The sequence below is a fragment of the Flavobacterium endophyticum genome (genome assembly GCF_003634455.1).
Taxonomy (GTDB): Bacteria; Bacteroidota; Bacteroidia; order Flavobacteriales; family Flavobacteriaceae; genus Flavobacterium; species Flavobacterium endophyticum.
The window spans coordinates 57,672-115,342 of sequence record NZ_RBLC01000005.1; the positions used below are offsets into that span (position 1 = coordinate 57,672).

Below are 57,671 nucleotides of genomic sequence, written 5' to 3' on the forward strand. Positions count from 1 at the left end.
TCGCCAGCGGAAGGATATTTTTATCGTTCTTGAGCAATACGAAGCTTTCTGAAGCAATCCTGCGGGCTATGCTTCTATGTTCTTTAGTAAAAATCTGTTTTTTGGCACGAGAGGCATCGCAGAACTTATACGGGTCTTTAAACAATCCTAGCTTGTACTTGGCTTCTAATATGCGGCGGCAGGCAGTATCAATCTGTACTTCGGTGATTTTGCCTTCGTCTAATGACTTTTTGAGCGTTGTAAGAAAGCCTTCGCTTACCATGTCCATATCCAAGCCGGCAGCTAGCGCTAACGAAGATGCGGTCTGCAAATCGCCCAATCCATGAGCAACAACTTCGCTCACGCCGCCATAATCGGCAACCGTAAAGCCGTCAAAGTTCCACTGCTTGCGCAATACATCCGTCAGCAGCCATTTGTTAGCATGCGCAGGCACGGCGTCAATAACATTGAAGGAAGCCATCACGCTGCCGACACCTTGTTCTACTGCTGCTTTATACGGATAGAAATAGTCGTTGTACATTCGAACATGGCTCATGTCTACGGTATTGTAGTCTCTTCCCGCCTCGCCTGCTCCGTACAAGGCGAAATGCTTCACGCAGGCCATGATGTTGGTGTTCGACGAAAAGCTGTTGTCTTTTCCTTGAAATCCTCGTACCATCGCTTTGGCAATCTGTCCGCCCAGAAAAGGGTCTTCACCGCTTCCTTCAGAGGCACGTCCCCAACGCGGGTCGCGGGCAATATCCACCATAGGCGCAAAGGTCCAGTTGATACCGTCGGCACTGGCTTCGGTTGCTCCAATTCGGGCTGATTCTTCGATAGCATTCATGTCCCAAGAACACGCCAGTCCTAACGGAATCGGAAATACAGTTTCATAACCGTGCACTACATCCATCCCAAAAAGCATCGGGATTTTCAAGCGGCTTTCTTCTACTGCAATGCGCTGGATTTCTCTGATCTTATCAACGCCTTTTATATTAAACAGGCCTCCTACTTGGCCTTTTCTGATCTTGGCGCCAATGTTGTCGTTAGTGCCGAGTCCGGTAATGATGTCGCCTTGGCTTGGAAGGTTTAGCTGTCCCAGCTTTTCTTCTACCGTCATTTTTTTCATCAGGTCGTTGATGAAGGCATTCATTTTAGGGTCTTTTGATTGCTGTGCCTGTGATACGATTCCCAAGCAGCAGGTCAAAAATGTGATTATACTTTTTTTCATAACAAATAAAACTAAGTGTGGTTTTATGGAGGTTTTACATCTGAATCTTGGCTTAAAATCCAGATTCGAATGTAAAACTATAACGTTATAGTTGCGTTTGGGAAGACGCGAGTAAAAAAGTAGTGATTCAAAAAGGTAACACCTTGATAACACAGGAGATTACACTAAAAAGAGGTCTTCAAAAAGTAGTATCAATAGAAAGTTTAAAATGGATTTAAACACCCCTACATTAGCTATACAGTTGTACAACTATTGCTTTTCTACTGTACAGCAGTATTGAATTTCCTGCGGGGCAGCAGATTATTGTTTTGCTTGTATCACGCCTATTTTAGAAACCATGACTTCAAATTCTTCTCGGGAAACGGCAGCCTTGTTTCTGGCTTTGGTGCGGTAATTATAAATCGTGCTTAAGGAATAGCGCAGGAAGGCCGCTATCTTGACACTGTCGGTAATGCCCAAGCGTATCAGGGCGAAAATCCTTAATTCGGTATTCAGGATTTCGTTGGCTTTTGGCGTGACCTGTTCTTCTGGCAGCAGCAGGGCATTGAATTCTTTGACAAACGAAGGATAGAGGCTGATAAATATCGTATCGAAGCTTTTGTACAGTTCTTCCAGCTCGTTGTCGACAATATCGGTTGATTTCAGCAACTTGAACAATTCGTCGTGCTGCTTGTTAAGGGCTTTGCGGTTCAGCATTTTCCGATAGTCCTCCATCTTGTTGATATAGGCAGAACAGATATCGAAAAAATAGGCGATATATTCTTCTTTGATACGGTTGGATTCATAGAGTTGTCCGTTCGTGTCTTTTAGGTTTTCGTTGGCCGACAATATTTCTTTGTTCAGTTCGGCCAGTTTCTGGCTGGTTTTTGAAAGTTCTTCTTTGACGCGCGACACTTTTTTCATCTGTCGGTAGACATACACGATGGCCAGCACCAGGAATACGGTCAGCACGCTGATAAGAATCAGGTAGTTTTTAAGCTCGCTTTTGTTTTTCGCTTCCTTGTCCAGATAAACCGTATTGATAATCGAATACAGCTCCGACATGCGCAGGGTGCGAAATTTGACGTTGCAGAATATGGCATCTTCGATAGCGGATTGGGCACAGCTATACGCCCTATCGATATTGCCCAAATCATAATAAATAACCGCCAAGTTTTGTATGGCCGCATTGTCTTTAATGGCATTTTCGATATCGGTTATCGCGGCGCTGCTGTAGTACATGCGCTGGTCGTCCCACTGTTTCTGGAGTCCAGAAATATCTCCTAATAAATAGACGAACATGGCGTAATTCTCGTCCTTTGCTTTTGACGTGCGCATCAAGTATAGCAGGTCTTTTTTGGCAACGTCCAATCTGTTTTTATAGATGTTCTGCTGCGCCAGGTTGATCTTATATTTGATCGAATTAGGGTCTAAAACATGCAACAGCGAATCGCGGTATACCTCAATCTGCTCGATATAGAACTTGCTGTAATTGTTGGTCGCATAATGCTCGAAAAACTGACTGTAGAATTCATAATACAGGACCTGAATCGGCTTTGCCAGTTTCTTGCTTTCGATGCTTTTGAGTATCGCTTCGGATTCTCTGTATTTTCCAGAAGACGAATAAAGGTTTGCCAATTGGATCTGCGAAGCTACCCTTAAATCGTTATTCTGCAGCTGTGCTGCCAGTTCTATATTCTGGTTGACATAGTAAATAGCTGAATCAATCTTAAACTTTCGGTATTCCTTATACAGGCTTTCGTTTATCTTATAGTGTTCTTCTGGAGAATTTTCGCCAGCCTGCAATTTCTTATAGACCGAAATGCGTTTGTCTTTTTCCCGCGTATAGGCTTGCTTGTTCTTTACTGCATGGCTGAGCTGTGCAAACAGGGAGTCTTTCGCAGCACCAAAAGCCGCATGCTGGGCGATACAAAACACAAGTATAAAAAGAAAGGCTCTCAATTAGGAAATAGCTTTGGTTACGGGTATCGCAAATATACCAAATGCATTTTTAATGAGAACTTAAATGATGCTGGCAAGCGCAATTAGAATTGGTTGTGCAATTTTTCTTCTTCTACTTCTAATCTTCTTATTGGTTCTTCTCATTAACATATTGGCACTCCTCATTAACATATTGGCTCTCCCTTTTAACTTATACGCTCTCCTCATTAACATATCGGCATCCCTTTTTAACTTATAGGCTCTCCTTATTAACTTATACGCACTCCTCATTAACATATCGGCATTCCTTTTTAACTTATAGGCTCTCCTCATTAACATATTGGCACTCACTTTTAACTTATAGGCTTTCCTTATTAACTTATACGCACTTCCTTTTAACTTATACGCTCTTCTCATTAACATATCAGCACTTCTCATTAAACTTAGCTTAAACTTTGCCGGCAAAAAGCCATCATTCTTTAACCCTAACTTAATCTTTATCTAATTCTTTAAAAGCACGGCCATCCTAATTTTGCGATGTCTAAAAACAAATACCAACACAATTATGAAAAAGTTTTACATCGTATTATTCCTGCTCGCGGGCTGGATGGCGAAAAGCCAGACTCTATCGCCCTACTTGCAGGCGCCTACCACCAGTTCTATCTATGTCAACTGGAAAACAGAAAGCAACCCTGAGTCTATCGTGGAATACGGCAGTACTCCTGATGCGCTGACCAACTCGACTACGGGTACCAATAGGATTTTTACCGATACCGGATATCCTAGCAACTATTTTTACCACAACGTGAAACTTACGGGACTGACTCCAAACACCAAGTACTACTACCGTGTTAAGACCGGAACCAACACGTCGCAGGTAATGTCTTTCAAGACGCTTCCATTGCCAGGCCAGGCTGCAACGGCCGACGGGCATCTTCGCTTTTTGGTTTTAGGAGACAACCAGATGCGCAATGTGCCGCGTTTCGACACCTTAGTTGCTCAAGCCAAGAGAAAGATTGCTCAAAAATGGGGTATCGCTGCTGATCCGGCAGACAACATTGCGCTGACCGTAATGGTCGGCGACCAGGTAGATGTTGGAACACTAGATCATTACGAAAACGTGCATTTCAAAAAGAACAAAGCACTTTCTGGCTACCTGCCGATACAGACGTTGGTCGGTAACCACGAAACTTACGGAACATTAGCCATGCAGGCGTATTATGACCATTATGTGCTTGATGAAATGTCGTACAGAGGCATTTCTTCTGGAACTGAAAACTATTATGCCAACCAAGTCGGAAACGTGCTTTTTATTGCCATGGATACAGAACATACGGGCATACCGCAATTGAACTGGCTGACACAGGTAGTGCAAGCTGCTGATGCTGATCCTACAGTAGACTGGATCGTTTCTTTAGGCCACAGGCCGTATCAAGCGGAGCAATATGTAGGCGATATTTCTACTTGGATTCGCAACTCTGCCATGCCGATTTTGGTAACTTCTCAAAAACACATCTTGCATATCGGTGCCCACCACCATTTATACCACAGGGGACAATTAAAGAATACGCCAACGTACCAGATTATTTCTGGAGGCGTAGCTTGGGACCAGTACTGGGGAATGGCAGCCGAACAAGATTTTGACGACGTGCAAAAGACCATTTCTAACTGGATGTACCAGATTATTGATGTAGACGTCAACAACGATACTTTTGAAGTAGAATCGTACTCTATCGGAAGTGCTTATACTTGGAAAGACAATGAGCTGATGGATACCTTCCACCATTATAAAGGATTAGATGCGCCTACACAGCCAACGATTCTTAATGACTTTACAGCGAATGACGGAGACGTTGAGCTTCCTCTTCTTATTTCAAGCTCAGCCTATGCTACTACTTCCAACCAATTGCTGAACTCTACGGAATTCTTGATCGGAAAAACGGCGGATTTCGAAATTATTGAAAAAGACATCTACAGAGACTACGAAGATTTGTACGGAGCCTTAAACGGACAGGTCGATGTATCCAGAGACGTGAACGCCGGAGTGGATATCACGAAGGTAACCATTGCAGCCAACGAAATTCCGAATGGCGAATACTTTGTAAAAGTACGCCACAGAGACAGAAACTTAAATTGGTCGCCATGGAGCGCCGTGAAATCGTTTAACGTGACGAATAGCGGCTTTGCCAATACGCAGATTCAATTGGATACTATTGCGTACCGACCAAACACGCCGATAAACGTTTCGTATACAGATGGACCGGGGAACCAAAGAGACTGGATTGCTTTGTATAAAATTAGCCAGACTCCGGGTGCGAGCAGTCCATCGCAAGCTTGGGCGTATGTAAACGGACAAAGAAGCGGAACAGCAACGTTTAGCGGATTGACCCAGCCAGGAAGGTATTATGCTACATTTATGGAAAACGACGGCTATACAGAATTAGCGGACCGAAAAGAATTTTATGTAGGACCATTGGTGACCCTAGCTTCTAACGCACAGACGTATACTTCGGGAAGCCCAGTTACCTTGACTTTTGCCAACGGACCGCAATTGGCAAACGACTGGATTGGAATTTACAAAGTCGGACAGACTCCAGGCGGACCTGCTTCAACACAATGGCGCTACGTGACTACGGCTTCGGGAAGCTTTACGTTTAATAACCTAGCCGACGGCTACTATTTTGCAGAGTATTTTCTTCAAGACGGCTACAACAGCATCGGGAATAAAGTATTTTTCCAAGTTGGAAACCAAATTACGCAGTTGAATATCAACAAGACGATTTATAACCTGAACGAAAACATCATCGCGACTTGGACCAACGCTCCGGGTATCGTAAAAGACTGGCTTGGAATCTACCATGCTGGCGACGATCCGAACGTAGACGAATTGGTAAGCTTTACGTATTTTGACGGACTTCCGGAAGGCACGAAAGTGATCCAAGACGACAAGCTTCCGACCGAAGCAGGTGATTATTTTATCGTGATGTTTACGAACGATTCGTATAACGAAGTATCGAACCGAATCTCTTTTGTGGTAGAAGAAGCTCTAGGAACGGGCGAGTTTTCGTCTCAAAACGGCGTAAAAGTGTATCCGAACCCGATAAAAGCAGGCGAAAGAACGTATATCAAGTCCAAATACCCTATCGACCAAATCGATATGTTTGACATGACTGGAAACTTATTCTATTCTTCAAAAAACATCGACGATTACAACTTTTCGATTATCAACCAAAGCTTGCCAACCGGCACTTATATTCTTAAAATCCACTCTAATAAAGTTTACACTGTCAAGGTAGTCGTAAATTAAGTAGACCGCATCTAATAGCTAGAAAGCCTCCTGCAATGGGAGGCTTTTTTATTTTTAAGGCACTCGCCTCTTTTAAGATTCTCTTAGGCGTATCCAAAAAAACTTTTTTGTACATTCAACTAACTTATGAAAAAGCGACCATGAAAGACATTGCCCGCCGTTTTCCCGAAAATCCGTTGCTCAAGCCCAGCAACTTGCTGCCCAGCAGCATAGGACTACAAGTCATCTGCCTGCTCAATCCGGGTGTCTTTGTATTTGAAGATAAAACTTGGCTGTTGGTAAGAGTCGCTGAAAACATTCCTCAGAAAGAAGGCGTCATCTTCTTCCCTATCGCCAATGCGTTGGGCCAAATAGAGATTATCGAAATTTCTCTTGACGACCCTGACCTTATTGCCGATGATGCCCGTGTCATTACTTATAAAGGACAGGATTACCTGACCACGCTTTCGCACCTTCGCCTGTTGTGCAGTGACGACGGTGTTCATTTTTATGAACCGGATGATTATCCGCTCATAACCGGAATCGGATATCTGGAACAATTCGGCATTGAAGACTGCCGTGTCAGCAAAATTGACAACACCTATCATCTGACCTATACGGCCGTTTCCAACAGCGGCGTGGGCGTCGGCTTGAGAACCACTACAGACTGGAAAACCTTTGAGCAGAAAGGAATGATTTTTCCGCCGCACAATAAAGACTGTGCCATCTTTGAAGAGCGCATAAACGGCAAGTATTACGCCTTGCACCGTCCCAGCAGCAAAGAGATCGGCGGCAACTATATCTGGATTGCCGAATCGCCCGACGGCCTGCATTGGGGAAATCACCAATGCATCATCAAGACCAGAGAGCATCATTGGGACAGCGCCAGAGTCGGTGCCGGAGCCGCTCCTATCAAAACCGAGTTCGGATGGCTCGAAATCTATCACGGTGCGAATGCCGAAAACTTCTATTGCCTCGGCGCTTTTTTGATGGACTTGGATCATCCTACTAAAGTAATTTCCCGTACCGTAAAACCCATCATGATACCGACAGAATCTTATGAAACCAGCGGTTTCTTTGGCGGTGTCGTTTTTACGAACGGACATGTTGTTGATGGCGACCAGCTTACCATCTATTATGGCGCTGCCGATGAGTTTGTCTGCGGTGCTCATTTTTCTATTAAAGAAATCTTGTCGCTATTAGAATAAGCAAGCTTTTCTTTTAATCACTTAAAATGCCTCCTTCAGCAGCCATTGTGTCCGCTTGGCTATTTTTCACTTCCGATGCCCTGTTTGTCACGCTACTTTTGAAAGAAATTAACCGTGATAAATACAACTATTATGACAAGAAATGATAAAATAGCCGCTGTAGTAGTCAGTTTCCTGATTACCCTAATTTTATATTACTTCCTTATCCCGAACAGAAATTGGCTCGGAAAACCTTATCTGGAAACCGCACAAAATGACGGATTTGCCGTAGTAGAACTCTTTACTTCCGAAGGATGCTCTAGCTGTCCTCCTGCTGACAAGCTTTTGGAAAAAATCCAGAAAGAATCGAATGGAAAGAAAATCTATTTTCTCGCTTTCCATGTCGATTACTGGGATCATCTTAACTGGAAAGACAGCTTCAGTTCTGAACAATCGACCAGCAGACAACAGCAGTATTCTAGCTGGATGAACCGAACTCTCATCTATACCCCGCAATTTATCGTAAACGGCATTTCCGAATTCGGTGGCGACGATGCCAGAAAACTCTACAGTCTTGTAGCCGATGCTTTAGAAACAAAACCTAGCGCAGCCTTAATCCTCGAAGCACATGCCAATAAGGAACAGCTCGAACTGAATTATGAGACTAATGGGATTGAGAAAAATACCAGCCTATTTGTTGCCTTAGTGCAAAAGCAAGCAACTACCGAGGTGAAACGTGGCGAAAATGAAGGCCGTCTCTTGCATCACGTACAGATCGTAAGACAAGCCCATACACTATCTCTTGAAGAAAAACAAGGCGGACTGGTGCTGCCCATGCCTAAAAACTTCAACACTACAGACTGGGAAATCATCGGATTCCTGCAAGACGATACCACTGGTGCCATCAATGCGGCCACAAAAGCAACTTTTAATTAATCTAAAACTTTTTTTATGAAAAACATGCTCCTTACATTCATGGCAGCGGTGATAGTCGTTACCTGTACTTTAGAAAAAACAAGGCCCATACTTAAAGTTAATAGCACTGCTAATAAGCAAGACACTTCCAAAGTACGATCTCAAGCTAGTCCAGATTTTTAGACTGCCGATCCTAGTTTTGAGATCTTGCCGTAATAAAAAAGCCTTGCTACTATAGCAAGGCTTTTTTATTATCTGTTTTCCAGCCAGCCCAAAAAGGCGGTCGCCTTTTCTTTTCCGACCAACAGCTTTTCTTCTGTAGGAACCGTCAGCTTGAGGAGCAGCTTACGCGAAAAATAGTGCTCTGCCTCTCTGATTGCAGAAAAATTTACCAAGTATTGCCTGTTGACCCTAAAAAACTGACTCGGCGACAACAATTTATGCACCTCATCCAGAGACTGCGTTATCGGATATTCTCCTTTGTCAAACGTCATAATCGTAGGCGTTTCATTCTTTATAAAAAAATAAGCGATGTTTTCTGTCTGAACCGTCAGGTACTTATTATTTTTAAACACCAAAAAACTGCTCTTCCCTGCATTCTCTCCGCTTCTAGTCAGCAAATACTCAAAATCAGGTAGGTTCTTTTTATTTCTCTGGAAAAAGTTTTTAAGCTCAGCGGCCTTTTTGATAGCGGCAGCAATACTTTCTCTCGAAAACGGCTTCAATACATAATCGATACCATTTGCCTTAAAAGCCTCAATGGCATAATTGTCAAAAGCAGTACAGAAAATCACGGGAGACACTACTTCAACGCTCTTGAAAATTTCAAAGCACAGTCCGTCTGCCAACTGTATGTCCATAAAAATAAGATCAGGCTGGTCATTTTCTGTAAGGTAGCTCACCGCACCATCTACACTTTGGATATACGAGAGTATCTGTACATCAGGCCTGATGCTCATGATAAGCTGTCCTAGAGCTTTGGCTGTTTTAACTTCGTCTTCAATTATTATGATGGTCATAAATCAGGGGTATTTTTACTTTAAACGTAGTTTCATCTTTGTCAATTACGATCTCTTTGTGGATAAGATGCATAAACCGCTGGTTGATATTGTCGAGTCCTACACCTGTTGACAAGGCACCTTTTTTTAGCTGTATCGGATTTTCGATTACCAGAAAATCACTTTCAACATATAATCGAATTTGCAGAGGCTTGTCTAGCGATACCACGTTGTGCTTGATACAATTCTCGATCAGCAGCTGCAAGGTAAACGGCGGAATTGACGAATCATAATGCCTGGCATCGATGTCGTCTACCAAAACAAATCCATCTTCAAAACGAGCTTTCAACAAATACGTATACGCCTCTAGGATCTGGAGTTCTTCCCGTAGCGGAATCAAATCAAGCTTCCTACTTTCGAGCGTAAAACGATAGAAATCTGAAAGCTTCAGGATAAAATCAGAACTTTGCGGATCCTGCATGTCCACCATAGATTTGAGCGTATTCAAGCTGTTGAACAAAAAGTGTGGATTCACCTGCTGCTTTAACAATTCATATTGGGCTCCAAGATGTCCCGATTTCGTCTTTTCCAGTTCCAGCCCTATCTGCTGCGTCTGGTAATTCTGGAAAAGCAAGTGCAGGAACATATAAACAATCAGGTTGATCAAGACGCCTCGTAGCTCAAACATGATGGGCGCATCCATCTTCGTGACCTGAAAAAGCTCCTGATGCGCGATAACCAAAACCACCATCATCACGATACCCATAACAACACTCAACAGCAGTTTCCCATTTATCAGGCTCTTGGCAGTGCGACGCGACGTAAATTTTGGAAGGCTGTAGATATTATAATACCAGATAAAAAGCGAAAACAAAAACGTAATCGATGAGTTGATAATGATATCGCCCAGCATCGAATCGTGGTCAAATAATTTAGGGATTGATGCAAGGATAGCCAGTGCTATGGAACTTCCCCATATCACCTTTCGGGAAACCTGAAACCGTTTTTTTTCTTTTTCCATATGCTGTAGTAGTAATTGAATCCCTGCCTGTCAAAGATAGGATTTTTAAATATTTAAAAAGCCGGAAGAAACTTCCAGCTTGAATCATTATATAAGTGAGTATTGCTATTTTAAAAAGTCGCTTTTGTGGCTCCTAGAATGGCACCGCTGCTGCTGTCTTGCACAAAACCGATGATTTCAAAACCCTTTGTAGTAAAACCTTTAGGCAGCGTCAAGGTTGTAGTTCCTTTTTCGTTTCCAGCCAAAGCTGTACTATGCAAATGATGCACAATCTGGAAATGCGACAGGATTCGGTTTGCATTCTCGCCTCGCTTTACGCTACTCTGCGCCGTCTTTTGCACGATGGCCAAAAGCAGTCGGCTGTTTTTTGAAGCGTCATTTACAGAATGATTTACCGTAATCTTGTTGCCAGACTGTACTGCTTTCAAAGTCACGTCAGCGGTAGCGGCCATCGACAAGGCTTTCTTAGTAGCGTTTCTCACCGCAGTTTCCTCAGAACCTATAAGCCCGACCTTTCCATTGATGATAAGCTGCGGCGTATAAACCGAACTGCCAAGCCATTTTGAATACTCATACTGCCTTTTGGTATAGTCTGCATCGCTAAAGACGTCCTTCCAGCCCTGTTTGTCCCAATAATCCACATGGTAGGAAAGTACATAGACTTCGCTGTCCATATATTCTTTTTGGATTTTGCCCATAAGCTCGTCTGCCGGCGGACAGCTGGAACAGCCTTCGGAAGTAAACAATTCCAATACAGCAAAACCTTTTTTAGTGGCCTTGTTCTGTCCAAAAACATTCGTTCCTGCTACAAGTGCAAGAATCAAAACAGGCAATAGTTTTATTTTTTTCATAGTTTGATAGTAATTAGGATTTCTGATTTAGGATTTTTGATTTGGGTTTCTGACTTAGATAGAAAAGCCCTATTTGCGGGCTATTCTATTTTAGGCTTTGCTTATATTAGATTAATCGTCACTCCGATATTGCCTCTTGTTGCTTTAGAATACGGACAAGTCTGGTGTGCGGCATCGGTAATAGCTCGTGCTGTTTCAGTATCCAAGCCAGGAAGGCTTACATTCAGGCGGGCTTGTAAAAAATATGCTCCGTCGGTCATGCCTAAATCTACTTCTGCATCGACAGCTGTTTCTGCCGGAAGCTTGATTTTCATCTGCGCTGCCGCAATTCCCATGGCTCCGATAAAGCAAGCCGACCAGCCTGCAGCGAAAAGTTGCTCTGGATTCGTTCCGCTACCAGTAGAACCCGGAGACGAAAGCTTGATATCAAGACGGTTGTCAGAACTTTGTGATGCACCTTCGCGGCCTCCAGTCGTGTGCGTTTTTCCTGTATACAATACTTTTTCTGGTTGAAGGATGTTGTTTTCCATTGTCGTAAATTTTTAAATGTTGTTTTTATTTTGTTTGAATTATAGGCCAAAAGTAGGCCGGTCTAGTACCTCATCCAATGGCTAAATGGCTCAAGTGGACAAAGTAGATTGTGAATCGGACATTGCATATCCTCATTATTTTGTATAGCCATCAACTTCAATGATAGCATCGGCAAAGGCTCGTGGATCTTCCTGCGGTACGTTATGTCCGATCCCGTTTAACATCTTGTGCGAATACTTTCCTGTGAATTTGTTCGCATAGGATTTCCCGTCTGCCGCTGCCCCGTCAAAATCACTGCCGATAGTTATGGCCGGTACTGTAATTGACGGACGTGCTGCTAAGCGTTTTTCTAAATCCTCATATTTCGATTCGCCTTTGGCAAGAGACAATCTCCAACGGTAATTGTGGATGACGATCGCAACATGGTCTGGATTGTTGAAAGACTGCGCTGTCCTGTCGAAAGTAGCCGTATCAAAATTCCATTTTGGAGAAGCCAGCTTCCAAATCTGTTTGTTGAAATCATAGGTATTTTTAGCATAGCCTAGCTCGCCACGTTCTGTCGAAAAATAGTATTGGTACCACCATCCCAATTCAGCCGCAGGCGGCAGAGGCTGTTTGTTTGTTTCGAGATTCACAATCAGGTAGCCGCTCACAGAAACAAGTCCTTTTACGCGTTCTGGCCAAAGTGCCGCCATGATAACGGCTGTTCTTGCACCCCAGTCAAAGCCTCCAACAATAGCCTTATCTATTTTTAGCGCATCCATAAAAGCAATGATATCTGATGCGATGGCCGATTGCTGTCCGTTTCTAGGAGTAGCTTCTGAAAGAAAATAAGTAGTTCCAGAGCCTCTTAGATAAGGAGCAATAACTCTGTAGCCTTTAGAAACCAACATCGGAACCACTTCTTCAAAACTGTGGATGTCATAAGGCCAGCCATGAAGCAGGATTACTGGGGTACCATTCGTAGGACCTGCTTCTGTGTAACCGACATTCAATACGCCCGCATTGATTTGTTTTAAAGTGCCCAGCGAATTTGCTGTTTTGACAGAATTGGCATTTTGGGCATTTGTCTTTTTCGTTTGGGCAGTAGCCGATACGTAGCTAAAAATGACCAGCGCGAATATTGCTATCGTATTGCTAAACTTATATTTTAGTATCTCAAACATGATTTCAGTTGTTAAGGTTTATGACTTCTTTTACTAATTAGCGAAGCGATCTGAATGCGGCGCGAAGTTCTTCAGCAAAAAGCTGCGGTTCTTCCCAAGAAGCAAAGTGTCCGCCTTTTTTTACTTCGTTGAAATAAATCAGGTTTTTATAGCTGCGTTCTGTCCAGCTTTTAGGCGCTTGGTAGATTTCTCCAGGAAATACGGTCACGGCCACTGGAATCTTGATTTCTGCTGTCCTTTGTTCGCCAGCATTAAAATTGTTTGTATTGTTTTCCCAGTACAATTGTGCCGATGAAGCCGCCGTATTGGTCAGCCAGTACAATGAAATATCGTCAAGCATCTCGTCTTTTGTAAGCGACTTTTCTGCATTGCCGCCGCTATAGGTCCATTCATTAAACTTGTCCAAGAAAAAAGAAGCAAGCGCTACAGGCGAGTCGGTAAGTCCATACCCTAGAGTCTGCGGACGGGTAACCATCATTCCGGCATAACCGCCGCCTTTGGTATATAATTTATTAAGTGATGTATACGCCGCTTTCTCTTTGGTTGTTAATCCTGCTGGCGCTGGTGCTCCATTTTTTAATGCTTGTGCAATTTCTGTCGGAACTGTCGCTGGCATATTTACGTGGATACCCAACAATCCTTCTGGAGCTTGTCTTGCCATTGCATCTGCAATTACCGAACCCCAATCGCCACCTTGCGATACATATTTTTTGTAGCCCAAACGTTTCATCAGCACATCCCAAGCCTGTCCGATATGGTCTGGTCCCCAGCCTGTGCCTTTAGGTTTTTCAGAAAACCCATAACCCGGCATCGAAGGCAATACAAGATCGAAAGCATCTTCAGCACGACCTCCATAAGCCGTTGGATCGGTAAGCGGGCCAACTACTTTCAAAAGCTCAAAAACAGATCCTGGCCAGCCGTGAGTGATAATTAGCGGCATGGCATTTTTATGCTTTGAACGGATGTGTATGAATTGGATATCCAGCCCGTCAATGTTGGTAACAAACTGAGGCAACGAATTTAGTTTTGCTTCTGCTTTGCGCCAGTCGTAATCAGTTCCCCAATAGGCAGCAAGTTTTTGGATCTGCTCCAATTTTACGCCTTGTGATTGGTCGCCTACCGTTTCTTTGTCTGGCCATCTGGTCGCATTGATGCGTTGGCGAAGCTCGGTCAGTGCTTCTTGCGAAACGCTGATGTGATACGGACGAACCGCTTCTGAATCTTTTGTGCTTTTTGCTGGATTTTTCTGTGCGAAACCAGCTGTCCCGATCAGGATAAGAGTCCCTGCCAAAAATCTGCCGGCAAGACTACGCTTGTTTGTTTTGATTGTTTTCATTTTGCTTTTGATTATTAAATTATGTGATTATTGTTTTAATTTCTTGGTCAAAAGTATTTCGATAGCAAGCGCTACACAATCAAGAAATAGCCTAAACGGACGAAGTGAAGAGTGAAACGGACATTCGTAAGCTTGAAAATTTTATAGGAGTCGTATAGTGTAAATTCATCTTTGCAAACAAAGAACTTTTAAGCAGATGCCATTACTGGGACTATTGAAATATCCGGTAAAATACAGTAAACAATCTAGTCTTGAAACAGCAAGATTTGTTATATATTTGATTAATTATAAAGAGAAAACTAGTTTATCATTGCATGAAAAAGCTTCAGATTATTTTATTATTCCTACTATCAACAGCAATATACAGTCAAAAGAATCCTTTTGTTGGACTTAAATATGATACGATCGTGATGTATGATTTTTCAGGCGGTAAAGAATCTGACATCAGTATTATTACGGATAAAGGCAAACTATCCGAAACTGTAAACCAACAGGTTATCCTTGATGAAAAGACAAGCAAGCAATTGAGCCTAAAATTAGGAAGCAAGCTCTCTTATGGTACAGGAACGGCATCTTGCTTTGATCCACATTTAGGATTCGTATATTATCTGAAAGGGAAAGTCGTTGCTCATGTTTCGGTTTGTCTTCAATGCAACAGACTAAGGTCTAGTGTTACTATTCCCGCACAAAAACAAGGAAAAACTGGGAATGGTGATGAAGCCTATTATCTCTTAGATGGTATGAGTGACTCTTTCAAACAGTATTTGAATAATCTTGTGATAAAGTATAAATTTTCACATCCTCTATAAAGAATCTAAAACAATTATGGGCACTGCTCCTATCCTCAAAACTAAACAATGACAAGTTCTAAAAAATACGCCTTCCTTCTACTCCTGCTGCTTCTAAATGCAAGCGCCTACGCCCAAAAAGAAATCTCGATTACGATTGACGATCCCAATACAGCTCTGACTCCAAAACTGGAATGGCAGGAAAGAAACGATGCCCTCTTAAAAACACTCAAAAAACACCGCATCAAAGCGGCTTTGTTTGTCTGTGGCATGAGAGTAGCCGATTCAAACGGAAAGACACTGTTGAAACAATGGGACGACCAAGGCCATCTGATCTGCAATCATTCGTACTCGCATCTGTACTTTAATGGCAAATCGACCACCTTTAAAAAATTCAGCAATGATTTTCTTAAAGGCGACAGCATCATTACTACTTACAAGCATTATACAAAGTATTTTCGCTTTCCGTATCTGAAAGAAGGCAACACTGCCGAAAAAAGAGATTCGATGCGCGTATTTTTATCCCAGAACGGCTATAAAAATGGCGCGGTTACGATAGACGCTTCCGACTGGTATATTGATGCTGAAATAGCAAAAGCCTTAAAGCAGGATATCAATGCCGACCTTACGCCGTATAAAAACTATTACATCCAGCATATCTTAGATCGCGCTTCCTATTACGATTCGCTGGCTGTTTCGGTATTCCACAGGCCCGTCAAGCATACGTTACTGATACATCATTCTCTATTGAATGCTTTGTTCCTCGACGATCTGCTGATTGCCTTAAAGAAAAGCGGCTGGAAATTGATTGACGCCAAAACTGCTTTCAAAGATTCTGTTTTTGAGGAAACGCCTCAAATTGTGCCTTGCGGCGAAAGCATTATCTGGCAGTGCGCCAAAAGAATAGAAGCTATTGCGACAACGCTGCGTTATCCTGGCGAAGATGGCGAATACGAAAAAATACCGTTGGAAGAAATGGTCAAGGCTTATTCTAAGAAACCGTAAGGTATTCGCTTCCAAATCATACTTCTGTAAAGACTATAAAAAAATCGCCTGAAGATTACTTCAGGCGATTTTAGCAATTGATATAATGTGTGCTTATTTCTTAACAGCCCTAAACACTTTAGAGAATTCTCCAGCAACAACCTTCACGATATACGTTCCGGAAGGCAGGTCAGAAAAATTCAATTGGCAGCTAGTTCCATTGGCTTTTTTTGTGATTACCTGTTGTCCTAGTATGTTAAACACTGTAGCAGCATCGATGGTTTCTGTATAATCGATAGTCAGCACATCTTGAACCGGATTTGGATAATACTTAAAATCATCACTTTCAAAAGCAGGAGTCCCTAACTCCGTTCCGGCAATAACCTTCAATCGTACGATGCTCTCTCCACAGCTAGAAGCTACGGTCTGCGAAGCATAATAGATACCTCCGGCAACAATTGGGTCCGTCGGAGACAGCAAATTTCCTCCTGTCGGTGCATCATACCATAGTATATTTTCTCCTGTTACGTCGAAATCAGCCAGCGTTTCGCCTGTAACAAAATCTTGCGTTTCTTGCCCCGTTGGAGCCGGAGTCTGATTTTTTACGGTTATCGATAAAGTCTGTGGTATCGCACAAGCTCCTTCTTCTGGAGTAAACACATAATCCGCTGTACCTGGCTGTGCCGTATCGATTGTTGCTGGCGACCACGTTCCTGCAACGCCGTTTGGAGAAACCAAGGCGAAGGCAGGAGCCACCGTTCCTTGGCATACATCGGCAACAGGTGCAAAATCAGGCGTGGCTTTTGGAATTATGACAACCGATAGTGTCTGCGGTACCAAGCAAAGCACTCCCGTTACTTCTGTTGGCGTAAATACATAGTCAAACGTACCTGTCTGTGCTGTCGAAATTTCAGCCGGACTCCAGGTTCCTGCGATTCCGTTTGGAGCTACTAGTGCTAAAGTCGGAGCAGCAGCATCTTTGCAGATTGGTGCCAGGGTTTCAAAATTTGGAATCGCTTGCGGCGTTATCGTTACTAAAACTTGTACTCTCCTGCTCTCGCAACCATCAACAGTTTGCGATACATAATAAGAGCCTGTTGTCAGCGGATAGGTATTGGCTAAAACTTCTCCAAAAGTACCTCCGGCATACCATTGTACCAAGGCATCTTGGATTGTCGTGGCACGCAAATCTTCTACCGTAGCTCCTTCGCAAAAAGTCTGCGGAGTAACTACCGGATCTGGCGTATTGATGACTACGGCAACTTCGGTTCTTGGTCCTTCGCAGTCGCCATTTTTCTGAGACACAAAGTAAGACTGGGTCGCTAGGCTTGAAGTGCTTTCTAATGCTTCTGTTGCTGTGGCGCTTCCATACCAGATAATTGATGCCGACGGTGCTGGAACCAGAGAAGCTACAGTCGTAGTACCGCAAAACGTCTGTGCCGCCGCCGTAGGAGCCGCTGGCAATTCGGTAATGGTTATAACTACAGGTATCCTTGTACTTTCGCAACTGCCAATAGATTGTGACACATAATAGGTCTGTGTTTGCAGTGCAGCGGTATCCGCCAAAGCTTCAGTAGCATCGGTGGTAGCATACCAATGCGCAGTAGCTTCGGCAATTGTAGTAGCCGTTAGTTCTGCAACAGTTGCCGAGGCACAAAAAGTCTGCGGCAAGGCTGTTGGAGGATTCGGTACGGCACAGTTCAGCTCATACGCTCCCATGTCTGGAGTACCATCATAAAATCGATCGTTTCCGAGGATATCAGTAACAATAGCAGCTATATTAGGCGTACTTCCTGGTGCATAATAGTTGTTGCTTCCTGCATCTACGGCAGGACTCCCTTGTTGGAGTTTATAATTGCCATTCGCCGCATCAGTAAACAACGGATCAGTAGTACCGTCTATATTCCCATTGGCATCATTTGTGGTAGCACCTTGGACAAGGCTATGCGTATATTGTGGTAATGCTTGCGCATTTGTATAATAAACTCCAGTAAGGTTATCATAAACAATACTATTTCTAATTTTTAGAGAGGAGCTTGTGTTGTATATGGCACCTCCATTCACAGCGGCACTATTTCTTGCGACAGTAACATTTGTCAAGATGGGTGACTTAGCAATGCCAAAACGTTCTATATAAAACCCGCCGCCTAGACCTTCTGCCGTATTATCGCTGATAACGCAATTGGTAACAACATCATCGGTATCGGTGCTATAAAACCCGCCGCCATCTTTAGCAGAATTGCCTTTGATAACCACGTTAGTCAGTATGGTCGTGCCGGTATTGTTCTTTATCCCGCCTCCTAATTTCGTCGTATGGTTTTCGCTGATTTCTACATCGATAAGCGTTGGCGTTGCCGCAAAATTATTAATTCCTCCGCCGCCTTCAGATGTTCCTCCTCTAGCCGAGTTCCCATTGACGATTCCGTTAGACAGATAGGGCTTGGATTGGCTCTTGTCATTTTGCATTCCAGCTCCTTGTTCTGAGATATTCTTGCTTATGGTAAAATTGGTAATCGTTGGGGAAGATGTGTCGTTATACATTCCACCGCCTCTTATGCCGGCTACATTTCCAACAATCACAATATTAGAAACGATAGGCGACGAAAAGTAATTATACATTCCTCCAGCAACATTATTGGGCACAAATTTGTTCGATCCAATAACTTTTATTGTTCCTGCCATATTAGCGTTGCCTCCACGGATTGTAAATCCGTCTAATACTGTCGTATTTGTTATTGCGTTGGCGGCACTTACTCCAACACCCATAACTATGTGATAGGCATTTTCGTCATTGTTTGTTATCGTAAGCGTACTTCCAATACCCGATATTACATCATTATTGCTGTAATCTCCGCTCAAAACAGAAGCATTTGCTGTCAAAGCCAAGTCTCTTTGTGTCAATTGTGTTTCGGTGCCCGCAAAGCCGCCATACATCTTGACATTATTGACCAAAACGAAAGCATTGTTTCTGTCAGTCGGATTAGTCCCGCTAAGGTTATCAACACGGTATAATGGATAGTACGTCCCGCCCGCTACCCAAATCTGGGTTATGGTTCCTGCTGTCAGTTCTCTTGCGGCCTTCACGGCATCGGCGGCTTCGCCCAAGGCATTGGTCCAGTTGCTGCCGTTTCCTGTCGCTCCTTTTTTAACATAGAGTATACCATTGGCATCTGGAACGGCTTGCGCCCATACCGAGTCTGTTGCAACTAGCAGTACCAAAAGCACGGCAAAATGCCTTACTTTTTCTTGTAATTTTTTGTTCATAAATACATTGTTATTTTAAGGTTTGTTTATTCTTGTCTACGCTTGTTTCAAACGGCAACAAACATATACCTCTTGTATTACCCTAAGATTTCAAAATGAACAAATAAAAATTACGATTGTGTTAACCAGATAGTTACATCGTTAAGAGACTTCAGACCCAAACTAAAACGCATAAAAAAAGCTCCTCGATTTAGGAGCTTTCTACTTATGAAATCAGTTGCAATGAATGGACGGACAGTCCTCGATTAAGCTTTCGTTTTAGCCGCTTCTTCTTTTTTAGCCTTTGCTTCGGTTTTTTTCATTTCCTTGTTTTCTGCTTTTTTAGCATGTTTTACTTCTTTTTTGACTTCTGCTTTTGATTCTTTTTGTTGTGCATTCATCATAGCACTAGTTCCTAAAACAAAAACGGCTAACATCATTAATTTTTTCATGATTTCTATTTTTTTAAATTAAACAAGATTGTTTGTTTCTTAATTATAGGTCAAAGTTAGGACCGCTAGATGAAGAACAAATGAAGATATGTTGCTGTTAACCTGTTTAACTTTTAATTAACTTTTCGGGAAATAAAGCGTAAAGGTCGTTCCGATACCAACCTCGGAGACTACCTGAATTTCTATTTTGTGGAGAGTGGCAATACTTGACACGATGGCAAGGCCCAATCCTTGTCCCTCATCTTCCAGATTAATTTTCATGAATCGGTTAAAAATCTGAGACAGCTGTGCTTCCGTCATTCCTTTTCCTGTATCCGAAATAGCTATGGCATAGCGGTCATTCTGGAAAGAATCTGAAATGGATACGCTTCCGCCGTCTGGCGTAAACTTGATGGCATTGAATAGGATGTTATAAAACAAGATGTGCAGCAAGGTCTTGTTACCTTCAAACAGAAAATGATGCTGGATAGTGCTAGACACCTGAAGCTGTTTTATTTCAATCCGATCTTCTAGATCCCTAAGCAGGTCTGAAATGAGGACAGCGAAATCTATCGCTTCAAAATTAGAGTACTGGTTGTTTTCTATGCGCGAAATAAGCAATAGGTTATTGATGATGCGTTTTAGGGTATCAAGGTTGCGAAGCGAGACAGCAATCTTGTCGATACCCTCATCATTAATCGATTCGTTATTGAGTAGGTTTTCCAATCGGTTCTGGAGGATCGAGATCGGCGTGAGCAGTTCGTGGGAAACGTTTGCTATAAACTGTTTTTCTTTTTTAAACTGTTCCTGGATGCGGTTCATCATTTCATTCAGTCCGTTGTCCAGCAATATAAAATCCGAAGTAGTCGTATGCACTTTAGAATGGTCGAACAATTCAGGCTCATTGATCAGATTGATCTTCTTGTCGATAATCTTCTGGAAAGGACGCAACAGGTAATCGATAAAGAACGACTGGGCAAAATGCGACAGGATAAGCGTTACTGTAAGCAGCAGCAAGATTACCAGATGGAACTTTTCTAGCAGTTCGTTGACCTCGCTCAGCCGCTCTCCTATCTCAAGGACATAATCGGTATTCTTATACGTAAAATGATGGTACAGGACGCGATACTCGTTCTGTTCTTTTTCTACGACTCGAGGCTCATCTACAAAATAGTCTTTTTGCTTTGCGGCTTTAGCTTTAGAACGGTACAATTGCAGGAACTCGCTGTGCAGGTTCGAAAAGCTTACATACAGCTCCGTACTGTCGTTTCGTTCTATAAAAGCATTGATTTCGGAAGTATTAAGGTTCTTGACAAACTTGTCACGTTTTTCGATCATCGAGCTTTCGATGTTCTTGTAGGCTACTTTCTTGATCACAAAAGACAAGGTGAACCACATGATCGCCAGCAAGAGCAGGCGGATGACAGCGCTAAAGATTGATATTTTATGTTTTAGCTTCATGTTCTAGCTTATAATTCGATAGCCCACATTCCGCACCGTTTCAAACCATTCTATCGAAGCATGCTTGTCGAGCTTCTTGCGGAGGTTGCGCACATGCACGTCTATAAAATTAGAATCGGAACTGACTTCCAGCACATCGCCCCAGACATGTTCCGTGAGCTGCAAGCGCGTAATGACCCTATTTTTGTTGAGGACTAAGTATTGAAAGATGTCAAATTCTTTTTTGGTCAATGCAATCGGATTTTCCTTAAAGCTTACCTTATAATCCTGCAATTGAATCTTGAATCCGTGCACGTCCAACTCATTCACAGCAAATCCATGAATACGACGGATAACGGCATACAAACGCGCGCCCAGCTCGGTCAGCGCAAAAGGCTTGGTAAGATAGTCGTCGGCGCCCAGTTCCAACCCGTTGATTTTATCGTCGAGTTCGCCCCGTGCCGTAATGACAATCACGGCCATTTTAGATTTTGCTTTCCGCACGCTTTTCAATACGTCGAATCCGCTTCCGTCGGGCAAGCCCAAGTCCAGCAGCATGGCATCGTATTGGTTGACTTCTGCTTCTTCCAGAGCGCTTTCGCAGGTAGCAGCCCATTTGCAGATGTAGCCGCTCTTGGAAAGATAATCGATCAGCTCAACGGCTAGTTCTTTCGTATCTTCAACAATCAGGATATTCATAGGAAAGTGTTTGACAGTTTAAAAATAGTGTTTCTGAGGCTATCAAAAAAGAAAAACTTCTCCTAAACTATAGTGTTTTGTGTTTAGGAGAAGCTGCAATCAAAAAAAACATAGCCAATCAACGATCTTTTTCCACCAGCTGCAGGAAGTCGCCAGCACCATCAAAAACAGCATCATAAAATCGGGAACTGTTTTCAAGTCCCACTTCATAAGTATATTCGTTTTTATCGTTTCGCACTTTAACGGCTTCAGCAATCTTATAAGTTGGATAATTCTTTTTTAGGTAGCTTATAGTGGCAAGCGGCAATTGGTTGGGCGCTATACCATGCTTGAGCACCTGCATTTCTCCTCTTAAGTTATAATAGGCCGATACTTTAGCGCCCTGCATCGTAAACTCGGCTACAAAAAGTTCTTCATCATCGTCTCCGTCTCCATATTCATTTCTCCATTCTGGAATGCTTTTAGGAAATTCTTTTTCAAAAGCAATCTTCGCCTCGATTGGAGGAACATATTTTTGGCTTTTGGTATCGGATTGCCCATAAAAGCTGATTGAGGCAAGCAATAGCGCTGACAGGATTATTTTTTTCATGGTTTTGCTTTTTAATAAATACAGAACGAAGTTACAATCTGAAAATGAAGAGCAAATGAAGAATCAAAAAAGTTGCTATTTATTTGGCCAGATTTAACTTCTCAAAAAACAAACCTGCTATTTGAAGTCGTATTTTAGCAGAACAGCCTTATTACTTATCGTATCACATGAAAAACTATCTTTTTTTGCTGCTCGCTATTGTCTTTGAAACGATAGCCACTTCTTCTCTCAAAGCTTCGGAACAATTCACAAAACTGGTTCCGAGCCTTATTACGATTATCGGCTATATTGCCGCATTTTATCTCTTGAGCCTTACGCTGAGGTCGATTCCGGTAGGTATCGCTTATGCGATCTGGTCGGGCATTGGTATTGTTCTCGTAACGTTGGTAGGTATCGTTATGTTCAAGCAGGTTCCTGACCTTCCTGCTATTATCGGACTGCTGCTCATCATAGCCGGTGTGGTGGTCATCAATGTTTTTTCTAAGACATCGGCGCATTAGACTGCGGCATTGCGAGCATAGCCCCCATTATTTCCTATCAAGACACCATTGGCGAGGCTAATTCCACCAGTTAACGGATGTCCAACAGGCGCGCGTGACGTTCTATCACCCGCCGATGGCGTTCTGGACGTCAAAATTGGCGTTCGAAGCGCCAATTTTGACGTTGGCAGACGCCATTTTTCACGTTTGGAACGCCAAATTTGGCGCTTCGAACCCCGTTCATGGCGTTGCGAACGTCACGCGCGGGGTTCGGAACGCCATCGGCGGGTGATAGAACGTCATTTGTGAGTGTTTAAAGGAAACTTTAAGCAGCAATAGTAAGTTATGAATCAATCTTTTTTAAATCAATATCTATTATTATCATATTCCGATAAAAAATAATATCCTTCTCTAGAGTTTTCTCTTCTATATACCTTAAATAAATGCGTGTTTTTTTGTTTTACAATAGAATCGCCTAGTTTCAAATCAAATTCTGCTAAACTGCTAGAATCAATTTTTAAACCATTTGACAAATAAAATGCTGTAGCCCTCACTTGCCAATTATTTCGTTCTACTATTAAGGAATTGACTTTTGACTTATAAAATTTCTCATTATTCTTTTTACCAACCAAATGGAAGTAAATAAATATCCCAAATATTACTATCACAGGATAAAATCGTAGTAGTTTCTTTATTGTCATCTTAGAATATCATTTTTTGTATACAATCTTCCACTCAGCTTTTTCCAAATCTTGTTTAGTCAAAAGATATTTTTTATCATAAACCCTATTCTTTAGTTTTACTATTGTTGCCCACCCATACTTATCTACGCTATCTTTTGAAATAATAAATAACCTTGCCTTTTTATCCTTGGAAGAAGCAAAAAAACTGTCCCAATACACAGGCCTGTCTTTATTTTCTTGCTCTTTATCTGGTGCTATTTCCATTATATTAAAAGCCGAAACTGTTTTATCATATCTATAACTAGCAAAATAATCAGAATCTGATATATTATCAGAATTAGATAGGATGCTATAAATTTCGCTATCAGTACCATTATAAACAATTAATCCTTCTTTGTCTGTATAATCCATGCAGCTAATCATAAACAGGCAAAATAAAACCGTCACAATAAACCCTATTTTTTTCATTCTTTATCTTTAACTACTCCAAATTTAATTAAGAAGTAGATTCTTTCAGCAATAAAATTCTTTTTAAACCTAATTTGCTGAAATAAGTGATTCTTGAAAAGTTCCATAAACACAAAACAACCTCTTTTCACTACATTTTCTATTACGAAATACGTATCTTGGCATCGTTTTATGATAGAAATAAACTACAAAATATGGCATATCGATTCCTCTTTTTATGGCTTTGTTTTTTTACAGCCGCAGCATTTGCTCAAAAGCCTGTGTTCAACATCCGATTCTCAGAACAATTGGCTGTTTTTGTGTTTGTGCAGGAGATTCATCCCGACCGTCGCGACAACCCGTTTAAGACCGAGTTCACGAAATCCAAGTACAATACCGAAAAATATCAAAAGCTGATTGCTGAGATGGACACGTTAGCTATCGATTATACCTACCATTTTTCGGAATATCCATACGGCTCAAAAATACCAGGCATGACAACGGAATTCCTGAAAAAGAACCTGATTGCAACAGACAACCTAAAAGAATTCAAAAATCGCTCTGCCGGACTCGTCACCAACAAGCCGTTGATTCGGCTGGCAGACATCATTTCAGAATTTACGCCTATCTATCGAGAGCTCATCTACGAACCCAATAAGAAGGAATTCGAGAAACAGCTGGCCGACATACAAGAATACAGCCGTGCCCACAACATCAGCGGTTATTTTGAGACGGGACTTGCCTTTTACGGTTCGAGCTGGGACAGTTCTATTCCTTTTGAGGTGGCTTTTTATCCGCTGCCAAATTCAGAAGGCTTTACCGCACAGGCTTTTTATAACAATTTTGTCAGTGCCGTGCAGACCGACCTTACCGACCATGTGTCGCTATTCAGCGTGATGCTGCACGAAATCTACCATATCGTTTATGACGAGCAGCCGCTAGCGCTTAAAAAACAGCTGTATGCCTCTTTCAAACAGAACCCTTCCAAAAACAGCGCCTATGCTTATATGCTGTTGAATGAGGTGCTGGCAACAGCTTTAGGCAATGGCTATGTAATGGAAAAACTAAACGGTACGCTGGACGAAGGAAAATGGTACAACTGGAAATATATCAACGAAATGGCCAAAAAGAGCTATCCGCTGGTCTTAAAGTATATAACCGAGAAAAAGGCAATGGATAAGGAGTTTGTAGATGCCTATATCCAACTCTATGACGATAATTTCCCGAACTGGAGCAATGAGATGGACAACATCATGTGTTTTAGGTATATGATTTCCGATAACAAAGAAGACTTTAGGACCATCCGACAGCAATACAAACGCCGCTCTATGACCGAAGAAGAAGATCAGGTGACAGAAAACAGCATCGAAAAGATGAAAGCCGTGCCGATGACCAAAATAATCATCGTCTCAAAAGACCACGCCGCCAAACTGGAACTCATAAAGCGCAAATTTCCGGAGCTCAAAAACTGGAAGTACAAAAAAGACAAAGAGTTTACCTACAACATCCTTTTAGGCGACAAGACACAGCTCTTTATTATCAATCAGATAAACACGCCGACGGAAAAGCTTATCGAAAAATTGGCGGTGCAAAAACAATAAGACAGAACGCTATGGCGAAAGCCCCTTCACCCTCTTTAGACAATACTTTTAAAGACTTGGCTATAGCTATCGAACTCGTGTATGACAACATCGGATTAGCCCTCGCTGCCCTAAAAGCCGATGCTGAAAGTGCCGAATATGCAGCCTGTACTTTTACGTTAGGCGGAAAGCCTGTCCTGTACAGAAGTTCCAAGATTACGCCCAAGAAAATCGGGCAGTTTGTTACGCTATGGAAAAGAAACTCAAAAGGAATAACCGAGCCCTTTAGCAGTTCAGACCCTTTTGATTTCATTATCATATCAGCGAGAAGCGGCAGCAATTTCGGACAGTTTATCTTTCCAAAATCAGTACTCTTAGAAAAAGGGATTGTCTCTTCCGCCACTAGAGAAGGAAAACGCGGCATCCGTGTCTATCCGCCGTGGGACAAACCTACGAGCAGACAGGCCGAAAAGACACAGCAATGGCAAGTGTTTTATTTCTTGGAAATTAAGGAAGACGGCACGACAGACCTCGAACGGGCATCCGAATTAATCACGTTGCTGATAGTTTAGTTATTTTCGAGTATAAATACGGAAAGAATGATACTCGTTGTCTTTTGTAGCCACCCACGCGCTATAAATTCCTTCTGCTACAGAATAGATGCCATAACGATATACATCGCCCTTAACGCTAAAGTTTTTCCGCTTGTTATTATTGCTCTCCAGAAATTCCAATTCGAATTCACCGTTACCTTTGGGACGAATCAATAAGTTTGAAGTCGTACCATCCTCAAAAGTTTCAATCCAATGGCTAGAAGACAGTGCTACGTTCACGATGCTTCCATCGTATTCTTTATAGTAAAAGCTTTTCCCCGAAAAGAAAGCATCACTTTCTTTTTTTGAAAGTTTAGACTTCGGTTTTTCCGCCAGCTTGCCCCAGTCACTTTTATTCTCCTCCATGCCAGCCAAGATATCAAGAAAAGCTTGGCAATTCCGCTGAAGCCTGAAATAAACTCGATTTACTAAAGAATCCGCTTGCGCCTGAGAAGTTACTTTTGCCCTTTCATAAAAAGCGGGCAGATGTTTCTCGAACACCATCATGATCTTGGTTTCATCTTTGACCTCCTTTAGTTCTTTAAATGACTCGCACATTTTTGAAGCCAAAGAATCTACTTGCTGTATGGTTTGGCTGTTCATAGTAGCATACGAAAGCACTAAAAGAATAAGGGCATATTTTTTCATTCCTAATGATTTTTTTTAGGAAGCTAATATAAGAAAGTCCTGATAAATAGTACTACGCTAGCGTATTCATGCCCCTTTTTTACTCTCATCCCGCATCGAATCAACACTATAAGGGCCTGCTCCAAAATACGCCAGCATCAGCGCAGCGCCTATAATCGAGATATTTTTCATAAACGTAAGCAGTACCAGCTCGTGAAGCATCGGGTCTTCCACAGTCCAGAAATCATGCATGATAAACGTAACCGGAAGCAGGAAGATGATAATAAGCCAAGCGCCCCATTTCGCCATAAAGCCAAACAAGATGCTGAGCCCTGCCGCCATTTCAAAAATACCGACCAGCGGAATCAGTATATAAGACAGCGGAATGCCCTTGGCCGCCGCCTCATAGACAAAGGTGTCAGAGAATTTGGCAATAGAAGAATACATAAAGATGATGCTAAAAAGAAACCTGCCGATTAAGGGTATATATTTCATGATACTTGAGTTTTAAGCTGTATTAAATGTACGCCTTAAACAACGATAGCCCTTCGTGCCATTCCGTCCAAAATTGGTCTGAAACCCGCCTTTTTGATTTGCCTGCCCTATCGTCGATTGGCAGAAAATAGCTAACTTTACGATTCTAAAAACAATCCGATTGGAAAAGGCAGGCATCAGAAAGCTCTCGATCAGCGATATCCTTGAAATATTGGGCGACGTGCCCCAATCCGAAGGACTGCATGTCTATATGGGCAGCGCGATAACCGAAATTCCCTTTCCCTATCCTTATCGGTCCGACAACTATTCGATACTGCTCATCCTTTCGGGAACGGTGAAAATGCAGCTCGACCTGATTCCATATGTAGCAGTTCCTGGCGACCTGCTTATTATCTCACCAAGAACCATCAACCATACCCTCGAAATCGTCGGCAACGTCGAGCTTATCGCCATAAGCTTTACATTAGACTTCGCGCTCCAGTCCAACCGCAGCAAAAACGAGATCGAAGCCTTTGAGTTTTTTGCATCCAAAGCCATTCCCAAGCTTTCGCTGGATACTGAAGAGCACGATAACTTTGTCTTTCTGTCCCGACTGCTGCAGCAAAAAAACAAGGAAAGAGGACGAGAGCCATTCAGCAGCGAAATCATACAGCACACCTTCAGCCTGCTCATGTACCTCGTGGCCGTGCGCTATAAAAAAGAAAACACAGGATTGAATCCCGATATCTCAAGACAGCAAGAACTCACGCTCAACTTCCTGAAACTGCTCGATGCCCATTTCAAGCAGCAGCGCAGCGTACAGTTTTATGCCGAGTCGCTCTGCGTCACCAGCGGCCACCTGACCAAGATACTAAAAGAAGTATCGGGCAAGACCGCAGGCGAGCTTATCGAAGAATCCGTAATCATAGAGGCCCGTGTGCTGCTCGCCGACCCTGCCCTAACGATTGCCCAGATTGCCGAAGAACTGCAGTTCAGCGACCAATCCGCATTCGGGAAGTCCTTTAAGAAAAATACAGGTCTTTCTCCTTCAGAATACCGCAGGAGAAACAGCAGCAACTAGCTTTTAAAGTGTGCGGCATAAGCCCTTATTCATCCTGCCCTTTTTACCGCATCAAAATATTTATATCTTTGGATTCCATTTCAATACCTAAAAAATAACCATGAAGTACAGTCGGCAGTTCTTGGTCCTGCTTTTACTGCTCCTTTCGACAGGCAGCAGGGCACAGCCCTCTTCTCAGAATACTCTGATGCAGAAGGGCTGGGAAGCGCTCGTAAAAGACCATGACGACGAAGCCTTTCGATATTTCTTTCTTTCCTACGAAAAAGCAAAAAAAGACAAGAACGAGATCGATACGGCCGAATCCCTGCTTTACCTCGGCATCTGCTCTTTCGGTTCCAGCTATGAAAAAGGACTCGACTATACCTTTCAGTCGCTTAAGATTTATACCCGTTTAGAAAAAAGCAATCCCGACTTGGGCCAGATCGGACGCAGCAAATGCCTGCAGCTCATCAGTACCATCTACAGCCGGCAGAAAAAATACGCACAGGCCAAGCCCATCAGCCGCGAGGTAATCAGCATATTAGAAAGCCACGAAGACAAGAGCGGCACCCTCGGCCTTGCCTATTCCAGCCTCGGCTCCTTGTACGAACAGCAGCAGCTACAGGATTCGGCTACCTATTTTTATGCGCTGGCGCTAAAAGACTTTGAGAAATCAGGCAACCAAGCCTATTTGCCTAATGCCTATATCAACATCGGCAGAAGCGAGCTCGAAAGACACAACGACCAAAACGGACTCGATTACTTCCAGAAGGCACTCGCCATTGCCAATACAACCGAAAACAAGCAAGCGCAAGTCTCTGCCCTGCTCGCTATAGGAAAATGGCACTTGGCCCATAAGAGCAAAAGTGAAGCCTTGCAGCAGTTCCAAAAGGCCAACCAGATAGCCGCCGCGCTGTCGGACAAGCTGTTTGAAATCATGACCGTCGAGACGCTTATCAGCTATTATGAAAAAGAAAAAAACTACTTTGAGACGTCGCGCCTGCAGACCCGACTGATTTTCCTCAAAGACCAATTGCATTCGCTCGAAAGAGAAAAGATTGTCAAAAGCCTCGAAGTACAATTTGAAGTAGCCGAGAAAAACAGAAAGCTGGCCCTTGTCTCCAAAGAAAAGGAAGTCGCCCGACTCACCAACTACCTGCTGGCCGTATGCATCATCGTGCTCCTCACGGCACTCGTGACCGGATACTTGTACCTCAAGAACAGGAACAAGCGCGACAGGAACCTGCTCAAGACCAAAGAAGCCCTGCTGGAAGCCCTCGAAAAACAAAGAGAACTCGAAGAAATACGCTTCCAGAACGACCTCGACCATAAAGAAAGCCAGCTCAGCGCCGTCACCCTGCAGATGCTGCAAAAAAATGAGCTCCTCAGCGACATCAAGACTGCAATAGAAAAACAGCAACCCCTGTCGGAACAGCAGCTTGTCAAAATGGTCAACCGCCATTTTGAGCAGAACAACAGCTGGGATGACTTCAATCTCTATTTCGAAAGCATCAACAAAAATTTCTATACGAGGCTCAAGCAGCTGTATCCAGAAATCAGTGCCAACGACCTAAAAGTATGTGCGCTTATCAAGCTCAATCTGTCCATCAAAGAGATGGCCTCCATACTCAACATTTCACCCGACAGCGTCAAGACCGCCCGCTACCGTCTGCGTAAAAAATTACAGCTTGCGGCCGACGAAAACCTGACCAGCTTTATACTTTCAGTATAAAACAAGGCCCTTGTCTACCATCTATCTACTGCATTATCACTGCTTGTCTACCTTTTGTCTACCTCCTTTTTTCGGGGCTTATGCTCGTATCTGCTAATTTTGAGTATGAAATTTTGGACTTCCAGATAAACTCCGGAATTATCCAAAAGCGTACACAAAATCATGAACAGAAAAAAAGTACAATGGACAGCCGCAATAGCCTTATTGCTTTTTTGCGGAGCTGCCTATCTCTACAACGGCGTCCTATATAAGGAAGCCCGAAACATCGAAAAAGAAGAAGCGGCGCACCGTCTTGCCGCCTCACAGCTTCTTGATGCCTACAAACGTGACCTTTCGGCTTCCGACCAAAGCTATCTCAACAAGACTATTGAGGTCAGCGGCAAAGTCACGCAGGTTTCCGACTCGCTCCTCACCCTCGACTCCGGCATAACCTGCACTTTCGGCAAGATGCTGAGCGAAAATATCGTAGGCGCAAAAGTGACCCTTAAAGGAAGATGCATCGGCTTTGACGAGCTGATGGAAGAAGTAAAACTAGACCAATGCACTCTAATACAATAATACCACCCATGAAAAAATTCCTATTGCAGTGGGCCTGTTTCTTCCTATTTGCCGCTTCTGCAAGCGCACAAGAAGACCTGCTGTCTCAGCTCGATTCCACGCAAGTGCAAGATACCTATGCTACGGCCGCCTTTAAAGGATTGCAGGTTATCACGATGCAATCTACCAAGATGCCCGCCAAAAAAGAATTCTACTTTGTCGTATCGCACCGATTTGGTACCGTAAAAGGCGGTATTTCCGAGTTTTTCGGATTTGACGATGCCACCACTAAAATTGGCGGTATTTATGGTCTGACCGACTGGCTTTCCGTCAGCGGCTCAAGACATACCCTTTCCAAAGTATACGAAGCTTCGGTAAAATACAGGCTGGCAAGGCAGAGCGATGCGTTTCCGTTTGAAATCGTAGGCTACAATACGCTCGACATCAACAGCCAGCTCAAAAAAGACGACTATCCTAAGATTGAGTTTTCAGACAGGCTGACCTATGTTTCCCAGCTGATTGTTTCCCGAAAGCTGTCTGAAAGGCTTTCGCTGGAACTCGTGCCTTCTTTCATCCACAAGAACCTCTACAATCCTGCCATAGAAAACGACAACCAGTTTACCATGGGCTACGGCGGCAGGATGAAGCTCACCAAAAGGCTTTCCGTTAACCTCGAATATGCCTATAATTTCGACAAGCCAAGCTTTTACAACAATCCGCTGTCGGTAGGACTCGATGTTGAAACAGGCGGCCATATCTTCCAACTGCTGTTCACGAACTCGCAGTCGATGACCGAAAGCGGCTATCTAACAGGTGCCGCTGGCGATTGGGGAAAGGGCGACTTTTTCTTCGGATTTAACTTATACCGCGTTTTTTAATATGCCACTCATGAAAAAAATACTAGCACTATTCCTTTTTGCCCTGATATGCAGCAGCTGTGACTCCGGCACCTATGAAGAACTGGAAGAACCGACCGTAATCGACGGACCTGTCACCTATGCCAACACTGCAAAAGCCATCGTAGACGCCAACTGCATCCGCTGTCATTCCGCTGGAGGAGCGGCTTCTTTCCGACCGCTTACGACCTATTTGGAAGTCAAGGATGCCGTGCAGAACACCAACCTGCTCGACAGGATACAGCGGCAGAACGGAGAACCCGGCCAGATGCCGCAGACCGGAAGGATGCCGCAAGACAACATCAACCTCCTCCTGCAATGGAGAGCCGACGGACTGTTAGAAAACTAATCGATAAAAAAGAAAATTATGAAACTGCAAAAAACAAGACTGCTGTTATGGATACCGCTCCTTTTGGGAGCCCTGTCTGCAAACGCGCAGAAATACATTACCAAGACCGGAAGCGTAAAATTCGAAGCTTCAGTTCCTTCATTTGAAGAAGTAGCCGCAGAAAACAAAAGCACCTCGGCCGTATTAGAAACCGCCACAGGAGACTTTGCCGCGCTTACGCTCATGAAAGGCTTCCGGTTCAAGCTGGCCTTGATGGAAGAGCATTTTAATGAAAATTATGTCGAGTCCGATAAATACCCGAAAGCTTCGTTTAAAGGAAAAATAGAAGGCTTTGACGCTTCAAAAGTTACGACAGCAGAAAAAGCTTTCACTATCACGGGAGAACTCACATTACATGGCAAGACCAAAAAAGTATCGAGCACGGCCAAGATTTCGAAATCCGGAGCTGGTTACAAGATTACAGGCAGCTTCATGGTAAAACCCGAAGATTTTGCGATCGAGATACCCAAAATCGTCAGCAAGAAAGTGGCAAATGACATTGCCGTAGACTATAATTTCGTACTCAACAAGCAATAAGACATGAAAAAGACACTCCTACTCTTGGTGTTCGTAGCCACAGCAGCTATCGCACAGAACAAAGGCCCGAAAGACGTTTTTGATACGGCCCGTTACGGCACCGTTGAAGAAATGAAAGCCTTGGTATCCAAAAACCCGGACACCATCAACAAAAACAATTCCATGGGCTTTACGCCGCTCATATTGGCCTGCTACAGAGGCAATTTGCCCGTAGCTGAATACTTGGTCGAAAATGCCAAGAACATCAACTACAGCAGCTCCAGCGGTACGGCCTTAGCGGCTGTAGCCGTAAAAGGAAACATCAAGCTGGCCGAAGCGCTGTTAAAAAAGAACGCCGACCCAAACATTGCCGATGCAGGCGGAATGACCCCCCTGATCTATGCGATACAATTTAAAAACAAAGAACTCATCGAGCTGCTGCTGCGCCATAAGGCCGACAAAACACAGAAAGACAAACAGGGAAAGGCACCCTTCGAATATGCCGTAGACACAAGGAACCAAGACATTATTAACCTTTTCAAAAACTAAGAAACTATGAAAAAAAGATTACTCTTATTATCGCTGGGACTTTTCGCCTTCGCCGCACAAGCCCAGACAAAAACAACGGGAACGGTCAACCTGCTTTCGGGAATGACGGCCAAGCTCGACCTGAACAGCACGAACTCTACAGCAACCTTAACGCTAACTGGCCCATCGGATCGCTGGTTTGCATTGCAGTTTGGTTCTTTTGCTGAAGGACAAGGAATGGAATCCGGACAGGATGTAGTGTATTACAACGGAACAACGCTTGTAGATGCTGTCCATAACGGTGTGGGTACTGCTCCATCAGCAGACACAAACAACTGGACGGTAACGTCTAACACGGTTGCTACCGGAACACGCACGATCGTAGCTACAAGAGCTTTCGACACGGCAAGTTCAAGCGACTATGCTTTTGTATATGCCAATTCGTCTATCGACTTTGCTTTTGCCAAAATGGGAACTGCTAGCTTTTCGCTGGCCTACCATGGCGCAGGCAACAGAGGCTACCAGACGGATGTGCCGTTGAGCCCTGCTCTAGGTGTCGGTGAAGTAGAAGCTGCTAAAAAAATAGCGATCTATCCGAATCCTTCCTCAAGCCAGTTCTCCATCCGAACAGAAGACGACATCAAGTCGGTCGTGATTTATGATGCCACCGGAAAACTAGCGGCACGTTTCGCAAACCGCAAAGAAATGCTTGACATTTCTTCATTGCAGTCTGGACTGTATTTTGTGGAAATCGAGACCTCTAACAATGAAATCACTATCGAAAGACTCGTGAAAAAGTAAATTTGCTTTTTGTTTAGGTTCATGACGGAAAGAGCGGCTATTGGTTATAGCCGCTCTTTTTATTTTAGATATCAGGACAAATGATTTTTGATAATATTCAACAAAAACACATCTTCTCTTGTTTTTCGAGAATTGTAGCTGTCATTTTTATTCTTTTTCTATGGCTGTTTATTTCGTCAAATTTAGTGTATTTCATTGCTAATGGAGTGACAAGGGAAATGCATAAAATCAAAAAACCGAAAAACCTATCCAAGAATCTTGCTTTTTTATTTACTAATGGAGAAGTGCCTCCAACTTCAATCAGAATAGGGCGCTTATAAAGACTAAAAATAATAGTATTGAAAAAATAGAATGATAGTATAAAAAGAATCGGCGAAAAATAATAGGTTTCCAAAGTTAAGCTATCTAAACGAAAAGCTCCTAAAACTGAAAATGATAAAGCGATAATAAAGTGCTTATTCCTTTTGTCTTCCGTAAGCAATTCGTTATACCTGTATGTCAGCGGATTTCGATTTCTCCCATAAAGCATAAAGAACACATATGAAAAACCAAAAAATAGGGAAAAAAGAGTTAGGATTGAATCTGCATCCATGAATGAATTTATTATTTGCCGAATATACAAATTACCGACAAAACAAAAATAATCCTAGGAGCATCAAAAAAACTGCTAATTTTTAACCTCTTTCTGTAAGAGATTTGAGATAAAATTTGCATTTTTGTCTTATGCATGCGGCGCAGAAGCGCTGTCCCCCCTTGCCCGATAAAAACCAAGGCGTTGCCAATAGCACGTCCAAACACATAACAGATACGATCCATGAAAGCATTCCGATTGGCCCTTTTATTATTGGTTATTTCCAGCAGCCGCGTGCTCGCACAAGTTCCCGTAACCGATCTCGATTTTGCCATACTCCGCTGTACCAAGGCTTTTGAAGCCGGAACCGAAGACGAAATCAAGGCCTGTTTCCCGCTGTCCGAACAGCAAGAACTCCTTTTAGATATAAGCAAGAGCAAGACGAAGGTAATCCGTAAGTCCGGCCCCACAAAGATTATTGAAAGCGACAAAAAAAGTGCGCTCGTATTGATGACCGGTACCCTAATCATGGGTAATTCTGGAGACGATACCTATTACTCCGGACTCTACTCCGGCGTCTACCGCTTCAAATACAGCGAAGGCAAATGGACCATAGCCGAAAAGCTGCCGATAGACCGCAAGAATCGGCTGTATTCTCATGTACTGGGCGCTTCCATCGATCCTGCATCCAACAGCCTTGCCGTGAGCGATACGTTGCGTATCCTTACCCAAGAGTCCTTCGGTTTTCTGGTGGCTCTAAACCATAAAGCCAAGATAACGGCACTACAGCTTGACGGCAAAGATGCCGACTATCTGTTTGGCGGCGGTATCCTGTGGATCAACACTAAAAGCAGTGCCGAACAGCGGCTTACGCTCACCTATTCTCTTACCGTAGACAAGCTTGAAAAAGACAAGGAATCTGGCTATTTCGACGACACTTATGGCCATGTGAGGAACCAATTCTACTGGCATCCTTTCTTTAGCTTCTCGAGCCCGAACGACCAGGCCAGTTTCTCAATACGCCTGCAGATTCCGTCAGCCTATCAGCTGGCCTCTAGCCTGCCGCAGCAGGAAACCATAATAGGCGACTACAAAATCATTACGGCCAAGACGGCCAGCCCTACATTTGCACTGTCGCTTTATTACGACAAGAAATGGAAAGCCTACCGCTACAAAAAGAACGACTACCAGATGGAAATCTTCTGCGATGCCGATTTCAAGCCGTTGCCAGACAACCTGCACAAGAATTTCCTAGAAGTCTACGACCTGCTGTCTGAAAAATTCGGAAGTCCTAGAGGCCGCTACCTGTCTATAGTACAAGACCGTTCCAACGCTTCCAATGGCTGGCTCAACCGAAGCAACGACATGATCGTGGCCGCCAAGCAAGGCAGCGACCTTATCAAAGACAAGCCTTCTCCGCGCGCTCCGTTTGCCCATGAAGTAGCCCATGCCTGGACGACGCCCATAGGCCCTGCCACTAATTTCCTTTCCGAAGGCTGGACATCCTATGCCGAACGCTATTTCCTTGAAAAACAATACGGCGATGCCATCTTTGCTACCTACTTAACAAGCTATAAAAACCAGTATTTTTCTGGCGACTATGATACCAAGGCCTCGCTTTGGGGAGATACTGCCAACAGCGGCGTCTCTTATTACAAGGGTACCTGGGTATTCTATATGCTCGAGCAGCTGATTGGTAAAGAAGATTTTGAAAAAGGACTGAAATCTTTCATGCAGTCCGACGAGCCCATGACCATACAGCATTTTATGGACAAGCTGACGAAGACGACTGGCAAAAAAGTGCAGCCGTTCCTAGAGCCGTGGCTCAAGAGCAAGCAGGTGCCTCATGTAAAATATGCCCTAAAAGACGGCGCACTGATCATCAGCCAAGAAGGCGACGTGTTGCCGTTCCTGCTCGAAGTAGAATTTACGCTGGGCGACGGTACCAAGACGCTCGGTTCCTTCCCAATCAAAGACAAGCAGCACCGCTTCAAGCTGTCAGGTGCCAAGTTCGGAGGTGCCAAGCAGGCGCAGCTAGACCCCAACAACAAACTCCTCATCAAGATTATAGAATAAGTATTTCCTTTCTGCTCATCGCACGATCAGCAAGGGCAGCAGTATACGACAGGCATAAACAATAGTGTTTATTGCCTGCCGTATTCGTATTCTCCCCTAGCGTGCAGCAGCGTTGAAACGGCTCCTCACGATAGGAATTTGTGCCAATACAGACAGCAATAAGGCCACGGCTGCATACATGGTCGTTTTGGAGAATTGCAAGGTCGAAGCCATATCATCCAAGGCAGAGCCATACAGCGCTTTTAAGCCGGTACCTTCGGATACGGGTGTTGCGGCGCCTTCTGCAAAATAAGCATACCCTAGCAGTCCTGCTAACGCCACGGCCAGCAGCAGCCAAAAATAGCCCGGCAGCAGCGGAACATACACAGGCGCCGTCTTTTTCGGAATCGCGGCAGTCTGGGCCATTACGCGGGCGGTAAAATCAAAAGAAGGCGTTTCCAGCGGCAGGCCTTGCATGGCCTTGTCCGCCAGCCTTTCCAATTCGTTATTTTCGTTCTCTTTCATAAACGCTAATCATTTCGGGTTCGAGCTTCATTCTTATTATGTCTCCCAGCCTTTTGCGGCAGCGGAAGAGTTTTACTTTTACGTTGTTCGCCTTGATGCCAAGCACTTGAGCGATTTCTTCCAGCGACTGTTCTTCAAAATAATACAAGGTCAGCAAAAAAGCCTCATCGCCGGGCAGCAGTTTCAGGCATTCCTGTATGGCACGGTGCCGCTGCTGTTCGTCGAGCCTATCCAGTATATTTTCGGTCACCGCCAGTTGTCGCGGACCATAATCGTCTATAGGTACTGCATAGGGCGCTGCCTTTTGTTTTTTCAGCCGGTCCAGGCAGGTATTATACGTAATCTTATACATCCAGGTCGAAAACTTAGACTCGCCCTTAAACTTGTCCAATGACCGGAATACCTTTATAAAAGTATCTTGCGCGGCTTCTTCTGCTTCTTCCGTATTTTTGATCAGTCGCAAGGCCAGCGTATAGACAAGGTTCTTGTAGCGGTCCACCAGCAAGGCAAAAGCCTGGGTGTCGCCTGCAAGAGCTCGGTCAATAAAATGTCGGTCGTCGGGTTGTGCCATATCAACATAAGACGATGTTAGTGGACGATGGGTTACAGCTAAAGTAAAAAATATTTTTTTTGCAAAAGGTGTAACCTGCCACCAAAAGTTGTCGTCATAAGGTGCAGATACAAATTAGTAAAACTTTAAAATCATCAATCATGGAAAAAATCATAATCCCGGTAAGCTTGTTTGCAATGATCTTCGGAATCGTCTACCTGCACTTATCCACCCGCAACCGCGAGCGCCTCGCCCTGATCGAAAAGGGTGTCGACGCCAGCCTGTTTAAAAGCGCGCCCAGCAATATTCCTGTCTGGAAGCTGCTACTGCTCAACCTGTCGCTCCTGCTGATGGGCATCGGCATCGGCCTGCTGATTATCTCGATATTGCAAGCGTATACCGCGCTTGACAGCGATGCGGCAAATACGGCTATTATCTTTATCATGGCCGGATTAAGCTTGTATATCGGCTTTACCCTGTCCAAAAAGCTAGAACAATAGAAAGTTAGATTTTTGTTTATATTGGAGAGCGCAGGATTAAATCCTGCGCTTTTTTGTTTAGGTACAAGCTTGCTTAAAAGAAAAAAGCCGCACAATGTGCGGCTTTTCTAACTATCAAAACGATAGGCTTATTTTTCTGGATTAAGAACTCCGATAAAACTATTTTTTCCGTCAAAAAATGTATTGGCTGCTTTCTTAATGTCTTGAACCGAAATCTTGTTAATTTCGTTTTCAAAAGCCAGGAACCTGTCGGTGTTATATCCCGAAAATTCCAATTGCTGTAGCTTTGAAAGCCAATATTGGTTTGTCTTTATCTCTTCTTTTCTTTTTTCGATAATGGCAATTCGTACTTTGTCTAGGTCTTTCTGCTCTGGACCATCTTTTTTAAGCTTGGCGATTTCAGCCTCGGTCTGCTTCAGGATCGGATCCACGTTCTCCGGACCTGTCGGAAGCTGTGTCTCGATACTGTAATGCGAATACGGCTCTTTTTCTAGCGAGCCGCTAAAGCCGCCGCTGTAGATCGATCCCATCTCCTCGCGCAGTTTTTCGATAACGCGTATCGTAAGGATATCGCCTATCATATTGGCTTTTAATGCCATGTCTTCGCTATAAGGCACTTCTCCAAAGTATTGCGCTACGACAAGACTTTGAGGCTCTGTTCCTTTTTTGAATACAAATTTATTGTTTCCTGATTTTAGTCGCAGTCCGTTGTCTACAAATTTCGGTGCTGTGCCAGTGGCAGGCAGCGAAGCCAGATACTGCTCCAATAGCGGTTTCAGCGTAGCCTCGTCTACATTGCCGACCAAAAAGAAATGATAGCCGTCTGCCGATGCAAACTCTTTTTTGTAAATGTCGATAGCACGCTGTGCGTTTAACGATTTCATCTCTGCTTCCGAAGGAATTACTACAGGTCGCAGCGGACTATTGTTGTACATTACGGTTACCAAGCTATCTACAAAGGCTGCCTGGGGATTCGATTTGATAAACTTAAGCTGCATCTGCATCTTGCTCACAAAACCGTTGAATAAGTTCTGGTCAAGACGAGGCGCTGTCAGTTCCAGATAGTTCAGCTGTAAAAGGCTCTCGATATTTTTGATGTCAGAGCGGCCTTCCACTTCATTCGTAGTCTCGTCCATAGCATGCTGCAGGGCGATATTCTTTCCGGCCAAGGCTTTACTAAGGTCGGTAGGCGTAAATTTGCCATACCCCATCGTTTCGATTAGGCTGCCCAGCATCGATGCCGTGATTTTGTCTGCCACGCCATAGCTATTCGTCCCTCCTTTTTTGACTCCTTTGAAAAGGATTTCATCGCTCTTGAATGTCGTTGGCTTTACGGTGACTTTGATGCCGTTGCCCAACGTATACGTAGTGGTCTGCAGCTTGGCATTCTTTTCTACTTTAGCAATTGTCCCTTTTGCAGGCATCTTGTCTAAAAGCGTCGTGCTTACCACAACTTCTGCTTTTTTCTCTACTTTTTGCGCGAATGATTTTTGTATCGCAGCCAGCAAGGTAGCCTCATTATGTATGGCAGCGTCTTTTGTTTCTGGGCTCAGCACAAAAGCAAAGAATTTCTCCTTGTCTTCTTTTGAAAACAGCTTGTTGAAAGCCGCCGTCACTTCTTCGGCCGTGATGCCTGGCAGCAGTGTTCTGTACAATTCCACTTCTTTCTCGATACCAGGGAAAGCCTCTCCGACTAAAAAGTTTTGCTCGTATTCTTCGAGATACGCCGCTGAATTGGTGGTAGTACGTTCGTTATACTGTTTTTCAATATAGCTAAGGACGTTCTTTTTCACCAATTCCAGTTCTTCTTTGCCAAATCCATACTCTTGGATGCTGACCAATTCTCCAACGGCAGCATTCAAAGCCGTAGTCAGGTCGCTTACCGGCAGTACCGTTACGCTAAGCGCTTGGTAGTTCCTGATGTAGCTCGAATTGCTGGTCTGTGCCGCTGTAAATGGCGGTACGGCCGCAGACGCAAGATCGCGATAACGGCGGTTGATAGCGCTAAAGGCTAACTGCTCTACCAAGGTATTCCTGTAGTCGCCAACCGTTTTGTCCGCTTCTGTTTTTCGCGGCGAGAAGTTGATCGACAATCGTGTCGACGGCTGCTCAGGATCCGTCAGGAACATCACTTCTTGTTTCGTATATGGATTCGCGCCATACGCAATACGTGCTCTCGATTGAGTCGGATTCACAAGCGTGCTGAAATACTTTTTCACCAAGGCTTCTCCCTTTTCAGCCGTAATATCGCCTACCACCACCACGGCCATCAAATCCGGACGGTACCAGTCTTTATAGAATCGTCGTAGCACATCGGGCTTGAAGCTTCGCAGCAGGTCATCTTTCCCTATCGGAAGCCTTTCGCTATATCTCGAATTCAACAGTCGAGGCAGAAACTTTTTTTGGAGCCTGTCGCTAGCACCCAAATCGGCTCTTGCTTCTTCCAACACTACGTTTCGTTCCTCGTTAATGTCCTTATCGGTCATCAAAGCGCCCTGTGCCCAGTCTTGCAAGATCTGGAAACCCGTCTCTAGATTTTTAGGGTTATCGGTAGGAATAGGCAGCATATAGACCGTCTCGTCAAAGCCGGTCTGCGCATTCAGGTCGGCCCCAAACTGCACGCCCATAGACTGCAGGTTGTCGACCAGTTTATTCTTCGGGAAATTCTTCGTCCCATTAAACAGCATATGCTCCGTAAAGTGGGCAAGTCCCTGCTGGTCGTCGTCCTCCATAAGCGACCCCGTATTGATGACTAAGCGGAGCTCTACCTTATTCTCCGGCTTGCTGTTCGGACGGATATAATACTTCATTCCGTTCTTTAATACGCCTGTAGTCGTTTTCGGATCGGTGGTCAGCTTCTCGCTCAGGTTCTGCGCCGTGGCGCTTTCCGAAGCCATCAGGCAGACCGTCCCATAGAACCCGACAGCGGCAATGATTTTAAATAATTTGTTTGTCATTTGGTTTTAGTTTTAAGCTTACTAAATCAGCAACAGCCTACTTAAGAGACTATTGCAACTACACATTTGTCATGCACACTTATTTTTTGTTACATGTTTTGTACGATGCTTTTTATTAAAAATAAGAAGGGCTTTACAGAAGGGCTTTTTTCAAATAAAAAAAGCAGGGAGTTCCCTGCTTTTCTTTGGTTGATTGGTTGGTTAGGAGCCCATGGTGGGCTTATTGTTTTTTTGAGGTATTTTAACCTGCAGTTCGCTTTTCTACGTATCAAACATAAATATAGTATAGCTTACTTCCTTACGGATTTCCTCATTCCAAAAAAAAACAAATTTCACTATCCCAATTCCCAAAAACATTTCTTCAAACTTTTTTAAAAATATTATAATGTTTTTAAATATTACCATGGTAAGTAATACATCACGAATTTTAAGTAAAGTAATAAATAAAATTTATTACTTTACTTAATAATATATTAGGTAATGAAAAACTGTAAAAAGATAATCAAATTAATTCATTACAATGTTTTACGATGGTAAACTTTCATTTAAAAATTCTCTCCAATATACAGGTAGTAAATTAGAACGATAATGTCTTGAAGATAGATAGCCTAAATAATAAAAATAATTTTTGAAGATAGTAAAATCTTTTTCTTCAAAAAGTAAGGCTTTTTCCTCTATCATCTCATTTTTATATTCTTGAAAATCACTATATAAATTTATTGAACACTTAGTGTGTCCGCTATTTCTACTCATATTCGAATTAAACAAGTAATTTTCTGTAGTCATCTCAGGAAACCAAATTTGTAAATTAATTTCTGGATAGTTTTGGTCAATTAATTTTTTTATAAGCTCATAAAGTTTTGGCTCATTTAGAATTACTGACCATTCAATTAATATTGGAATTAACATTGAGGAATGAGGTTCTGAAATGTCATTTCCAAGATGAATGTTTGCCAATTTTTCGTAATCAGAAGTAAATAATGGAATGAATTTTTTCAATTTATAATAATCATTTAACCCTGAAATTAAATATTCAATCCACTGAGATGCAAATTTGTTTTCTTGTGTTTTAAATAAGGCTATTAATGCCAATGAAATTTCAATTAAATGTTCGTCATATTCGGGATATTTAGAAGGTGGGTTATTTGTTATTAAGTATTGTAATCCTGTCACATATTCCCTAACATTACTATAACAAATTTTAGAATACTCCGTATTCTCTTGATAATGGATTTCAGCTTCAAAAAGTTCAACTAAAATCAGTGAACTTAAAATACCTATTTGTTCCCAAACGGTTAATGAATATTCTAATTGGTTTCTTGAGTATTTAAATAAACTATGTTTAACATAAAAATGCTCTCTTGTCTTTAAAAAGTACTCTCTCCCAACTTTAATTTTCATCTGATGAATTTGGTAAAATTCATCGAGAACATAATTTTCCTTCAATAAATTGTTTTCTCTCATCCATTTCCACGAAAGCAATAATGTCCTTTCAGAAGCAATAAATGCAGGTTTTAAATTTTCTGCATCTTCTGACCATTTAATTATCGTGTTGAAGCAAATGCGTACAATCCTTAAAGTTTTAACAATCTGTTTTTTGGAAGTATTTTTTTTTGAAAACAGATTTTCTAATAAAGAATAATAATGATTCAAATCATAGTCAACTAAATCGATAAATGCTAATGTTTTTCTTAGTAAGGTTTTATATTCATTTGGGAATATCTGTTCAGGTATTAAATGGCGATCCACTAGAGACACGATTTTATCTATTCCCCAAAATTCAAATTCTATTTCTTTTGTTGTTGCATTATCTATGAATCCGTTCCAATTATTCAACACCGTTTGATCCAATTCTCCATTTGTGCATACTACAATTTTTTTTGGTAATAATTTTTGCGATTTTGTGATTACTTTTGGAATGTAAAAATCAAGAATTTCATTTAAAGTTGGACGTACTGATGTTGTACTGCTATCCCAATTATTTCGAGTTATATTCCCTTGTTTAACAGCTATTAAAAACATTTTTTTTACTCCATCTTCGTCAACGCCTAGCGCGGAAATATCAACTCCATATTGTCTTCCTCATTCAAAAGCTGTCATTTCTGTTTTCTCTGTATAACTGCCTTGGTACTTTGAAAACATCCCTTTACCTGTTCGTATTTGAATTTTTGTTACTATACTTAAAAAGGAAGTGTCGTTTTTTTTATTTTCTTTTTGCAAACTTTCAAATTCTTTCTTATGAATATTATTATATAAATTCAACCTTTTGTCGGAAGCATTAAATTCATTGATGTGCTTTAGATTATTTATATTTTCAAAATATTCATTATTAACTTTCTCCATTTCGCTTATGACAAGCTTCACTTTTTTTGGAGCATTTTTCTTAACTTCCTTAAAGTATTCTAATGTTGAAGGGTAGTTAAAAATTACATATTCATTAAACATTGCCTTAATAAAATGGACACTTTCATCATCCTCGATTTTTGCTTTTAACATTGAATACAGAATAGACCGAAGTTGTTCTTTAAAATATATATATCCAATAATTTTCATCGAAATAAACTTAATATCGCTTGCATTAAGATTTGAAATGTCTTCTTCGCATACTTCAATAGAATTAATATCTCGAATTGAAATCTTGAGTAATAATTTGTTTAGGGCTTTATGATAAACAGCATAATTTGAATTTAACCAAGATGTAATAATCTTTTTAAAAAGATTATTATTCTCCTTATAAATTTTCACAAAAACATTCTCAAATAGTATGATATCCTTATATCTATTAACATCGAACAGTAGCCAATTTTTGAAAAAATAAAAGAGTAAATCTGGCATTTTTTTTATTATATTTGGCAGTACGAGGTGATTAATGATATTAATAACCCCTAAATATTTTGGGTCAACCTTGTGCAGACTGAGTAGCAAGTTTTCAAATAATTTTGTGTCTTCTATTTTAATTTTATCTTGAAGTAAGTGAGCAATTTCGTATTGTACTTCTGGAAGTTTAGTTTCAGACAATAAAAGTAGGTACTCTTCTGCATTAGGAATAATTGATCGCAAATTTCCTAGAACTTTTGTTACAACATCAAATAAAAAGGTATTGTTACTTTTTAAATTTATTGTAATTCTATCATCTAAATATCTAATAAAATCAATATTTTCAGATATTTTTTTTTGATCAAAATAGAGTATTGAATTATATCCCTGTCTTTGAAAATTAATATTATGATTTTCAATTAAAAATTTTATTTGCTCAATTATATTGATATTACTTTGAGACTTACTTATACCATTTAAAATTTCCGGTATAAGGGTTAATAATTTTTCATCATTTAGTTCTAGAATTTTATCGTAGATAATTTTTGCTTTTTTTGGTTGAAATTCTGAAAGTTTATTAATTGCTTTGAATATCTGATAGGATGCCATATCATTCTCAATTTTCTTAAAAATTTTAGGCACGAGAATTAATAATTCATCTTCTACAATATCTTCCTTATATAAATTGTCACAAAAATTATGGTAATTTGTCCAAAACTTACTTCCATCTAGTGCATTTGAAAAATTATTTATAAAGTCACTCATAACTAGATTAGAGTTTAAATTTTGACTAATTTACATATTTTATAAATAACACTTAAGATTTAATACGTTTACAAAATAAATAATTCATCCCACAACCCCCAAACTATTCCTCCAATCCCTTCTCCAAAACAGCTCCCCATGGTCTTCACCACAAAACCCAGCATACAATAAACCAATCAACGTACCTTCACCTTCTGGCAAAGCCGCCTGCAAGACGATATCCTTACGTTCCGAATCCAACGGCATAAAAACCATCTCACTCAACGCTACTGCCACCGCAGGCGTTTCCGTATCCAAGCGCAACAGCACTAATTGCAATCCAAGATGTTTTGCCCCTTTCGGAGAAACCGCCCGCGATACGTCAAACTGCCGCAGGAACAGCCTGCCTTCGTCAAGAAAAAATCGAGCAGAAATCATCAAGGCAGGAGTCATATCCCTTTTGCGGTTAAACGAAAAATCCCTTAACAGCAACTGCCCTTTTTGCGTCGCCAGCCCTCGGGCTACCGTCTTTTCGCCTTTAGGCGACTGCTCGTCGCATTCCTTGATGGCACAGATACGTCCTTGGATATGTCCATACACATACGTATCCGGAATCGTCTTTAAATGCCAGCCCAGGCTCTTATACAGCACCGACGAAATCTTCGCGCAGCGGCTGAACTCGCTGTTCAGCTGGCGTGTCTTGATGTAGCGGTCTTCGGTCTTGATGCGTTCGCCCTTAAAGCCTCCGGGCGTCTGGAGGATATTGCCAAATGAAGTACTGCGGCCAGAGATGTCGCCCAATTTTCCCGTAAACTGGATAGGGCCTATATTTTTTGCCATGGTGTCGAATTTTAGTTACGATATAAACGATAAGTGCCCTAAAATTAGTATATTAGCATCAAATATACAACACCGCTGCTTTTGTCCTAAAAGCATAAGAAAAATCCAAAAAATAAGCTTTTTTACAGCAAGCCATACTGGGCCTATACGGTACCCATACCGTATCCATACCGTATGTTCTCCCAGTTATCTCCCAGTTATCTCCCAGTCACCTCCCAATCCCCTTGCGGAAACCCTTCACTTTTAATCGCCACTATACCTCAAAAAACAAGCAAAACCCGAACGAAACCCGAACAAAACTGGGAGATAAGGGCCATCACAGCGCTCCCAAACAAAAAAGGGCCCGCCAGGCTCCCAGTCAGGAGCCCGGAGGGCGGTAAAAATCAACTATTAAACTTACGATCTGATCCTAAATGGCGGTTATCTCTTGCTATAATTCGAGTATTCCGAAATGGTCTGCACCTCCGTTCCCTGTCCTAGGAATTTCACGAGCATGTTCAGGTTTTCGCGTACAGAGAAGTAGCGTTTTGCCTGCTCGTTCCAAGCGTATCGTATCACCATGTCAAACTTCTCGGCATTGACGATCTTGATCTTCAACGGCTTTTCATTGAGCACTTGTATCTGCTCCAGCCTTTTGGTCTTGAGATTTATTGTCATATATAGGCGGCAGTCTTTCATAAAAGCCCCGTCCTTGTCGCTAGCAGCAGGATTCTGCTTGTAGCTGATGACCAATTGGGCCGGCGTTTCCTTTTCGATCTTATAGGTAGCATCGTCGGTCTGGGCCGTGCCTGCCTGCTTGTTCTGGTTTTTTCGGAACGAATTGATATCCGATTTATACGGCGACTTGCCGTCTATAGAAACCACCGTCCACTGCTCTTCTTTTGGCTTAGAGGGGTCAAACTGTGCCACGGTAACCTTTTCGCTGCCTGCCGTTATGGTCGTCTGCGTCAGCTCATACGAATGGTCTTTGGGCATCTGCAGGCTCTCGGGATTCAATAGTGCAGCATCAATTCCATGTCTGGAAAAAGCATCCAGCACTGCCGATTTTTGGGCGAATGCCGTCACCGTAGATAGGGCGAGCAGAAGCACCACCAGCAACAGCTTCATTCTATTCTCTTGTACTCTTACTATTGCTTTTTCTTGAGCAGCAGCTCCCCCTGCCATCACATTTCTTTTTTTCATAATTCTTCTATTGTTTAGTATTTCGATGGGGCAAAATTACAGGCAGCAGCCGGGCCTTTGGGCGCTTTATTGAGCGAAACGGCAAAACTGCCGAGTGAACTGTCAATCAGGGAGAGTGAAGCGATACAGATGTTTTTTTCCAGTAAGGTTTCGCTGCAAGGGCAGTACCCGCAAAGGACAAAGCTATTCCGTATAGCGTAGTGCTTTCGCCTCGTCAGGAGTGGCTACTTTTTGCGTAAAACAAAAAAGGAGGCAATGCTGCCTCCTTTGTCGTAAGTAAATCCTGTTACTTGAACCTCAGATTGATGCTAATAATATCAGAATCGAGATTGTTAGATCGGACATAATGTCCATAGCGTATTTCGACCATGTTTAGGCGTTTGATGCCAAAAACCCCATTGACAGGCGTCAGCCGCAGTCCAAGGCCGAAGAAACTGCTGTCAAATTTTGAAAGATCGTAATTGCTGGTGTAAAAATCGCTTTGCGGACCATGCATCTCATAGCCTTTGAAATACTTTGCTGCCGTCTGGGTATAATACCTGTAGAAGGGAGATACCGAAACAAATGACGAGATTTTTACAGGAATCTCGATATCTGCCGTATGCGACTGGATGCCCCAGTCATCGGTATAGAAACGGTAATAGCCGCGTAGGACAATATTATCTCCTAAAAAGTAGCTTGCCCTTGCTGCCAGAGGTATCTTGAGTCGGCTGTCCGGAAGCTTCTCTTGGTGTACGGATCCGTCCGTAAAATAGACCCTATGGAAGGGCAGGGAAAGATAGCCCTGCTGCGATACCAGATCGGCTTGGAACATTACTTGGAAGTTTTTGCTTACTATCTGCGAATACGTCAGGGATCCCACAAACGTATTTCTGGAGGCATTGCCGGAATCATCAACATTGGGCAGGCCTCTCAGCTCTATCGGGGCAAGCATCTTGACCTGATCAAGATAGGCTTGGAATTTTGCCCCAAATTCTCCGTTTCGATCTTTAGTCTTTTGTGAAAAGCTTACGTTTCCTCCAAAAGACTGGTAGTCGTATTCCGAAGATGACGAAATGCCGATGCCCATAGCGCGTCCTTTCTCTTCGTTTTCCCTGATATAGTTTAGAGAAGGATAGACCCTCATATCAGAAGACGATGCAGAAGAATTGGCACTAAGGTCTATCTTGTCGGAAGAAGCAGACGAATAATGGTCTACGCCCACCTCGAAGTCAAAGGTATGCTTGATATTGTTTTCGCCATATTTTACTACCCTCAGGTCTATAGCGTTAGAAATATCGGTCAGCTTCTCTGTCCCTTCTCCGCCTGTCACAGCCGAATTATTTCCGTCCTGCCTATAATAGCTGGATACAAGATTGATTTCCTCGATCTTAAGTTTTTTAGGCTTATAAGAAGTTGAATCTGCAGGGTCATTTTGGGCATAGGCCTTGAATAACCCCAATAGGGCAAAGCCCGTTATAAATATTCTTTTCATTTTGTCTTCATGCTAGGGGTTAATTGCATCCGCATCCGCCGCCGCTTTTTCCTGCATTGGCACCCGATGAGCCTTCTCTATAGGACTGGAAACTCAGTTCTGTCTTTTCTACTTTCCTGTTAGACAATACCATATCGGAATCGTTGATCTTGTTTTTTTGGTACTCCTTTACAGGCGAGCACCCAGAAGCCATGGCCATAAAGCCTGCCGCTATCCATAGGGGAAGATGTTTCATGTTGATGTGAGATTTATGTTTTTTGAAGTGTACAGCTTGTTATTATCATCGATTATGATGCAGTGCAGGTCGGGTATCTGGTCTACAAGATACAAGCCCGCCTTTATTCCCATCACTGCTATCGGAGTCGCCATGGCATCTGCAAATTCGGCATTGCCGCTGATTACCGTTACGCTTTTGATGCCGGATACGGGCAGCCCAGTCTTTGGGTCTATGGTATGCGAGTATTTCTTTCCGCCTATCATTACGTATTTTTCATAGTTGCCAGACGTCGCAACCGCTTTTCCGCTGATGTCCAGATAAGAGAAGATGTCTTCGGGGCGATCAGGATTCGATATTCCTATCCTCCAGGGCTTGCCCGAGGGTTGCTGCCCCCACGCCGTAAGATCTCCGCTGGCATTTATGATGCCGCTCAGCACGCCTTTGCTCATGAGCAGCCTCTTTGCCATTTCTGCGGCATATCCTTTCCCGATACCCCCAAACCCTATCCGCATGCCCTCGTTCTTAAGAAATACAGTACCGTTCTCCGCATCGAGAATGATATTCCTGTAATCTATGAGGTGTACCATCTTTAGGGCCTGCTCCCGAGAAGGCAGCCGGGTCATGCTCCTGTCAAAATTCCATAGCGTCTTGTCGATGCTCCCGTAGCTTATGTCAAAGGCGCCTTGGGTAATCTGTGAAATACTTAAGCTTCGCTGTACCAGATCAAATACTTCTGCATCGACTTTTACGGGCGCTATGCCGGCATTGCTATTAATAAGGCAGGTCTGGCTGCTCTCGTCGAAGGTAGTAAGCAGCCTTTCGATACGCCGTATTTCTTCAATAGCGGTATCGATATGGATTGCTGCCGCGGCCTTTGAGTCGCTTGCCACCGTAATGGTAAAACTATTTCCCATCAGCCTGAGCGTTTGTGAAAATTCTAGCATTGGGATTTGCTTATTTATGGGATTCGCAGAGGGACTTGATTTCTTTTACCCATTTATCGACAGGAACTTCAGGTCTTCCTGCCCATGACTTTATGACTTTCCCGTTGAAGTCCAGCAGCAGCGTAAGCGGAAAATTGCCCTCCTTGTTGTATTTTTCGGCAAGTGCCTCATTTTTCTGGGTCTGCTCTGGAGAAAGCTGGTTCTTCTTTTTTCTCGGAAAGTCAGCATTAACAAGCACGAGGTTGTCTTTGGCCATGGCGATAAAGGAGTCGTTTTCAAAGAAATCTCTTTTAGTCGCCACGCAGGGAGCGCACCAGTCCGATCCTGAGAAGTTGAGCAGGATCATCTGTTTTTTTTCCTTAGCGTCTTTTTTAGCAGATTCAAAATCAGTGCCCCATTTCAGGGGGATAAGTGCCAATAGCAGGCAGCAGGTCAAGAGCTTCATCACAGTACGTTTATTGTTATAGCTAAGTAACGCAGTGCCGAAGAAGAAAAGTATTATCGCATTCTTAAGATTTGCTTAAGATTGACAGGGTCATGGAGCCTGCACGCCGAAAACATATCCTACCAAGGCTGAGGCAGCCATGGCAACGGTGCCCCAAATGCAGATACGGACTACGGATTTGATCTTATTTGACCCGCCAGCCTTTGCGGCCAATGTGCCAGAAATGGCAAGAAAGAGAATCGCAAAACCATACTGCAGCGGTACCATATAGCGCATGGCGCCGAAGAGAGCCACCAGTAGCGGCAGGATGCCTCCGCAGAGAAATGCCAAGGCAGAAGCAAGGGCGGCCTGCATAGGCTTGGCCTGTGTCATTTCATTGATTCCCAATTCATCCCTTGCATGGCTTTCAAGCGCATTGTGTGCTGTTAGCTGCAAAGCCACTTCTCTGGCTAGTTCTGGAGAAAGCCCTCTTAGGATATAAATCTGTGTCAGTTCTTCAAGTTCCGATTCGGGCATTTCTTTCAATTCTTCTATTTCCCGCTGAAGATCCGATTTTTCAATATCGCTTTGGGAACTTACGGATACATATTCTCCGGCGGCCATAGAAAGCGCCCCTGCAACTAATCCGGCCAAGGCGGCCAGCACTATAGGAGATCTCGTATCGGATGCAGCGGCTATACCGATGGCGAGGCTGGTGGTAGAAAGAATCCCGTCGTTGGCTCCCAGTACGGCTGCTCTGAGCCAGCCGCTCCGATTTATGTAGTGTGTCTCGTTTAGCATAGGGTTGAATTTAATGCTAAAGATACTAAGGTTTTCATTAAGAACACAATAGACATCCCAATAGGCAGTAATTCTTTTTGCCCTTGGGTTACAACGATCATTTTTTTGGCCTGCAAGAAGATTGGCATAAACTTGCCCAGCTTACCGAAACAAAAAAGCAGGCATTGGCCTGCTTGTATATCTATCTTTAAAAGAAGCGCTTAATAATCCATCCAGAGCTTAAACAAAGGCGCCTTTGTGCGGCTCACGATCACATCCTCGCCGGCATTCTTGATCTTGAGTTTCAGCTTACCATTAAAAAAATTATGCACCTGCTCCACCGCATTGACCTGCACGATATACTGGCGGTTCACCCTAAAGAAGTTCTTGGGCTCCAGTTCTTGTTCCAGCGTTTCCAACGTCTGCGGCACTACGGCTTTTTCGCCATTAAAGAAGATGGCATAGCTGATATTGAGGTGCGAATAAAAAAAGGCGATATCCTCCACATTGATCTTGCGGTAGGCATCGCGGTACGGCAGCAAGAAACGCGTGCGGTATTCCTTCGGCTGCATCATGGCCAGCAGGTCTTCGATAGACGGAGACAGCGACGATGGCGGCTGTAGGGAGTTTTCAAATTTGACCAGTGCCGCTTCCAGTTCGTCTTGGTCTATCGGCTTGAGCAGGTAGTCCACGCTGTTGTATTTGAAAGCTTTGACGGCATATTCGTCATAGGCTGTCGTAAAGAGCACCGGACATCGGACATCCACCCGGTTAAAGACTTCAAAGCTCAGGCCGTCGGCCAACTGCACGTCCATCAAGATCAGGTCGGGGCATTCGTTTGCAGAAAGCCAGTCCGCCGCCTTGGTCACGCTGCCGAGTACGCCGACGATTTCCACATCGGGCCTGATTTCGAGCAGCAGCCTTTTGATGCGCTCCGCATTGAGCTTTTCATCTTCTAGGATCAATATTTTTTGTACTAGCTTCATGAGATAAGAGGTACTTTTACGGTAAAGGTGTCATCCGTCTGCACTACAGAAGGCTTTCGGTCGCTCAGCAGGGCATAACGGTCGATGATGTTCTGCAGGCCGATGCCTGTAGACTCCATCTTTTTGACCAGCGGCAGCAGGGTGTTCGACACGACCAGCGCATCGTCGGCCGTAGAATAGATATGGATGGCCAGCGGATTTTCTTCTTCCGTACGATTGTATTTCACGGCATTTTCGATAAACAGCTGCAGTGTCACGGGCGGCAGCATCATGCCGAGCTTGGAGTCGTCGATAGCAATCGTAAAGATGCACCCGCCTCCCATCCTATGGCGGATCAGGAACAGGTAGGCATCCAGAAACTTCAGCTCGTCAGCCAAAGAAATCAGCTTCTTTTTGGAGTTGACAAGCAGGTAGCGGTAGACTTTCGTAAAGTTCTCCGTATACTCATAGCCCAATTGCGGGTCTTTCAGCAACAGTTCCGAAAGCACGCTCAGGTTGTTAAAGACAAAGTGCGGATCGAGCTGCAGCTTCAGTGCCTGCAGTTCGATTTCAGAGGCCAGCTGCTTGTGCTGTGCCGCCTTGATCTCATATTCTGCCGCCTTTAGGGTAGCGGTCTTCCAATTGTACAATAAAAAGTAGCCCGTATTGAGGGTGCTCACCATCAGCGCCCATAGTATAATAGAGATAACGACATAGAGCCCTTCGCGTAAGCCGACGGGCGAAGGCTGCGGATTGGCAACGTTGCCAAATACCAGATACAGCGACGAAAGGCAGACGATCGCAAACAGGGCCCCAAGAATCTGGAACAGCATCTGCACCAGCAGGCGCCTAAACGGATGCGCCATCCACGACATTCTTTTGTTTAGCTTTCGGTCGATAAAGAGGCTCAGCTCCACGATACCCACGCAGAACAGCAGGTTGACCAGTACGTCTTCGACCAGCTTGGAAGTGGGCATGGCGAACAAACGATTCCAATACGAAGTGGGAAAGATGATAAAGACGGTCACATACGAAACAACAAACGTAAAAGCAACCAGCAGCAAGCTCTTGAGTCTGCTCCTTTTGATAAGGCTTGTTTTTTCTTGAGTTTCCATACGATACATTTCAGGCGGGGCACGATATTGGGCTATTAGTGGGTCTTTTCTGTTTTTTGTTACAAAGGCCAAAAGCCCAAACTAAAAATGCAATCGCTGCGGAACAGTAGCGTAGGGGGTGTAGCGTATCGTCGGGTATTATTCTGCTTCTCGCTTTAAGCCTTTGATGTCTCTTAAAAAGATCTTCTTGCCTTTGAGCTCGATAAGCCCGCTCTTGTTAAAGTCAGACAGCAGGCGGATGCAGCTCTCGGTAGCGGTACCGATAAGGCTGCCGATTTCTTCGCGCGTCAGCTGGGTTTTAAGGCTGCCGTCTTCCTGCGTGCCAAACGTATCTTGCAGGTGCAGCAGCGTTTCGGCCAGGCGTTGGCGTACCGTCTTCTGCGCCATGTCTACCACATGATCGTCGGCCTCTTTGAGGTCGCCGCAGATAGCGCGCATCACGTTCATCGAAAAGGCATTGTTCTGGTTAAACAGCGGCATGATATCGCTTTTGGGTATAAAGCAGACTTCCATGTCTTCTAGCGCTACGGCGCTCAGGTTGGCCGGCTCGTCGCTAATCATAGAACGCTGCCCGAGCAGCTCTCCTTTAGACACCAGCTTGATGATCTGGTCCTTGCCGTTCGCGCTCAGCTTAGACAGCTTGCACACTCCGTCCTTGACGCAAAAGATGCCGTTGACGTTCTCGCCTTCCTCAAAAATAGGCTCTCCTTTTTTGATGGTATACGACGATTTGCAGTCCGCTATCTTTAGCAGCTCCTCCTTGTTGAGGGCCTTTAGCGAACTGAATTCTCGAACGATGCATTGCTCACACTTGCTCATGGCGGAATGGGAATTAGTTTTGCAAAGATAGGCAAAAGCATGATAATTATCATAGTTTGCGCTTCAGGCATTTGCAACCTTTGCATCAGGTAAATGAGCAAATTATGGACACGCAAAGTTGTTTCCACTGCGGTCTGGAGGTCATACAAAAAGAAGAAATCGTTTTTGACGGCAAGTCGTTCTGCTGCAGGGGCTGCAAGACGGTCTATGAGATTTTCGCCGACAACGGGCTTTCTTCGTACTATGACTTTGAAAGGACGCCCGGCGCTACGCCGCAGGCCGTAAACGGAAGGTATGATTTTTTAGACAATGAAAAGATAGCCGAAAGGCTGCTGGAATTTCAAGAAGAAGGAACGAGCATCGTCTCCCTCTATATTCCCCACATCCACTGCAGTTCCTGCATCTGGATTCTAGAGAACCTGCACCGGCTCCACAAGGGCATCGGTACTTCGCAGGTCAATTTCTCCGAGAAAAAAGTACGCATTATTTTCAATCCGCAGGAAACAAGCCTCAAGGACATCGTATTGATGCTCTGCTCCATCGGCTATGAGCCTTACATATCGCTCGAAAATTACGAGAGCGGCAAGCAGGGCACCGACCGCAGTCTTATCTACAAGCTGGGCGTCGCCTTTTTCTGCTTCGGCAACATCATGCTGCTTTCGTTTCCCGAATACTTTGAGACCGAAGAGTTCTGGCTCGACCAGTACCGCGGCTTTTTCCGCTGGCTCATCTTTGCGCTCTCGCTGCCCTCCTTTCTCTATTCGGCCAGCGGCTATTACGTCTCGGCCTATAAGAGCATCCGCAACGGCATGTTCAACATCGACATTCCGATTGCGCTGGGCATCATCGTCATGTTCGTAAGGAGTACCGTAGACATCGTCTTCGGCTACGGGCAGGGCTTTTTCGACAGCCTTACTGCCTTGGTCTTCTTTATGCTCGTGGGCAGGCTGTTCCAGCAGAAGACCTATAGCTTTCTTTCCTTTGAAAGGGATTTTAAGTCGTATTTCCCGATAGCCGTCACGCAGATAAATACGCAGCAGCAAGAAGTTTCTGTTCCTGTCTACGACATCCAGAAAGGCGACCGACTGCTGATCCGCAATCAGGAGCTCATTCCCGTAGATGGCATATTGATCAGCAAGGGCTGCCAGATCGACTACAGTTTTGTGACCGGAGAGGCCGACCCGATCCGCAAGGAATCAGGCGACAAGATCTACGCCGGAGGCCGACTACTCGGGCAGCCTATAGAAATGGAAGTGCTCAGCTCTGTCTCCCAAAGCTACCTTACCCAGCTGTGGAGCAACGCTGTCTTTGAAAAGAAAAGCACCCAGCACCGCAGGAGCATCACCGATGCCATCAGCCGCTACTTCACGCCTGCCCTCCTGTTTATTGCCGTTGCCGGATTCGGCTACTGGATTTTTAGGGATGCCAACACGGCCTTTAATGTATTCACTGCCGTACTGATTGTTGCCTGTCCGTGTGCCTTGGCGCTGACCGCTCCCTTTACGATGGGCAATATCCTGCGCATCATGGGAAGGCAGAAGCTTTATTTGAAGAACGCGGGCGTCATCGAGCAGCTTGCCAAGACCGACATGATTGTCTTTGACAAGACGGGAACGATAACGACCAGCAAGGCATCGGATATTGCCTTTACGGGAGTGTTGCCATCGGCGACCGAACTGTCGTATATAAAAAACCTTCTCAGAGGTTCCAACCATCCGCTAAGCCGCAGGCTGTATGAGTTTCTGCCCGCCGCAGCATTGCGTACCGTGCACGGTTTTGAGGAAAGTACAGGAAAGGGTATCGAGGGTATTATTGACGGAAACTGCATCAAGCTGGGAGCGGCTTCGTATGTAGGATGTACCGAAGCTGCAAACACGGCACAGACGGCAGTGCACATTGCCATCAACAACGATTACAAGGGAAGCTACACTTTCGACAACCAATACCGCAAGGGCCTTGAACAGCTGTTCGACAGCCTGAGCCAGCGCTACGACCTAAAAATCCTTTCGGGCGATAACGACGGCGAGCGGGCACAGCTCGAAAAGATGCTGCCGCTGGGCACCGAACTGCTCTTTAACCAGAAGCCCGAACAGAAGCTGGAAGCCATCAAGAACTGGCAGGAACAGGGCCATAATGTAATGATGGTGGGCGACGGACTTAATGATGCAGGTGCCTTGGCACAGAGCAGCGTAGGAATTTCCATTTCCGAAAACGTCAACGTGTTTTCTCCCGCCTGCGACGGCATACTTGATGCGACCGAGTTCACGCAGCTCGCCTATTTCCTGAAACTGTCTAAAAAAGCCTTGGCGACCATCAAGATGAGCTTTGCGCTGTCGCTGCTCTATAACTTCGTGGGACTGAGCTTTGCGGTGAGCGGCAGGCTGTCGCCTCTGGTAGCGGCCATCATCATGCCGCTGAGCACCGTGACCATCATCAGCTTTGTCACGCTGGCGAGCAATTATTACGCCCGAAAATTAAACCCTAAAAAAGGACGGGCATGATAAATATCATGTTTTTAGAACACCCGCCAAAGTAATTTTGTCACTATAAACTCAAGGTATGAGCGTCATCTATTTATTAATCTCCATCAGCATCGTCGTAGCCGTGTGCTTCTTTATCGCCTTTGTAAAAGCGGTGCGCAACGGGCAGTATGACGACGACTATACGCCGTCGGTCCGGATGCTTTTTGACGATGAGATTGTCAAGAAAACACAGGAAGAAAAAGAAAAGAAAAAGGACACGGAAAATCCCCTTTCCAACACGCCTATACCCTGCAACACAAAATAGCAGCACAACAAATAACTAACCCTCTAATACTCTAATACATCTTAAATCACGCATGGAAGTACAACAGTTTTATTATGACAACAAGATCGTAAAGAAGTTTCTTTACGCGACCATCATCTGGGGTGCGGTAGGGATGCTCGTGGGGCTTTTGATTGCCTCTATGTACCTCTTCCCGAACCTGACAGAAGGCGTTTCGTGGCTGAGCTACGGAAGGCTCCGACCGCTGCATACCAATGCCGTTATCTTTGCTTTTGTAGGGAACGCCACGTTTGCGGGTATCTACTATTCGCTGCAGCGCCTGCTCAAGGCTAGGATGTTCAGCGACCTGCTGAGCAGCATCAACTTTTGGGCCTGGCAGTTTATCATTGTAGCCGCCGCTATCACCCTGCCGTTGGGCTATACCTCTTCTAAAGAATATGCCGAACTGGAATGGCCGATAGATATTGCTATTGCCGTAGTATGGGTGGTATTCGGCATCAACATGATCGGGACAATTATCAAGAGAAGGGAACGCCATCTCTATGTAGCTATCTGGTTCTATCTGGCCACTTTTGTGACCGTAGCCGTGCTGCACATCTTTAACAGCCTTGCCCTGCCTGTAGGCGCGCTAAAAAGCTATTCGGTCTATGCCGGAGTGCAGGATGCGCTCGTACAGTGGTGGTACGGCCACAATGCCGTGGCTTTCTTCCTGACCACGCCGTTCTTGGGACTCATGTATTATTTTGTGCCCAAGGCCGCCAACCGTCCGGTGTATTCGTATAGGCTTTCTATCATCCACTTCTGGTCATTGATTTTTATCTATATCTGGGCGGGTCCCCATCACCTGCTCTATTCTGCCCTGCCCGACTGGGCACAGAACCTGGGCGTCGTATTCTCTATCATGCTGATTGCTCCGTCATGGGGCGGTATGATCAACGGACTGCTGACCTTGAGAGGCGTATGGGACAAGGTACGTACGGAACCGGTACTAAAATTCTTTGTCGTAGCGATTACGGGTTATGGTATGGCCACGTTTGAAGGACCGATGCTATCGCTTAAAAATGTCAACGCCATTGCCCACTTTACAGACTGGATCGTGGCCCACGTACACGTTGGCGCCTTGGCTTGGAACGGATTCCTGACTTTCGGGATGATCTACTGGCTGATTCCGCGCATGGCAAAAACGTCCTTATATTCTAAAAAATTAGCTAACGTCCACTTTTGGATCGGTACGCTGGGCATCATCCTCTATACCCTGCCGATGTATGTGGCAGGCTTTGCACAGGCTTCGATGTGGAAACAGTTCAATCCAGACGGTTCTTTGGTCTACGGCAACTTCTTGGAAACCGTAAAACAGATCATGCCGATGTACTGGATGAGAGCCATAGGCGGTACGTTATTTATCATCGGGCTTTTTGTGATGATCTACAACATCGTGAAGACCGTAAAACAAGGAAACGCGATCGAAGACGAATTGGCCGAAGCGCCAG

The 57,671-nt window shown here is 43.8% G+C and carries 54 protein-coding genes (2 of these 54 cut by a window edge); 21 read left to right on the forward strand and 33 right to left on the reverse strand.

Features of this window, described 5'->3' with window-relative positions:
• From bglX to CLV94_RS14855, 3 genes are all read right to left on the reverse strand, one after another.
• Positions 1 to 1,210 carry the 5' portion of a beta-glucosidase BglX gene (bglX, locus tag CLV94_RS14845; protein WP_121377297.1) on the reverse strand. 1,073 nt of this gene lie to the left of the window's left edge, so 1,210 of the gene's 2,283 nt are visible here — the first part of the coding sequence; its start codon is at positions 1,208 to 1,210; its stop codon lies off the left edge, out of view.
• Between the two features lie 300 nt (positions 1,211 to 1,510).
• Positions 1,511 to 3,151, reverse strand: a complete 1,641-nt coding sequence (locus CLV94_RS14850; RefSeq protein WP_121377298.1) for a DUF6377 domain-containing protein — start codon at positions 3,149 to 3,151, stop codon at positions 1,511 to 1,513.
• Between the two features lie 60 nt (positions 3,152 to 3,211).
• A complete protein-coding gene (locus CLV94_RS14855; protein WP_121377299.1) occupies positions 3,212 to 3,568 on the reverse strand; it encodes a hypothetical protein in 357 nt (118 codons plus the stop codon).
• Positions 3,569 to 3,695: 127 nt separating this feature from the next.
• Here CLV94_RS14855 and CLV94_RS14860 point away from each other — a divergent pair, with 127 nt between their 5' ends.
• The 3 genes from CLV94_RS14860 to CLV94_RS14870 all read left to right on the forward strand — a co-directional run bounded on the left by CLV94_RS14860 (position 3,696) and on the right by CLV94_RS14870 (position 8,539).
• Positions 3,696 to 6,437: a fibronectin type III domain-containing protein gene (locus CLV94_RS14860; RefSeq protein ID WP_121377300.1), complete on the forward strand. Its 2,742-nt coding sequence runs from the start codon at positions 3,696 to 3,698 to the stop codon at positions 6,435 to 6,437.
• Between the two features lie 107 nt (positions 6,438 to 6,544).
• Positions 6,545 to 7,624: a glycoside hydrolase family 130 protein gene (locus CLV94_RS14865; protein WP_245982600.1), complete on the forward strand. Its 1,080-nt coding sequence runs from the start codon at positions 6,545 to 6,547 to the stop codon at positions 7,622 to 7,624.
• A 132-nt stretch (positions 7,625 to 7,756) separates the two neighbouring features.
• Positions 7,757 to 8,539 carry a DUF1223 domain-containing protein gene (locus tag CLV94_RS14870; protein WP_121377302.1) on the forward strand — a complete coding sequence of 261 codons (783 nt, stop codon included), beginning with the start codon at positions 7,757 to 7,759 and terminating at the stop codon, positions 8,537 to 8,539.
• A 230-nt stretch (positions 8,540 to 8,769) separates the two neighbouring features.
• Here the strand turns inward: CLV94_RS14870 and CLV94_RS14875 are convergent, their stop codons facing one another.
• From CLV94_RS14875 to CLV94_RS14900, 6 genes are all read right to left on the reverse strand, one after another.
• Positions 8,770 to 9,537 (reverse strand): LytR/AlgR family response regulator transcription factor, encoded by a 768-nt coding sequence (locus tag CLV94_RS14875; RefSeq protein ID WP_121377303.1) that lies wholly within the window; start codon positions 9,535 to 9,537, stop codon positions 8,770 to 8,772.
• On the reverse strand, positions 9,518 to 10,537 hold the full coding sequence (locus CLV94_RS14880) for a sensor histidine kinase (RefSeq protein WP_121377304.1): 1,020 nt from the start codon (positions 10,535 to 10,537) through the stop codon (positions 9,518 to 9,520). The genes CLV94_RS14875 and CLV94_RS14880 overlap by 20 nt, the downstream gene beginning before the upstream one ends.
• Before the next feature lie 110 nt (positions 10,538 to 10,647).
• Positions 10,648 to 11,388 carry a DUF1223 domain-containing protein gene (locus CLV94_RS14885; protein ID WP_121377305.1) on the reverse strand — a complete coding sequence of 247 codons (741 nt, stop codon included), beginning with the start codon at positions 11,386 to 11,388 and terminating at the stop codon, positions 10,648 to 10,650.
• Between the two features lie 101 nt (positions 11,389 to 11,489).
• Positions 11,490 to 11,918, reverse strand: coding sequence for an organic hydroperoxide resistance protein (locus CLV94_RS14890; protein WP_211331202.1), 429 nt, complete (start codon positions 11,916 to 11,918; stop codon positions 11,490 to 11,492).
• A 135-nt stretch (positions 11,919 to 12,053) separates the two neighbouring features.
• Positions 12,054 to 13,085, reverse strand: coding sequence for an alpha/beta fold hydrolase (locus tag CLV94_RS14895; RefSeq protein ID WP_121377306.1), 1,032 nt, complete (start codon positions 13,083 to 13,085; stop codon positions 12,054 to 12,056).
• A gap of 37 nt (positions 13,086 to 13,122) precedes the next feature.
• Complete coding sequence (locus CLV94_RS14900) at positions 13,123 to 14,421, reverse strand: epoxide hydrolase family protein (protein ID WP_121377307.1); 1,299 nt, start codon at positions 14,419 to 14,421, stop codon at positions 13,123 to 13,125.
• A 314-nt stretch (positions 14,422 to 14,735) separates the two neighbouring features.
• On the opposite strand from CLV94_RS14900, the gene CLV94_RS14905 reads away from it, so the two are divergent.
• A complete protein-coding gene (locus tag CLV94_RS14905; RefSeq protein ID WP_121377308.1) occupies positions 14,736 to 15,230 on the forward strand; it encodes a hypothetical protein in 495 nt (164 codons plus the stop codon).
• A gap of 48 nt (positions 15,231 to 15,278) precedes the next feature.
• Complete coding sequence (locus CLV94_RS14910; RefSeq protein ID WP_121377309.1) at positions 15,279 to 16,214, forward strand: polysaccharide deacetylase family protein; 936 nt, start codon at positions 15,279 to 15,281, stop codon at positions 16,212 to 16,214.
• A gap of 93 nt (positions 16,215 to 16,307) precedes the next feature.
• On the opposite strand, the gene CLV94_RS14915 is transcribed toward CLV94_RS14910, so the two are convergent.
• The 5 genes from CLV94_RS14915 to CLV94_RS14935 all read right to left on the reverse strand — a co-directional run bounded on the left by CLV94_RS14915 (position 16,308) and on the right by CLV94_RS14935 (position 22,595).
• Entirely contained in the window at positions 16,308 to 19,457 is a 3,150-nt protein-coding gene (locus tag CLV94_RS14915; RefSeq protein WP_121377310.1) for an Ig-like domain-containing protein, read from the reverse strand.
• Between the two features lie 245 nt (positions 19,458 to 19,702).
• The gene (locus CLV94_RS14920; RefSeq protein WP_121377311.1) at positions 19,703 to 19,888 is read right to left on the reverse strand and encodes a hypothetical protein; all 186 of its coding nucleotides are present in this window, start codon (positions 19,886 to 19,888) and stop codon (positions 19,703 to 19,705) included.
• A 117-nt stretch (positions 19,889 to 20,005) separates the two neighbouring features.
• Positions 20,006 to 21,328 carry a sensor histidine kinase gene (locus tag CLV94_RS14925; RefSeq protein WP_245982606.1) on the reverse strand — a complete coding sequence of 441 codons (1,323 nt, stop codon included), beginning with the start codon at positions 21,326 to 21,328 and terminating at the stop codon, positions 20,006 to 20,008.
• 3 nt (positions 21,329 to 21,331) lie between these two features.
• Positions 21,332 to 22,006 carry a response regulator transcription factor gene (locus tag CLV94_RS14930; protein ID WP_121377312.1) on the reverse strand — a complete coding sequence of 225 codons (675 nt, stop codon included), beginning with the start codon at positions 22,004 to 22,006 and terminating at the stop codon, positions 21,332 to 21,334.
• Between the two features lie 118 nt (positions 22,007 to 22,124).
• Complete coding sequence (locus tag CLV94_RS14935; RefSeq protein WP_121377313.1) at positions 22,125 to 22,595, reverse strand: hypothetical protein; 471 nt, start codon at positions 22,593 to 22,595, stop codon at positions 22,125 to 22,127.
• Between the two features lie 167 nt (positions 22,596 to 22,762).
• On the opposite strand from CLV94_RS14935, the gene CLV94_RS14940 reads away from it, so the two are divergent.
• Positions 22,763 to 23,095 carry a DMT family transporter gene (locus CLV94_RS14940; RefSeq protein WP_121377314.1) on the forward strand — a complete coding sequence of 111 codons (333 nt, stop codon included), beginning with the start codon at positions 22,763 to 22,765 and terminating at the stop codon, positions 23,093 to 23,095.
• 344 nt (positions 23,096 to 23,439) lie between these two features.
• On the opposite strand, the gene CLV94_RS14945 is transcribed toward CLV94_RS14940, so the two are convergent.
• Together CLV94_RS14945 and CLV94_RS14950 are read right to left on the reverse strand one after the other, a co-directional pair.
• Positions 23,440 to 23,775 carry a hypothetical protein gene (locus tag CLV94_RS14945; RefSeq protein WP_121377315.1) on the reverse strand — a complete coding sequence of 112 codons (336 nt, stop codon included), beginning with the start codon at positions 23,773 to 23,775 and terminating at the stop codon, positions 23,440 to 23,442.
• 9 nt (positions 23,776 to 23,784) lie between these two features.
• Complete coding sequence (locus tag CLV94_RS14950; RefSeq protein ID WP_121377316.1) at positions 23,785 to 24,225, reverse strand: hypothetical protein; 441 nt, start codon at positions 24,223 to 24,225, stop codon at positions 23,785 to 23,787.
• Between the two features lie 194 nt (positions 24,226 to 24,419).
• On the opposite strand from CLV94_RS14950, the gene CLV94_RS14955 reads away from it, so the two are divergent.
• Both CLV94_RS14955 and CLV94_RS14960 read left to right on the forward strand, forming a co-directional pair.
• Positions 24,420 to 25,805 (forward strand): hypothetical protein, encoded by a 1,386-nt coding sequence (locus tag CLV94_RS14955; protein ID WP_121377317.1) that lies wholly within the window; start codon positions 24,420 to 24,422, stop codon positions 25,803 to 25,805.
• Positions 25,806 to 25,816: 11 nt separating this feature from the next.
• A complete protein-coding gene (locus tag CLV94_RS14960; protein WP_121377318.1) occupies positions 25,817 to 26,356 on the forward strand; it encodes a MepB family protein in 540 nt (179 codons plus the stop codon).
• Here the strand turns inward: CLV94_RS14960 and CLV94_RS14965 are convergent, their stop codons facing one another.
• The gene (locus CLV94_RS14965; protein ID WP_121377319.1) at positions 26,357 to 27,025 is read right to left on the reverse strand and encodes a hypothetical protein; all 669 of its coding nucleotides are present in this window, start codon (positions 27,023 to 27,025) and stop codon (positions 26,357 to 26,359) included.
• A gap of 66 nt (positions 27,026 to 27,091) precedes the next feature.
• The gene (locus CLV94_RS14970) at positions 27,092 to 27,499 is read right to left on the reverse strand and encodes a DoxX family protein (protein ID WP_121377320.1); all 408 of its coding nucleotides are present in this window, start codon (positions 27,497 to 27,499) and stop codon (positions 27,092 to 27,094) included.
• Between the two features lie 160 nt (positions 27,500 to 27,659).
• Between CLV94_RS14970 and CLV94_RS14975 the strand changes: the two genes are divergently transcribed.
• The 9 genes from CLV94_RS14975 to CLV94_RS15020 all read left to right on the forward strand — a co-directional run bounded on the left by CLV94_RS14975 (position 27,660) and on the right by CLV94_RS15020 (position 36,583).
• Positions 27,660 to 28,559: a helix-turn-helix domain-containing protein gene (locus CLV94_RS14975; protein WP_121377321.1), complete on the forward strand. Its 900-nt coding sequence runs from the start codon at positions 27,660 to 27,662 to the stop codon at positions 28,557 to 28,559.
• Between the two features lie 100 nt (positions 28,560 to 28,659).
• Positions 28,660 to 30,270 (forward strand): tetratricopeptide repeat protein, encoded by a 1,611-nt coding sequence (locus CLV94_RS14980; RefSeq protein ID WP_121377322.1) that lies wholly within the window; start codon positions 28,660 to 28,662, stop codon positions 30,268 to 30,270.
• A 162-nt stretch (positions 30,271 to 30,432) separates the two neighbouring features.
• Positions 30,433 to 30,828: an OB-fold protein gene (locus tag CLV94_RS14985; RefSeq protein ID WP_121377323.1), complete on the forward strand. Its 396-nt coding sequence runs from the start codon at positions 30,433 to 30,435 to the stop codon at positions 30,826 to 30,828.
• A gap of 8 nt (positions 30,829 to 30,836) precedes the next feature.
• On the forward strand, positions 30,837 to 31,685 hold the full coding sequence (locus CLV94_RS14990; RefSeq protein ID WP_121377483.1) for a DUF5777 family beta-barrel protein: 849 nt from the start codon (positions 30,837 to 30,839) through the stop codon (positions 31,683 to 31,685).
• A 10-nt stretch (positions 31,686 to 31,695) separates the two neighbouring features.
• Positions 31,696 to 32,052: a cytochrome c gene (locus tag CLV94_RS14995; RefSeq protein WP_121377484.1), complete on the forward strand. Its 357-nt coding sequence runs from the start codon at positions 31,696 to 31,698 to the stop codon at positions 32,050 to 32,052.
• Between the two features lie 18 nt (positions 32,053 to 32,070).
• A complete protein-coding gene (locus CLV94_RS15000; protein ID WP_121377324.1) occupies positions 32,071 to 32,628 on the forward strand; it encodes a YceI family protein in 558 nt (185 codons plus the stop codon).
• Between the two features lie 3 nt (positions 32,629 to 32,631).
• Positions 32,632 to 33,156: an ankyrin repeat domain-containing protein gene (locus CLV94_RS15005; protein ID WP_121377325.1), complete on the forward strand. Its 525-nt coding sequence runs from the start codon at positions 32,632 to 32,634 to the stop codon at positions 33,154 to 33,156.
• Between the two features lie 6 nt (positions 33,157 to 33,162).
• Positions 33,163 to 33,936 carry a T9SS type A sorting domain-containing protein gene (locus tag CLV94_RS15010; protein WP_121377326.1) on the forward strand — a complete coding sequence of 258 codons (774 nt, stop codon included), beginning with the start codon at positions 33,163 to 33,165 and terminating at the stop codon, positions 33,934 to 33,936.
• Between the two features lie 814 nt (positions 33,937 to 34,750).
• Positions 34,751 to 36,583, forward strand: coding sequence for a M1 family aminopeptidase (locus CLV94_RS15020; protein ID WP_121377328.1), 1,833 nt, complete (start codon positions 34,751 to 34,753; stop codon positions 36,581 to 36,583).
• Positions 36,584 to 36,679: 96 nt separating this feature from the next.
• Here CLV94_RS15020 and CLV94_RS15025 read toward each other — a convergent pair whose 3' ends face one another.
• Both CLV94_RS15025 and CLV94_RS15030 read right to left on the reverse strand, forming a co-directional pair.
• A complete protein-coding gene (locus tag CLV94_RS15025; protein ID WP_121377329.1) occupies positions 36,680 to 37,087 on the reverse strand; it encodes a hypothetical protein in 408 nt (135 codons plus the stop codon).
• The gene (locus CLV94_RS15030) at positions 37,068 to 37,658 is read right to left on the reverse strand and encodes an RNA polymerase sigma factor (protein ID WP_121377330.1); all 591 of its coding nucleotides are present in this window, start codon (positions 37,656 to 37,658) and stop codon (positions 37,068 to 37,070) included. The genes CLV94_RS15025 and CLV94_RS15030 overlap by 20 nt, the downstream gene beginning before the upstream one ends.
• A gap of 140 nt (positions 37,659 to 37,798) precedes the next feature.
• Here CLV94_RS15030 and CLV94_RS15035 point away from each other — a divergent pair, with 140 nt between their 5' ends.
• A complete protein-coding gene (locus CLV94_RS15035) occupies positions 37,799 to 38,137 on the forward strand; it encodes a DUF6249 domain-containing protein (RefSeq protein WP_121377331.1) in 339 nt (112 codons plus the stop codon).
• A 128-nt stretch (positions 38,138 to 38,265) separates the two neighbouring features.
• Here the strand turns inward: CLV94_RS15035 and CLV94_RS15040 are convergent, their stop codons facing one another.
• The 13 genes from CLV94_RS15040 to CLV94_RS15105 all read right to left on the reverse strand — a co-directional run bounded on the left by CLV94_RS15040 (position 38,266) and on the right by CLV94_RS15105 (position 53,415).
• A complete protein-coding gene (locus tag CLV94_RS15040; RefSeq protein WP_121377332.1) occupies positions 38,266 to 41,094 on the reverse strand; it encodes a M16 family metallopeptidase in 2,829 nt (942 codons plus the stop codon).
• Between the two features lie 525 nt (positions 41,095 to 41,619).
• Complete coding sequence (locus CLV94_RS15050; protein ID WP_121377334.1) at positions 41,620 to 43,116, reverse strand: hypothetical protein; 1,497 nt, start codon at positions 43,114 to 43,116, stop codon at positions 41,620 to 41,622.
• A gap of 60 nt (positions 43,117 to 43,176) precedes the next feature.
• Complete coding sequence (locus CLV94_RS15055) at positions 43,177 to 44,676, reverse strand: hypothetical protein (protein ID WP_121377335.1); 1,500 nt, start codon at positions 44,674 to 44,676, stop codon at positions 43,177 to 43,179.
• A gap of 84 nt (positions 44,677 to 44,760) precedes the next feature.
• The gene (locus CLV94_RS15060) at positions 44,761 to 45,495 is read right to left on the reverse strand and encodes a hypothetical protein (protein ID WP_121377336.1); all 735 of its coding nucleotides are present in this window, start codon (positions 45,493 to 45,495) and stop codon (positions 44,761 to 44,763) included.
• A 420-nt stretch (positions 45,496 to 45,915) separates the two neighbouring features.
• On the reverse strand, positions 45,916 to 46,677 hold the full coding sequence (locus tag CLV94_RS15065) for a hypothetical protein (protein WP_121377337.1): 762 nt from the start codon (positions 46,675 to 46,677) through the stop codon (positions 45,916 to 45,918).
• Between the two features lie 286 nt (positions 46,678 to 46,963).
• Positions 46,964 to 48,151, reverse strand: a complete 1,188-nt coding sequence (locus tag CLV94_RS15070; protein WP_121377338.1) for a DUF3570 domain-containing protein — start codon at positions 48,149 to 48,151, stop codon at positions 46,964 to 46,966.
• 19 nt (positions 48,152 to 48,170) lie between these two features.
• Positions 48,171 to 48,386 carry a DUF4266 domain-containing protein gene (locus CLV94_RS15075; protein WP_121377339.1) on the reverse strand — a complete coding sequence of 72 codons (216 nt, stop codon included), beginning with the start codon at positions 48,384 to 48,386 and terminating at the stop codon, positions 48,171 to 48,173.
• The gene (locus CLV94_RS15080; RefSeq protein ID WP_121377340.1) at positions 48,383 to 49,312 is read right to left on the reverse strand and encodes an FAD:protein FMN transferase; all 930 of its coding nucleotides are present in this window, start codon (positions 49,310 to 49,312) and stop codon (positions 48,383 to 48,385) included. The genes CLV94_RS15075 and CLV94_RS15080 overlap by 4 nt, the downstream gene beginning before the upstream one ends.
• Positions 49,313 to 49,322: 10 nt before the next feature.
• On the reverse strand, positions 49,323 to 49,757 hold the full coding sequence (locus CLV94_RS15085) for a thioredoxin family protein (RefSeq protein ID WP_121377341.1): 435 nt from the start codon (positions 49,755 to 49,757) through the stop codon (positions 49,323 to 49,325).
• A 90-nt stretch (positions 49,758 to 49,847) separates the two neighbouring features.
• Positions 49,848 to 50,537, reverse strand: coding sequence for a VIT1/CCC1 transporter family protein (locus CLV94_RS15090; RefSeq protein WP_121377342.1), 690 nt, complete (start codon positions 50,535 to 50,537; stop codon positions 49,848 to 49,850).
• Between the two features lie 200 nt (positions 50,538 to 50,737).
• A complete protein-coding gene (locus CLV94_RS15095) occupies positions 50,738 to 51,502 on the reverse strand; it encodes a LytR/AlgR family response regulator transcription factor (RefSeq protein WP_121377343.1) in 765 nt (254 codons plus the stop codon).
• A complete protein-coding gene (locus CLV94_RS17070) occupies positions 51,499 to 52,164 on the reverse strand; it encodes a sensor histidine kinase (RefSeq protein ID WP_170148814.1) in 666 nt (221 codons plus the stop codon). Before CLV94_RS17070 ends, CLV94_RS15095 begins: the two co-directional genes overlap by 4 nt.
• Before the next feature lie 570 nt (positions 52,165 to 52,734).
• The gene (locus CLV94_RS15105; RefSeq protein ID WP_121377345.1) at positions 52,735 to 53,415 is read right to left on the reverse strand and encodes a Crp/Fnr family transcriptional regulator; all 681 of its coding nucleotides are present in this window, start codon (positions 53,413 to 53,415) and stop codon (positions 52,735 to 52,737) included.
• Between the two features lie 104 nt (positions 53,416 to 53,519).
• Here CLV94_RS15105 and CLV94_RS15110 point away from each other — a divergent pair, with 104 nt between their 5' ends.
• The 3 genes in view from CLV94_RS15110 to ccoN are tightly spaced (at most 58 nt apart) and all read left to right on the forward strand, a layout consistent with a single transcriptional unit that may run on beyond the window.
• Positions 53,520 to 55,916, forward strand: coding sequence for a heavy metal translocating P-type ATPase (locus tag CLV94_RS15110; RefSeq protein WP_121377346.1), 2,397 nt, complete (start codon positions 53,520 to 53,522; stop codon positions 55,914 to 55,916).
• A 58-nt stretch (positions 55,917 to 55,974) separates the two neighbouring features.
• Positions 55,975 to 56,202, forward strand: a complete 228-nt coding sequence (gene ccoS / locus CLV94_RS15115; RefSeq protein WP_121377347.1) for a cbb3-type cytochrome oxidase assembly protein CcoS — start codon at positions 55,975 to 55,977, stop codon at positions 56,200 to 56,202.
• 52 nt (positions 56,203 to 56,254) lie between these two features.
• On the forward strand, positions 56,255 to 57,671 hold the 5' portion of the coding sequence (gene ccoN, locus CLV94_RS15120) for a cytochrome-c oxidase, cbb3-type subunit I (protein ID WP_121377348.1). The gene runs 776 nt beyond the window's last position; the window shows 1,417 of its 2,193 coding nt (coding positions 1–1,417); it begins with the start codon at positions 56,255 to 56,257; the stop codon falls past the right edge of the window.

Bases quoted from the DNA above. Each gene is read 5' to 3' on its own strand.
- CLV94_RS15010 (WP_121377326.1), top strand. From the start codon at position 33,163: ATGAAAAAAAGATTACTCTTATTATCGCTGGGACTTTTCGCCTTCGCC.
- CLV94_RS14885 (WP_121377305.1), bottom strand. From the start codon at position 11,388: ATGAAAAAAATAAAACTATTGCCTGTTTTGATTCTTGCACTTGTAGCA.
- CLV94_RS17070 (WP_170148814.1), bottom strand. From the start codon at position 52,164: ATGGTGAGCACCCTCAATACGGGCTACTTTTTATTGTACAATTGGAAG.
- CLV94_RS15055 (WP_121377335.1), bottom strand. From the start codon at position 44,676: ATGAGTGACTTTATAAATAATTTTTCAAATGCACTAGATGGAAGTAAG.
- CLV94_RS15000 (WP_121377324.1), top strand. From the start codon at position 32,071: ATGAAACTGCAAAAAACAAGACTGCTGTTATGGATACCGCTCCTTTTG.
- CLV94_RS14905 (WP_121377308.1), top strand. From the start codon at position 14,736: ATGAAAAAGCTTCAGATTATTTTATTATTCCTACTATCAACAGCAATA.
- CLV94_RS14990 (WP_121377483.1), top strand. From the start codon at position 30,837: ATGAAAAAATTCCTATTGCAGTGGGCCTGTTTCTTCCTATTTGCCGCT.
- CLV94_RS15075 (WP_121377339.1), bottom strand. From the start codon at position 48,386: ATGAAACATCTTCCCCTATGGATAGCGGCAGGCTTTATGGCCATGGCT.
- CLV94_RS15080 (WP_121377340.1), bottom strand. From the start codon at position 49,312: ATGCTAGAATTTTCACAAACGCTCAGGCTGATGGGAAATAGTTTTACC.
- CLV94_RS14935 (WP_121377313.1), bottom strand. From the start codon at position 22,595: ATGAAAAAAATAATCCTGTCAGCGCTATTGCTTGCCTCAATCAGCTTT.
- CLV94_RS15090 (WP_121377342.1), bottom strand. From the start codon at position 50,537: ATGCTAAACGAGACACACTACATAAATCGGAGCGGCTGGCTCAGAGCA.
- CLV94_RS15105 (WP_121377345.1), bottom strand. From the start codon at position 53,415: ATGAGCAAGTGTGAGCAATGCATCGTTCGAGAATTCAGTTCGCTAAAG.
- CLV94_RS14960 (WP_121377318.1), top strand. From the start codon at position 25,817: ATGGCGAAAGCCCCTTCACCCTCTTTAGACAATACTTTTAAAGACTTG.
- CLV94_RS15020 (WP_121377328.1), top strand. From the start codon at position 34,751: ATGAAAGCATTCCGATTGGCCCTTTTATTATTGGTTATTTCCAGCAGC.
- CLV94_RS14945 (WP_121377315.1), bottom strand. From the start codon at position 23,775: ATGACAATAAAGAAACTACTACGATTTTATCCTGTGATAGTAATATTT.
- CLV94_RS14995 (WP_121377484.1), top strand. From the start codon at position 31,696: ATGAAAAAAATACTAGCACTATTCCTTTTTGCCCTGATATGCAGCAGC.
- CLV94_RS15030 (WP_121377330.1), bottom strand. From the start codon at position 37,658: ATGGCACAACCCGACGACCGACATTTTATTGACCGAGCTCTTGCAGGC.
- CLV94_RS15070 (WP_121377338.1), bottom strand. From the start codon at position 48,151: ATGAAAAGAATATTTATAACGGGCTTTGCCCTATTGGGGTTATTCAAG.
- CLV94_RS14915 (WP_121377310.1), bottom strand. From the start codon at position 19,457: ATGAACAAAAAATTACAAGAAAAAGTAAGGCATTTTGCCGTGCTTTTG.
- CLV94_RS15050 (WP_121377334.1), bottom strand. From the start codon at position 43,116: ATGTTTTTAATAGCTGTTAAACAAGGGAATATAACTCGAAATAATTGG.
- CLV94_RS15035 (WP_121377331.1), top strand. From the start codon at position 37,799: ATGGAAAAAATCATAATCCCGGTAAGCTTGTTTGCAATGATCTTCGGA.
- CLV94_RS14860 (WP_121377300.1), top strand. From the start codon at position 3,696: ATGAAAAAGTTTTACATCGTATTATTCCTGCTCGCGGGCTGGATGGCG.
- CLV94_RS14890 (WP_211331202.1), bottom strand. From the start codon at position 11,918: ATGGAAAACAACATCCTTCAACCAGAAAAAGTATTGTATACAGGAAAA.
- CLV94_RS14910 (WP_121377309.1), top strand. From the start codon at position 15,279: ATGACAAGTTCTAAAAAATACGCCTTCCTTCTACTCCTGCTGCTTCTA.
- CLV94_RS14970 (WP_121377320.1), bottom strand. From the start codon at position 27,499: ATGAAATATATACCCTTAATCGGCAGGTTTCTTTTTAGCATCATCTTT.
- CLV94_RS14940 (WP_121377314.1), top strand. From the start codon at position 22,763: ATGAAAAACTATCTTTTTTTGCTGCTCGCTATTGTCTTTGAAACGATA.
- CLV94_RS15095 (WP_121377343.1), bottom strand. From the start codon at position 51,502: ATGAAGCTAGTACAAAAAATATTGATCCTAGAAGATGAAAAGCTCAAT.
- CLV94_RS15065 (WP_121377337.1), bottom strand. From the start codon at position 46,677: ATGAAAAAAAGAAATGTGATGGCAGGGGGAGCTGCTGCTCAAGAAAAA.
- CLV94_RS14980 (WP_121377322.1), top strand. From the start codon at position 28,660: ATGAAGTACAGTCGGCAGTTCTTGGTCCTGCTTTTACTGCTCCTTTCG.
- CLV94_RS14855 (WP_121377299.1), bottom strand. From the start codon at position 3,568: ATGAGAAGTGCTGATATGTTAATGAGAAGAGCGTATAAGTTAAAAGGA.
- CLV94_RS14925 (WP_245982606.1), bottom strand. From the start codon at position 21,328: ATGAAGCTAAAACATAAAATATCAATCTTTAGCGCTGTCATCCGCCTG.
- CLV94_RS15005 (WP_121377325.1), top strand. From the start codon at position 32,632: ATGAAAAAGACACTCCTACTCTTGGTGTTCGTAGCCACAGCAGCTATC.
- CLV94_RS14875 (WP_121377303.1), bottom strand. From the start codon at position 9,537: ATGACCATCATAATAATTGAAGACGAAGTTAAAACAGCCAAAGCTCTA.
- ccoS (WP_121377347.1), top strand. From the start codon at position 55,975: ATGAGCGTCATCTATTTATTAATCTCCATCAGCATCGTCGTAGCCGTG.
- CLV94_RS14955 (WP_121377317.1), top strand. From the start codon at position 24,420: ATGGCATATCGATTCCTCTTTTTATGGCTTTGTTTTTTTACAGCCGCA.
- CLV94_RS14900 (WP_121377307.1), bottom strand. From the start codon at position 14,421: ATGAAAACAATCAAAACAAACAAGCGTAGTCTTGCCGGCAGATTTTTG.
- CLV94_RS14920 (WP_121377311.1), bottom strand. From the start codon at position 19,888: ATGAAAAAATTAATGATGTTAGCCGTTTTTGTTTTAGGAACTAGTGCT.
- CLV94_RS15025 (WP_121377329.1), bottom strand. From the start codon at position 37,087: ATGAAAGAGAACGAAAATAACGAATTGGAAAGGCTGGCGGACAAGGCC.
- CLV94_RS14870 (WP_121377302.1), top strand. From the start codon at position 7,757: ATGACAAGAAATGATAAAATAGCCGCTGTAGTAGTCAGTTTCCTGATT.
- CLV94_RS14880 (WP_121377304.1), bottom strand. From the start codon at position 10,537: ATGGAAAAAGAAAAAAAACGGTTTCAGGTTTCCCGAAAGGTGATATGG.
- CLV94_RS14965 (WP_121377319.1), bottom strand. From the start codon at position 27,025: ATGAAAAAATATGCCCTTATTCTTTTAGTGCTTTCGTATGCTACTATG.
- CLV94_RS15110 (WP_121377346.1), top strand. From the start codon at position 53,520: ATGGACACGCAAAGTTGTTTCCACTGCGGTCTGGAGGTCATACAAAAA.
- CLV94_RS14950 (WP_121377316.1), bottom strand. From the start codon at position 24,225: ATGAAAAAAATAGGGTTTATTGTGACGGTTTTATTTTGCCTGTTTATG.
- CLV94_RS14985 (WP_121377323.1), top strand. From the start codon at position 30,433: ATGAACAGAAAAAAAGTACAATGGACAGCCGCAATAGCCTTATTGCTT.
- CLV94_RS15040 (WP_121377332.1), bottom strand. From the start codon at position 41,094: ATGACAAACAAATTATTTAAAATCATTGCCGCTGTCGGGTTCTATGGG.
- CLV94_RS15085 (WP_121377341.1), bottom strand. From the start codon at position 49,757: ATGAAGCTCTTGACCTGCTGCCTGCTATTGGCACTTATCCCCCTGAAA.
- CLV94_RS14895 (WP_121377306.1), bottom strand. From the start codon at position 13,085: ATGTTTGAGATACTAAAATATAAGTTTAGCAATACGATAGCAATATTC.
- CLV94_RS14930 (WP_121377312.1), bottom strand. From the start codon at position 22,006: ATGAATATCCTGATTGTTGAAGATACGAAAGAACTAGCCGTTGAGCTG.
- CLV94_RS15060 (WP_121377336.1), bottom strand. From the start codon at position 45,495: ATGGCAAAAAATATAGGCCCTATCCAGTTTACGGGAAAATTGGGCGAC.